This window comes from Agromyces salentinus (assembly GCF_009749395.1).
Classification (GTDB): Bacteria; Actinomycetota; Actinomycetes; order Actinomycetales; family Microbacteriaceae; genus Agromyces; species Agromyces salentinus.
The window spans coordinates 1-56357 of sequence record NZ_WBIR01000009.1; the positions used below are offsets into that span (position 1 = coordinate 1).

Below are 56357 nucleotides of genomic sequence, written 5' to 3' on the forward strand. Positions count from 1 at the left end.
CAACACGGAACGCGCAGCAGCCTTGCCAACCTGGCTCGACCACTACAACCTAGACAGAACCCACCTCGGCATCGGAGGCAAAACCCCCATCGACCGAATCAACAACGGTCGAGGTCAGTACAGCTAGCCCGTCCGCCCTCGGGCCGGCCGTCTGGTCGGTTGCCGCTCAGTGGCCGAGGGGTGACACACGAAAGGGGCCGGTTCCGCAATCGCGGAGCCGGCCCCTTCGGGTCGAACCGGCGTTACGCCTCGACGCCGCGAACCGGCGGCGTGTGGAAGGTCGCACCGAAGACGCGCTCGGATGCCCCGACGCGGTCGAGATACGGCGTCACGCCGCCCATCTGGAACGGGAAGCCCGCACCGAGGATCATGCAGAGGTCGATGTCCTCCGGCGCGGCGACGACGTCACCGTCGAGCATCAGCTTGATCTCGCGCGCGAGGCCGTCTTCCAGCGCGACGAGGATCTCGTCGGCGCTGCGAGGGTTCTTGCCGCCGGCGACGAGCTTCAGCGCGCCCTTGTCGAAGCCCTTGACCTTGCCCTTGTCGTCCTTCTCGAGCAGCTTGCCGTAGTCGGCGAGCCGGTGCAGGTTCTCGCTCCGGTAGAACCGGTCGGGGAACGCCGCGTGGTGGGTGTCGAGCACGTGGGCGCCGACCTTGAGCCCGACGAGGTCGAGCAGGGCCGACGGCGCCATGGGAAGGCCGAGCGGCGCGATCGCCTTGTCGACGGTCTCGAAGGTGGTGCCCTCGTCGACCGCCCGCATGGCCTCGCCGAGCAGTACGGCGAGGAGGCGGTTCACGACGAAACCGGGGGTGTCGGCGGTGATCACGGCGTTCTTCTTGAGGTTCTTCGCCGTCACCATGGCGGTCGAGAGGGTCGCCTCGTCGGTGTGCGAGGTCTTGACGACCTCGATCAGCGGCATGAGCGCGACGGGCGTGAAAAAGTGGAATCCGACGAGGCGCTCGGGGTTGGCGAGCTTCGCCCCGATCTGCTCGACGGAGAGCGAGGAGGTGTTCGTGGCGAGCACCGCCTCGGGCGAGACGTACCGCTCCACCTCAGCGAACACGTTCTGCTTGATCTCGAGCTCTTCGAACACGGCCTCGATGACCCAGTCGCAGTCGGCGAAGTCGGCCTTGTCGGTGGTGCCCGTCACGAGGGCCTTCAACCGATTCGCCTCGTCGGGGGAGATGCGGCCCTTGCCGTGCAGCGCGTCGATCTCTCCAGCGATGTAGGCCACGCCCTTGTCGACGCGCTCCTGGTCGATGTCCGTGATGACCACGGGCACCTGCAGGCGGCGGACGAACAGCAGGGCGAGTTGGCTCGCCATATACCCGGCGCCGACCACGCCGACCTTCGTGACCTTCTTGGCGATGGCCTTGTCGGGTGCGCCGGCCGGGCGCTTGGCGCGCTTCTGCACGAGGTTGAACGAGTAGATCGAGGCCTGGAGCTGGTCACCGGCGATGAGGTCGGCCAGCACCTCGTCCTCCCGCTGGAATCCCTCGGCGCGCGTTCCGGACTTCGCCGCCTTCATCAGGTCGAGCGCCGCATACGGGGCCTGCGGCACCGTGCCGATGCGCTTGGTCAGCATGTCGCGTGCGACCTTGATCGCGATGTCCCACTTGGCGAGGCGCTCGAGCTTGCCCGGCTCGTTGGGGCGCCTCACCTTGATCGCGCCGGTGAGCACGCCGTCGGCCCACCTCAGCGAGTCCTCGAGGTAGTTGACCGAGGGGAAGATCGCGTCGGCGATGCCGAGGTCGAACGCGTCCTGCGCCTTCATCGTGCGGTTCTGCTTGAGCGGGTTCTCGATGATCACCTTGAGGGCGTTCTCGATGCCGATGAGGTTCGGCAGGATCGTCGCGCCGCCCCATCCCGGGATGAGCCCGAGGAAGACCTCGGGAAGGGCCAGGGCCGGGGCGGATGCGTCGACGGTGCGGTAGTCGGCGTGCAGGCCGATCTCGAGGCCGCCGCCCAGCGCGAGGCCGTTCGTGAACACGAACGTCGGCACGCCGAGGCCCGACAGCTTGCTGAGCGCGTGGTGACCGAGCTGGACGAACTTCTTCGCCGTCTCCTTGTCGGGGATCTCCGCGACCTTCGAGAGGTCTGCGCCTGCGGCGAGGATGAACGGCTTGCCCGTCACGGCGACCGCGTCGATCTCGCCCGCGGCCGCGCGTGCCTTCAGCGCGTCGAGCGTCGCCGCGTACTCGAGCAGGGTCGCGGCGCCGAGGGTGTTGGGACGGGTGTGGTCGCGCCCGTTGTCGAGCGTGACGAGGGCGAGCGTCCTGCCGGAGGCGAGGCGGATGTCGCGGACGTAGGAATGGGTCACGACCTCGTCGTCGCCGGCGAGAGCGACGAGCGAGTCGAAGTCGATGGTCGAGTAGTCGGTCATGCGCGCTTCTTCGCCTTCTTGTCGAAGTTCGGGTTCTCCCAGATCATCGTGCCGCCCTGTCCGAGGCCGACGCACATGCTCGTGATGCCGTAGCGCACGTCGGGCCGCTCGGTGAACTGGCTCGCGAGCTGGTTCATGAGGCGCACGCCGGAGGAGGCGAGCGGGTGGCCGACGGCGATCGCGCCGCCCCACGGGTTCACCCGGGGGTCGTCGTCGGCGATGCCGTAGTGGTCGAGGAAGGAGAGCACCTGCACGGCGAACGCCTCGTTCATCTCGAAGAGGTCGATGTCCGCGATCGTCAGGCCCGCCTTGCGAAGGGCCTTCTCGGTGGCGGGGATCGGGCCGATGCCCATGATCTCGGGATCGACGCCGGCGAACGCGTAGCTGACGAGCCGCATCTTCGGGGTGAGGCCGAGCTCCTTCGCGGTGTCGCCCGATGCGAGCAGGGCGGCCGTGGCGCCGTCGTTCAATCCGGAGGCGTTGCCGGCAGTGATGCGCCCGTGCGGGCGGAACGGCGTCTTCAGTGCTGCGAGCCCCTCGAGCGTGGTCTCGGGTCGCATGACCTCGTCCTGCGTGGCGAGGCCCCAGCCCTGCTCGGTGCGGATCGCGACCGAGACGAGGTCCTGCTGGATCTTGCCTGCGGCGTACGCTGCCGCCGTCTTCTGCTGGCTCGCGAGGGCGTAGCGGTCGCTGCGCTCCTTGGTGAGCTGCGGGAACCGGTCGTGGATGCGCTCGGCGGTCGCGCCCATGACGAGGGCGTCCTCGCCGACGAGGCGCTCCGAGAGGAAACGGGGGTTGGGGTCGACGCCGGAACCCATCGGGTGGTGACCCATGTGCTCGACACCGCCGGCGATGGCGAGGTCGTACATGCCGAAGCCGATCGAGCCGGACACCATGGCGGCGGCCGTCATCGCACCGGCGCACATGCGGTCGATCGAGAAACCGGGGACGGTCTTCGGCAGGCCCGCGAGGATCGCCGCGGTGCGGCCGAGCGTGAGGCCCTGGTCACCCGTCTGCGTCGTCGCTGCGATCGCGACCTCGTCGATGCGCTCCTTCGGGACGTTCGGGTTGCGCTCGAGGAGCCCGACGATCGCCTTCACGACGAGGTCGTCGGCTCGGGTGTTCCAATACATGCCCTTTTCGCCGGCCTTGCCGAACGGAGTACGGACTCCGTCGACGAACACGACATCAGCTTGATGTGCCACGCTGCAGCTCACTTTCGATCTGGATGACTCGATCCTACGAATGCGCCTGAGGGGGCCCTGAATCGCTTGACGGTTCCTACGAAACCGGCTTCTCAGCGTCGAGCACGGATTGTGACGCGTCCACAAAGGCGACGGAGATTCTCTGTGCCGTAGCGTCAATCTGCCAGGGCCGTGCGCCGAGCGCTTCGAGCTCGGCACGGATCGAGCCGAGGTCGGGCGCGGCGGGCGGATGCCACGCGAGCCGACGGAGGTGATCGGGGGTCAGCAGATTCTCGACGGGCATGTCCATCGCCTCGGCGACCTCCGTCACGGCGGCCTTCGCGAAGCGCAGCCTCGCGTCGGCCTCCGGATTGCGCATCGCCCAGGCTCGCGGGGGCGGCGGCGCATCGTTCGGGATGCGGGTGGCCGGGAGGTCCTCGGTGGTGAGGCCGCGCTCGACCGCCGCCCACCATCGATCCAGCTCGGTCCGACTCGCCCGCCCGGTGAACGCGCGCAGGTCGGCGAGCGCCTTGCGCGTGCGGGGCAGGGCCTTGACGACCGCGAGGATCGAGGCGTCCGGCACGAGACGCCCGGGTGCGACATCCGTGGACGACGCGAACTCGTCCCGGGCGAGCCAGAGCTCACGGGCGACGGCGAGGCTGCGGGGGGACCGGATCGCGTGGATGCCGGAGAGCCTGCGCCAGGGCTCCGGTCCGACCGGCTTGGGCTCGCGCCGGAGCACCGCGTCGAACTCCTCAGCCGCGAGCGAGGTCTTCTCGGTCTCGACGAGGCGCTCCACGAGTCGATCGCGCACGTCGACCAGCAGCTCGACATCGAGCGCGGCGTAGGTCAGCCACGGCTGGGGCAGCGGCCGAGTCGACCAGTCGGCCGCCGAGTGCTCCTTCGCCAGGTGGATGCCGAGCAACTCCTCGACGACAGCGGCCAGGCCGACCCTCGGCATGCCGAGCAGCCGTGCGGCGAGCTCGGTGTCGAAGATCCGGTCGGGCTCCAGGCCGACCTCGCGGAGGCAGGCGAGGTCCTGGCTGGCGGCGTGCAGCACCCACTCCTCGTCGGCCATCACGGACTGGAGTGCGGAGAAGTCGGGGATCTGCGGCGGGTCGAAGAGGAAGGTGCCCGCGCCGCGGCGGTACATCTGGATCAGGTACGCCCGCTGCGAGTACTTGAAGCCGCTGGCACGCTCGGCGTCGACGGCGATCGGTCCTTCGCCCTCGCCGATGCGGCGGACCGCGTCGTCGAAGTCGGCGGGTGTCTCGATGACCCGCAATTCATCCACGTTTCGACCTCCGTCGGGGCAGGGCGGTCACCCCCTCGGAGCGAGGCGGCAGCCCGGCCAGCATGCACAACAATTCGCTCCAGCCTTCCACATGCGCGGCGATCCCGGCGTCGAGGGGGGTCCACGACGCCCGCAGCTCGATCTGCGCCCCGTCGCCCTGGCGCGCGAGTTCGCCGAACCCGGTCGAGAGGATCTTGGTCGCGGTCCCGGATGCCGCGACGTAGTTCGCCCCGCGTGCGTCGAGGGCGTCCACGAGCCAGGACCACGCGACATCCGCCAGGAAGGGGTCGAGGCCGATGTCGGTCTCGAGCGGAGCCTGGGCGAAGCAGACGATGCGGAACCGGCCACCCCACGACTCGGGTTCCATCGCGTCGTAGAGCAGGACGAAGCGCCCGGTGCCGAGCTCCGAGTCGTCGCCGTGAGGGCCCGGCGACGGTGCGACGTCGGCGGAGAGGGCGACCGAGAACGGCGCCAGCGCGCCTGGCGGCGGAATCTCCTGCACGCGCAGTTCCGCGCGGGGGGAGGCCGCACGCAGTGACTCGAGTGCGGCCGCGAACTCTGGGGGGTGATGCGTCGAGGAGTCGGGCACGTGTGCAGACTAGAGTCTCGACGAGAGTGCGCCGCGGCGGCACGCCGCCCCCGGTGACACCGAATCGGGCTTCGAACGGAGGGCATCATGGGCCGACCAGGAGGCGCGGCGACCACGGTCGGCGCGATCGCCGCTGGGACCGCGGTGGCTGCGGCGGTCGCCGCCGTCGCGACCACAGTGGTGTTCGCCCGACGCGTCGTCACGCCCGAACCGGTCCGGCGCGACGACGTGCGCATCCTGTCGGCGGACCCGCATCGTGGCGAGGTCGTGCTGGCGGCATCGGATGAGACGCGGATGCGCGGGTCGTACGGGCTCTGGTTCGAACGCGACGCCGGTCACGCCCGGGTCGGCGAGGTCCTCCGCGAAGCCGCGGGCACGGTGACCCGCCGGGTCGAGGGCGTCGACTTCGGGCGGCTCGATCGGGCCAGGTCGGGCCGGATGAGCGGCTGGGTGCACCTCGGGCCGTGGGAGATCACGCCGGATTACGAGGACGTCGTCGTGCCCACCCCCCTCGGGCCGGCGCCCGCGTGGCTCGTGCCCGCCCATCGCGACGGCGCGGTCTCGACCGACTGGATCATTCAGGTGCACGGCCGCGGCGCGAAGCGTCATGAGGGCCTTCGCGCCGTCGAGCCGGCGAGGGAGGCCGGCTGGACGACGCTGCTCATCAGCTTCCGGAACGATGGCGAGGCCCCGGCCAGCACCGACCGCAGGTACGGACTCGGCGGAACCGAATGGGCGGACGTCGTCGCGGCGGTCGCGTACGCGCGTGAGCGTGGCGCGAGCCGGATCGTGCTCATGGGCTGGTCGATGGGCGGCGCCATCTCGCTGCAGGCGGCGTTGCGCTCCGAAGAGGTCCGCGAGCCGCTCGTCGGGATCATCCTCGACTCGCCGGCCATCGACTGGGTCGACATCCTGCGATTCCAGGGTCGCGCGCTGGGGATGCCCGCCGGCCTCGGGTCCGCGGTCGCACATCTCCTCGGCGAGCCCTGGAGCGGAGGGCTCACCGGGCTCGCCGCCCCCGTGGACGTCGCGGACCTCGACCCGGTGGCCAGGGCGGACGAGTTCACGGTCCCGATGCTGCTCATGCACAGCGTCGACGACGGCTTCGTGCCGATCGACGGCTCCCGCCGATTCGCCGAGGCCCGTCCCGACCTCATCCGGTTCGAGGTGTTCGAGGGCGCCAGGCACACGAAGCTCGCCAACCACGACCCAGAGCGCTGGCGCGCACTCGTCGGCGGATGGCTCGGATCGATGCGCGCTACCCCGGAAGCTGCGCCCGCAGCTGACGCTTGACGCGTGCGAGCATCCCCGTCATGCCCCGGACTCGCAGCGGGGAGACCGCCTCGCCGAGCCCGAGCGTCTGCGGGTAGTCGTCGGGGATCGACAGCACCTCGTCTGGCGTGAGTCCGTCGATGCCCTGCACGAGGATCGACGCGAAGCCGCGCGTCGTGGGCGACTCGGCGGGGGCCGTCGCGTACAGGTGCGCGGCGCCGTCACGCACCTCCACGAAGATGAAGACGGGGGACTGGCACTCGACGACGCGTTCGAGCAGGTCGGGGTGCTCCGCATAGTGCGCCGGCAGCGCCGGAAGCTCGTTCGAGAACTCGAGCAGCAGCTGGAGGCGATCGGGAACTCCGAGCGCTCGGAAGTCGTCGCGAGTCTCGGCGAGACGCTGGGGCAGGGGCTGGGAGGACATCGATCCATTCTCCCACCCCCGGCGGGATCCGCGGTCAGCCGCGGCGCGGGGCCTCGCCGCGCTCGGTGCCGGTCGCGATCGGCACGCGGACCGCGCTGCCCCACTCCGTCCACGAGCCGTCGTAGTTGCGGACGTTCTCGAAGCCGAGCAGGTGGGTCAGGACGAACCAGGTGTGGCTGGACCGCTCGCCGATGCGGCAGTAGGCGATGATGTCGTCGCCGTCCTCGAGGCCGACCTCGCCGCGGTAGATCGCGTCCAGCTCGGCACGCGACTTGAACGTGCCGTCGCCGGCGGCCGCCCTCGCCCAGGGCACGGATGCCGCGGTGGGGATGTGGCCGGCGCGGAGCGCGCCCTCCTCGGGGTAGGCCGGCGCGGTCGTCCGCTCTCCCGAGTACTCCTCGGGTGAGCGGACGTCGATGAGCGGATCGCCGAGGTGTGCGAGCACGTCCTCCTTGAACGCCCGGATGTCGGAGTCTGACCGCTCGACGATCGGGTACTCCACGGGCGTCGGCCGCGTGGCATCCGTGGTCAGTTCCCGGCCCTCGGCGATCCAGAGGTCGCGCCCGCCGTCGAGGAGCCGCACGTCCTCGTGACCGAACAGCGTGAAGACCCAGAGCGCGTAGGCGGCCCACCAGTTGTTCTTGTCGCCGTAGATCACGACGGTCGAGTCGCGGGCGATGCCCTTGGACCCGAGCAGGGCGGCGAACCGCTCGCCGTCGAGGTAGTCGCGAACGACCGGGTCGTTGAGCTCGGTGTGCCAGTCGACCTTCACCGAGCCGGGGATGTGGCCGGTCTCGTAGAGCAGGACGTCCTCATCGGACTCGACGACCACGAGCCCCGGCCGGCCCAGGTTCGCGGCGAGCCAGTCGGTCGTCACGAGGCGCTCGGGATGGGCGTACTCGGCGAGCTTGGGGGCGGAGTCGAACTCGGCGGGCATGGGGACCTCCTGTGATCGTCCGGTCGGACGGGTGCGTGAAGCGGGCGGTCTAGGCTGGTGACCTGATCCACCTCGAATCTACGCGGCGTGCCGACGGGAGTCGCCATGCCGGTCATCCGGTGCAACACGGGAGCCATTCACGCATGACCACGGCATCGAGCCATGCCCTCATCCGCCTCGTCGACCGGAACCCGTCGATCTCGGGGGAGGAGATCGCCTCCGAGCTGAGCCCGCCGCCGCAGTTCGAGCACGCCTCCTTCGAGTCGTACCGACCGGACCCCGACTTCGCCTCGCAGCAGGCGGCACTCGAGCGGCTCGGCGAATTCGCGGCGGTGTGGCGGGCGCAGCGCCCGGGCGGCTTCTTCTCCCGCAACCGCAAGCCGAAGGCCGAGCTGCCCGGCGTGTACCTCGACGGCGGGTTCGGCGTCGGCAAGACCCACCTCCTCGCGTCGCTCTGGCACATCGCCCCCGGACCGAAGTACTTCGGCACGTTCATCGAGTACACCGCGCTGGTGGGCGCCCTCGGATACGCGAACGCGGTGAAGCTCCTGGCGGGCGCCCGCCTGATCTGCATCGACGAGTTCGAGCTCGACGACCCGGGCGACACCATGCTCATGACCAGGTTCCTCGGTGAGCTCATGGCCGGCGGCACGCGCGTCGCCGCGACCTCGAACACCCCGCCGAACGCGCTCGGCGAGGGACGATTCGCGGCGGCGGACTTCCTCCGGGAGATCCACGCGCTCTCGGCCAACTTCGAGACCTTGCGCATCGACGGCCTCGACTACCGCCGCCGTGACACCGAGGGGCGTGCGTCGACCCTCGACGGGGACGAGTCGGTCGCGCGCACCGCCACGGCCCTCACCGAACGCGGCCACCGCGTCTCGCTCGACGGATTCGACGACCTCATCGCGCATCTCGCCACGGTGCACCCGTCGAAGTACGTCAAGCTGCTCGCCGACGTCGAGTTCATCGCACTCGAAGGCGTGCACGAGCTCTCGGACCAGAACGCGGCTCTGCGACTCGTCGCGTTCATCGACCGCGTCTACGACGCCGAGGTTCCGATCATCGCGAGCGGGCTTCCGCTCGACCAGGTCTTCGATGCCGACATGATGGCGGGCGGCTACCGCAAGAAGTACCTCCGGGCGATGAGTCGCATGATCGCGCTCACGACCGGCGAACTGCCTCCGCACGCCTGACCTGAAGGCTCCATCGCCCGACCGACGGCATTCCCCGAGCTGATTCACATCGCTTGGACGGCACCGCGAAACGTGCTGTTTACGCCGCGGGCCGGTGCGTAACCTCCGCGAAACAGAACGCGGTCCCGATCGAAACGTCCTCTCGTGAAACTTGGCGACACAGGTTCCCCACCCGTGGTTTCCCCGAGAGAGGTTCGAGATGGATCAAGGCAACACTGCGTTCCTGTTGATCATGGCGGCATTGGTGCTGCTCATGACTCCGGGACTCGCGTTCTTCTACGGCGGTCTGGTCAAGGCGAAGAGCGTCATCAGCATGATGATGATGAGCTTCGGCGCGATCGGCCTCATCGGCGTCCTCTGGGTGCTCTACGGCTACGCCATCGCCTTCCCCGCTGCCGAGGGCCTGGTCGCGCCGTGGGCGATCGACTGGTCGGCCATCGGCCTCACGAGCCTCCTCGAGACCCCGGAGGGCGCCGCGTACCCGCCGCTCGCCTTCGTGGCCTTCCAGGCGACCTTCGCGATCCTCACGGTCGCACTGATCTCGGGAGCGATCGCCGACCGGGCGAAGTTCGGCGCATGGATGGTCTTCGCGGCCGTCTGGGCGACGATCGTCTACTTCCCGGTCGCGAGCTGGGTCTTCAACTTCGGACTCGCAGACGACGGTTCGTTCGCCTACGGCGGCTGGACGACCTTCGGCATGCAGGAGGCCTTCGGCGTCGGCGTGATCGACTTCGCGGGTGGCACGGCCGTGCACATCAACGCCGGTGCGGCTGCCCTCGCCCTGGCGCTCGTGCTCGGCAAGCGGGTCGGGTTCTCCAAGGGTGCGCACGTGCCCCACAACCCGCCCTTCGTGCTCCTCGGCGCCGGCCTGCTCTGGTTCGGCTGGTTCGGGTTCAACTCCGGCTCGGAGCTCGCCGCCGACGGCACCGCCGCACTCGCCTGGGTCAACACGCTCGCGGCTCCGGCAGCGGCGCTGCTCGCCTGGCTGCTCGTCGAGAAGATCAAGGACGGCAAGCCGACCTCGGTCGGCGCGGCATCCGGTGCCGTCGCAGGTCTCGTCGCGATCACCCCGGCGTGCGCGGCGCTGACCCCGGGCTGGGCGATCGTCCTCGGCCTCGTCGCCGGCGCCGTCTGCGCCCTCGCGATCGACCTCAAGTTCAAGCTCGGCTTCGACGACTCGCTCGACGTCGTGGGCATCCACCTCGTCGGCGGCCTCATCGGAACGCTGTACCTCGGCTTCTTCGCGAACAACACCGGCCTGATCTACAGCGGTGACGCCACGCAGCTCCTGGTCCAGGCGATCGCGGCCTTCACGGTCCTGGCCTACTCGTTCGTGCTCGCCTTCGCGATCGGCTGGGTCATCCAGAAGACGATGGGCTTCCGCGTGACCAACGAGGACGAAGTCGCCGGCATCGACACGGTCGTGCACGGGGAGGACGCGTACAAGCTCGAGAACGCCTGATCCGACAGCTCCGAACCCACTGAAACACCGCGAGGGCGGTGAGGTAGTGTGCGGGTGTGACTGACACTGGCCGCTTCCTCACCGCCCTTCGGCGTGCCATCGGCAGCGTCTTCCGGCCGCCCCGGAAGGAGAGCACGCGAGCGGATGCCGCCGGCGGCTCCTCCGTCTCGACCACGCTCCTGTCTCCGGGGCAGGGCGGGGCCTCCGCCACGGTCGAGGTCGACCCGCGGAGCCTCCGCCGTGTGCGGCTCGGCTATGCCCCGTCCAGGGACGGTGCGCCGGATCCCGGTGAGATCGTGTGGACCTGGGTGCCCTACGAGGAGCGGGACGGACGCGGCAAGGACCGCCCGGTCGTCGTGATCGCGGCATCCGGTCCGGATGCGGTGCTGGCCGTGCAGCTCACGAGCAAGGCGCATGAGGGTTCCCGCGACTTCGTCGCCCTCGGCGCCGGCGCGTGGGACGCCACGGGTCGTCCCAGCTGGGCGAACATCGACCGGGTCTTCGTCGTGCGCACGGGCGGGATGCGGCGCGAGGCGGCCTCCCTCGACGCCGCTCGCTACCTTCGGCTGGCGGAAGCGCTCAGCGCCAGGTACGGCTGGTCCTGACCGGCGTGCGGGCGGATGCGTTAACGAAGAACGCCCCCTGTGGAGAGGGGGCGTTCGTGGGCGATGCCGGGCTCGAACCGACGACCTCTTCCGTGTGAAGGAAGCGCGCTACCAGCTGCGCCAATCGCCCAAATGTGCTGCACGTTCACCGGGGTGACCGCGGACTCGATACTAGCCGACGATCCGCGTCGAATGCACATCGTGGGGTCAGCGGCGATTTCCGAGCGCGTCGGCCCGACCTCGACCGCGTCGGCCCCGGACCTTCAGCCTGCGAGCGTCACGGCAAGGCTTGCTCATCGCGCACCCGAGCCCGCGTCGCAGTGGCCCGCGGGGCCGAGGATCACTGCATCGGGGCCGGACACGCCCGGGTTGCGAAGCTGGATTCCGGCTGCGACCGGGCTGAACACCAGGTGAACGTCGCTCAGTTTGTGAATCGCCGCGAGTATCGGTTAGAGTCTCTCTGCACGCAGAAATGCGAAAGCAAATGCGGATGTGGCGCAGTGGTAGCGCATCACCTTGCCAAGGTGAGGGTCGCGAGTTCGAATCTCGTCATCCGCTCTGATCAGGATCTGGGCGAAAGCATGGGTCCTGTTCTTTTGGTGGAGAACCCATACACGGTGGATTGGCCGAGAGGCGAGGCAGCGGCCTGCAAAGCCGTATACACGGGTTCGAATCCCGTATCCACCTCCAAGCTGTGAACTTGTTCATGGCTTTGGGCGATTGGCGCAGCGGTAGCGCGCTTCCCTGACACGGAAGAGGTCACTGGTTCGATCCCAGTATCGCCCACCACAACAGCCCCGGCTCATCGAGCCGGGGCTGTTCGCGTCTCCGTGCCTCTGCACGGAGGGTTCACTCGGATACCGCTTCGCTGACGGCCGTGGGCCCGTCGTACTGCCGGTCGGGGATGCCGTTGAGGGCGTCGACCACCTCGTCATCGGCTCCCGACTCACGCGCCGTGCGAAGGATGTCCTGCTTCGAGGCCGGATAGTTCACCCCTCCGAGGAATTTCTGCACTCGGATCGGGTTCGGCGTTGCCATCTTCTCTCCTCTCATTCGCGGGTCGTGCCTGGGTGCACGGCCCGGGCTCCAGAACATGCCCATCGGCACGTGGACGCCTCGTCATTCGCGCCCACCCGACCTGATCCGGTCGACCAGTGCGGTGGTCGAATGCGCGGGGACGTAGCCGACCATCACGACCTCTCCGCCGTACCCGCGCACGACGTCCGCCTCGGCGAGCATCTCCGCGGAGTAGTCGCCGCCCTTGACGTAGACCTGCGGCTGCAGGCGCTCGATGAGCGGGATCGGGGTCTCGCCGTCGAAGACCGTGACGTAGTCGACGCATTCGAGCGCGGCGAGGACCGCTGCCCGGTCCGATTGGGCGTTCACCGGGCGGTCGGGCCCCTTGAGCCGCCGCACGGACTCGTCGCTGTTCACTGCCACCACCAGGCGGTCGCCGAGTTCGCGGGCCTGCCGCAGGTAGGACGTGTGGCCGAGATGCAGGACGTCGAAGCAGCCATTCGTGAAGACGATGCGGAGGCCCTGCTCGCGATCCCGCCTGATCGCCGAGGCGAGCGAGGCGGGCGTCAGCACGGCCGGAAGCCGGGGCAGGGCTTGGGCGGCCAATTCCTCCGATGAGCACACCGAGGTGCCGAGGTGGCGGAGCGCGACATCCGCCGCGAATTGCCCGAGGTTCGTGGCGTCCTCCAGAGTCGCTCCGACGCAGAGCGCGGCGGTGAGCGACGCGGTGAACGTGTCACCGGCGCCGGAGGCGTACTTCTCCGAGACCGGGTGTGCATGGGTCGTGAACGGCACGGACTCCGGCGCGACCAGTACGGCCCCGTCGCGGTCGAGGGTCACGACGAGCGCGGTCGCGCCGGCGGCGCTGCGGAGCCGGTCGGCGGATGCCGCGACTGCGCTCGCGCGCCCGGGCCCGTCGCCGAGGGAGTGACCGAGCAGCGCCTCGGCCTCGCGGGCGTTCGGCACCGCGACATCCGGGGCGAGGGCTCGCCACGCCGCGGGATCATGCGCATCGACGACGACCTGTCCGGGCCGGTGCGCCCTGCACAGGGCGGACACGACCGGGTCGGAGAGGAGCCCCGAGCCGTAGTCGCTGACGACAAGGGCATCGGAGTCCTCCAGGCCGGGACCGAACGCCGTGCCGAGGGCAGCCGCCAACTCCGCGCGCGTGTCGCCGTCGAGCTCGAGGGATCCGGAATCCGCTCGGACGAGCACCTGGTCGTCGGCGACGATGCGGGTCTTGCTCACCGTGCGAACCAAGGGAGAGCGGATGACGCCCGACACGTCGACGCCGGCCTCGACGAGCAGCTCCAGCATGCGGTCGCCCGCGGCATCCGGTCCGACGGCGGAGACGAGCCGGACCCGTACGCCCAGGGCACTGAGGTTGACCGCCGTGTTGGCCGCGCCGCCTGGCGCATCGACCTGCGCGGACACCTCGACGATCGGCGCCGGGGCCTCGCGGCTGAGGCGGCGACTCCCGCCCATCCACCACCGGTCGAGGATGGCCTCGCCGACGACCGTCACGATCGGTGCGTCGAGACGGATGCGTCGGGGGAGATCTGCGAACTGGTGCACACCCGGCCGTTACCCACCGCTCGACCGGGATATGCGTCGCGATGACCGACGTTTCGGAGCACCGTCGAACGGGAACGGGGAGGCGGACGCAGCCGGTCGCATGAAGGAGGAACCGTGTCGAGATTCACGAGCACCGATCTGCCGTTCGACCACGTGCGTCGCATCGCCGTGCTGAGGGGCGGCGGACTGGGCGACCTGCTCTTCGCGATGCCCGCGATCGAGGCCCTCTCGCGGACGTATCCGGACGCCGAGGTCCTGCTCCTCGGCAGCCCGGCGCATGCGGCCCTCCTGGCGGGACGACGCTCGCCCGTGACCCGCGTCGAGGTCCTTCCCTTCGCGCGAGGCGTGCGCGAGCGCGCAGCAGGCGCAGGCGGCGAGGGCGGCGTCGAGGACTTCCGCGAGCGGGTCCGACGCGCGGGGAGGATCGACCTCGGGGTGCAGCTGCACGGCGGCGGCCGGTTCTCCAATCCGTTCCTGCTCGCACTGGACCCGCGCCACTCGATCGGCGCGGCCACCGAGGATGCCGCAGCGCTGGAGCGCAGCATCCCGTACATGTACTACCAGCACGAGGTGCTGCGCGGGCTCGAGATCGCCGCGCTCGCCGGCGCCGAACCCGTGCACCTCGAACCGCGCATCGAAGTCGGCGGGCGCGACGCACTCGCCGTCCGTCGCCATCTCGCGAGGGACGGGGGGCCGCTCGCGGTGCTGCATCCCGGGGCCAGCGACCCCCGCCGACGCTGGCCGGGCGAGCGGTTCGCCGAGGTGGCGGTCGGCCTCCTCGACGCCGGCGCGTCCGTGCGTCTCATCGGGGACGAAGGCGACCGGCACCTGTGCGCCGCGATCGCGCGGCGGATCGAGGCCGAGCGCCCCGCGAGCGCCGCCGACATCACCGTGCTCGCCGGGGCGCTCGAGCTCGGCGACACGGCGGCGCTGCTCGCCGAGGCGGATGTCGTGGTCGCGAACGACAGCGGACCCCGTCACCTCGCGCAGGCCGTGGGCGCTCCGACGGTCGGCATCTTCTGGTTCGGCAACGTGGTCAATGCCGCTCCGTTCTCTCGCGCTCGCCACCGCGTGCACATGTCGTTCGTCGTGAGCTGTCCGACCTGCGGCGTCGACGTCACGCAGGTGGGCTGGACCGCCGAGCGCTGCCCCCACGACGACTCGCTCGTCACGGGAGTGGATGCGGCATCCGTGCTCGAGGATGCCCTTCAGCTCATGGCCACGAGCTCTCCTCGGAGTGGCACACGACCAGTTCACGGATCTCGGACCCGTCGGGCTGGCTGAGCGCGAAGACGACGGCCTGGGCGACGTTCGCCGGATCGTTGAGCTTCGCGTCCGCCCCCGGGCGGTACTTCGCGTCGCGATCGTCGAAGAAGTGGGTCGTCATGCCGCCGGGGATGAGCGTCGTGACGCCGAGCCGCCCCTTCGTCTCGTCGGCGAGCGCGCGGGAGAAGCCGAGCACGCCGAACTTCGAGGCGCAATACGCCGTGGCGTCCGACACGCCCTTCAGCGCGAGGGAGGAGGCGACCGTCACGACGCGGCCGTGCGACGCCTCCAGGTGCGGCAGCGCCGCGCGCACCGCGGCGGCCGTGCCGAGCAGGTTCACCTGGATGACGCGTTCCCACTCGACCCCGTCGACGTCGTCCAGGCGGCCGCACCGGTCGATACCGGCTGCGGTCACGACCCCGTCCAGGCCGCCGTGGCGGTCGGCCAGTTCGGAGATCATCCGTTCGAGGGCGCGGGTGTCCGCGACATCCGCCTGATGGGTCTCGTGGCGCGGTTCATCCGGCACCGCCCGGTCGAGCACGATCGGCGTGCCGCCGGCGTCTGCGACGGCATCTGCGACCGCCGCTCCGAGCCCGGAGGCCCCGCCCGTGATGATGATGCGGCCGACGGCCCTGGTCGTGGCGTTCGTCATGTCCGGTCCTTCCTCGCCGCTGGCGCGGCATCCGTTCGATGGGGTGGTGCGTGGGGTGCGTGTCAGCCAAGCGGGGGCCCTTCCGGCCGATCGGAGGGGTCAGCCGACGGCGGCCAGCGCGGCGGCGAGCCTCGAGGTGGATCGCGCGGGGTGATAGGGCACGGTGACCGCCCGCCCGCCCGACTCGGCGAGGACCGCCGACTCGGGGAGGTCGATCTCCGAGTAGTCCCCGCCCTTCACCCAGAGGTCGGGCGCGAGCCTGCGGAGCACCTCCACCGGCGTGTCCTCGTCGAAGACCACGACCGCGTCGACGCACTCGAGGGCGAGGAGCAGGTCCACGCGATCGCGCTCGGCGATGATCGGGCGGTCGCGGCCCTTCAGCCGGCGCACCGAGTCGTCGGAGTTCAGGCACACCACCAGGCAGTCGCCGAGCGCGCGGGCCGCCTGCAGGGTGCGCACGTGCCCCGCGTGCAACAGGTCGAAGCAACCGCCGGTGGCGACGACGGAGCCGCCGGCGGCGCGCGTCGCGGCGGCCAGTCCGAACGCGTCGTGCCCCGATCGCGTGATGGGGCTCGGGGCAGGTGCGTTCCGCAGCGACGCGACACCGCCGGCGCCCAGGTACGCGCTCGCATGTGCGACGCCCCGGCGCAGGGCCTCATGCGTGTCGTGCCCCTCGGCGAGGGCGATGGCAGCGGATGCCGCGAGCCGATCTCCGGCTCCGCACGGATCCGCTGCGTCGACCCGCTCCGCCGGAAGGACCGCGGGCAGGGCCGAATGAGCGGCGAGGACGGCTCCGCGCTCGCCGAGCGTGATGCCGACGGCGCGGGCGCGCCACTGGTCGCGCAGCGTCTCCGCGACCTCCATCGCGTCGCCGACGGTCTCGACGCGGTGCCCGGACAGCGTCCCGGCCTCGCTGCGGTTGGGCGTCGCGAGCGCGACGCCCGGCACCGGCACCGTGCCGCGCGGGTGGGGATCCCACACCACGGGTGCGACCCGCGCCCGTCGGGCGAGGGCGCGTCGGATCCGGATGTCGGCGAGCAGGCCGCGTCCGTAGTCGGCGGCGATCACGACGTCCGCGGCGGCGATGGCCACGAGCTGTCGGCTCGTGACCTCGAACGGCGCGGGGGCGCCGCAGCCCTCGTCCAGGCGCGCGATGGCATGCCCCTCGGCCCGAAGCCGGGTCTTGACGGGCGTCGGCCCGTGCAGGCTCGCATCGAGCAGGCGGACCTCGGCGAGGCAGTCCCGCAGTCGTGCGGCACCCGCGTCCGAGGCGAGCGCCGTGACGAGCGTCACGTCGACGCCGTCGCGAGCCAGCATGGTCGCGACGAGTCCCGCTCCGCCGGCCCGGTGCACGGACTCGGTCACATCGACGACGGGCACCGGTGCATCCGGGCTGAGCCGCGCCGCCGTGCCCCCGAGATCGACATCGAGCAGGCAGTCGCCGACGACGACGACGTTCATCGCTCGACGTCCTCTTCGGTGCCGACCAGCGCGTCGAACGCGACGCAGAGCGCATGCACGGCGACCAGTTCGACCTCCTGGACGTTCGGCGACGAACCGGGCAGGGTGATGGCGTCGTCGCACGTCGAGGCGAGCGGGTTCGGCGCGGGCCCGGTGATGGCCCAGCTCGTGGCACCGCACTCCGCCGCGGCCCGGGCTGCGGTGACGAGGTTGGCGCTCGCGCCGCTCGTGGAGAGCAGGAGCACGATGTCACCCGGGTGCGCGTGGGCCCGGACCTGCCTGGCGAACACCTCGTCGAACCCGTAGTCGTTGCCGATCGCCGTGACGGCGGACGAGTCGCAGTTCAAGGCGATCGCGGCATAGGGCCGCCGGTCGTGGCCGAAGCGCCCGACGAACTCGGCCGACAGGTGTTGCGCCTCCGCAGCCGAGCCGCCGTTGCCGGCGATGAGCAGGCGGCCGCCGGCCTCGAGCTGCGCCGCGAGATGGATGGCCCAGGCGGCCAATCGCGGCGCCTCGGCGTCGAGCGCGGCGAGGACCGCGCCGACGCCTCCGACGTGGGCCGAGACCGCCCGTGCGGCCCACTCGAGCGTGACCGAGCGCGTCGGGGTCGCGTGCATGGTCATCGGGTCGCTCCCCTCGTGCGTCGGATCGCGCCTGGGTCGTGCGAGGACTGGGTCGTCGTTCCCCGCGCCTCGGCGATCGTGGCGAGGTAGGTGCGCTCGGTGTCGGCCGCGATGCGGCTCCACGCATAGCGGCGCGTCATCCGTCGCCGCCCGTTCTCGCCGAGCTGCCGCCGCAACTGGTCGTCCAGCAGGAGTCCGCGGATCGCCGCCGCCACCGCGGCCACGTCACGTGGGGGAACGTGGCGTCCCGTGCCGCCGTCGACCACGCTGTCGATCAGGCCGCCGACGGATGACGCGACCACGGGAACCCCGCACGCCATCGCCTCGAGCGGGACGATCCCGAACGGCTCGTACCAGGGTGCGCACACGACCACGTCGGCCGAGCGGTACACGTCGGGGAGGTCGGACTGGGGCACCTGGCCGCGGAGCTCCACGCGATCGGCGACCCCGGCGAGGGCCGCGATGCGCTCGAGGCGGTCGACCTCGGGATCGGCTCCGCGCGGACCGGCCGCGCCGCCGCCGACCACGACGAGTTCCACGTCGAAACCCTCCGCGGCGACCTCAGCGATCGCCTCGATGACGGTTCCCACGCCCTTGCGCGGCACCAGCCGGCCGACGCTCAGGACTCGATGACGACGGCGACGTTGCTCGCGCTCGCCTCCGGGCGAGAAGTGGTCGAGGTCCACGCCGCAGGGGATGACGCTGATGTTGCGTGGCGGCACGCCGAGCTTCTTGAGCTCGAACGCCTCGTCGGAGCACGTGGCCACGACCCCGGCGACCCGCCGGCCGACGTCGGGCTCCAGCCACTCGCGCTCCGCGGGGCTCGTGTCGTCGGCGCCCTGGTGCCGGCGCTTGACCACGCCGAGGGCGTGGAAGGTGTGCACGAGCGGCGGGGGCGCCGCGAGTCGTCCGGCGGCGTCGAGTGCGGCGACGCCCGACATCCAAAAGTGGCTGTGCACGACGTCGGGCTCCCATTCCAGCCAGTCGGCGGCCATGCCGGCCGCGAGGGCGGGCATGAAGGGCAGCATGTCGTCCTTCGGCACGTGCCCGGCCGGGCCGGCGTCGACGTGCACGACCTCCACGCCCGGCGCCAGCTCGACGCGCTGGGGGAGGTCCGGGTCGTCGCGTCGCGTGTAGACGCGCACGTCGTGTCCGCGGCGGGCGAGCCCCGTCGACAGCGCGGCGACGTGCACGTTCTGCCCGCCCGCGTCGACGCCGCCGAGGGCGGCCAGCGGGCTGGCATGCTCAGAGACCATTGCGATCCGCATCGCTGCTCCTTCCGTAGGTCGTTCCGACGGCGGCCTCCGTCGGGACGCGGCGCCGGGTGCGCCGGTGGTGCTCCTCGATGTCCTCGAGCAGCGTGTCCCAGTCCCGCAGGAATCGTGCGAGGCCGTAGCGCTCGATCGCGGCCTGCCTCGCGACGGCTCCGAGGCTGACCGCGGCATCCGGGTCCTCCAGCAGGAGCCTCGCGGCGGCGACCAGCTCGTTCACGTTCGTGGAGAGGAATCCTGCGCCCGGCGGAACGGCTCGCGCCGCCTCGGTGGCCTGCAGGGCGACCACCGGCATGCCGAGGTGCATCGCCTCCAGGAGGCTGAGCCCGAGCGAGGTCCAGCGCGGAAGATGCAGGTACAGCCGCCGCTGCGGCAGCGCCTCGCGGAGCAGGTCGGGGCGCAGGTCGCCCACGGCGCGGATCGACCCGTCGTGCGCGGCGAGCGCCTCCGGCAACGCGTCGACCCCCATTCCGAAGGCGTCGATGCCCCCGGCGCCCGCGAACCTCGGGAGCAGGTCGGTGCCGGTCACGCGCCACCGACGGACGGGCTCGTTGACCACCACCGCCATCCGCTCGATGGAGCCCGTATACCGGTGACCGGGGTCGGGGATGCCGTGCTCGATCACGACGGTCGGTGCTCGGCCGTTGTCCCACATGAGCTCGTTGAAGTGGGTGACGTGCACGAGCGTGATCTCGTCGCGATCGGCGAGCGGATGCCGCGTCGCGGCGGCATCCGGCTTCGGGGTGTTGTGCTCGAGGAAGATGGCCGGCATGTCCCGACCGAGGCGGCGACCGAGGAGGCGCTCGGCGAGCTCGAACTCCTCGAGCCGCTGGAGGAGGACGAGGTCGACCTCTGCATCGCGAAGGTCCTCGTGGTCGACCTCGACCGCCGTCGCGGGCCAGTCGCGTCCGCCCCGCCCGAGTCCCCAAGGGCCGCGCTGCGCGTCGGTCGGGAACAGGTAGTCGTGGTCGCCGCGGACGAACGCGTCGGTCCATCCGCCGTGCACGTGCCAGAGGAGGATCCTCATGCGACTGCCTCCTCCGGTCGGTGGCCCGCGTCGAGGTCGGCGGGCGTCGAGGCCCGGACGCGATCTCCCCGGAACCTGCCGACTGCGAGGACGGCGTCGACGACCTCGCGGGGCTCGATGTCGGAGAGGCACGGATGGCCCGGTGTCGGGCACTCCCGCGCCCGCGAGGCCGCGCAGGCGGTGTCGGTGCGGCCGAGCAGGATGGTGGGCACCCCGAACGGGCGCCAGCACCGCTCGTCCACGACGGGGGAGAACAGGCTCACGACCGGCGTGCCGACCGCGGCCGCCAGGTGTGCGGCCCCGGTGTTGCCGACGACGACGGCGTCCGCGCCCGCGAGCACAGCCGCGAGGGACGGGAGATCGGTCGCGCCGCCGAGGTCCAGCGCGCTGCGGCCGGCCACCCTCGCGGTCGAGCCGGACTCCGACGCGGACCCGGTCACGACGACCCTGATGCCCGCCTCCACGAGCGCGGCGACGACGGCGACGAGCTGCGCGACCGGCATGGTCCGCGCGGGTGCGGTCGCGCCTGGGTGCACGACGACGTAGGGGGAATCGCCGACCAGCCCGGGTACGGGCGCGGCCGCCCGGACCGCGAGGCGTCCGGTGTCACCCGGCGGGAGTGCGAAGCCGGCCGCCGCGGCGATAGCGAGCGCCCGGGTCGCCTCCGACTGCGACTCCGGGAAGTCCTCCCCGGGCCGAAGCCGCACATCCAGCAGGCTGCCGGGGTAGTCGACGGATGCCCCGGCAATGCGCTCGACCCCGTGCTGCCGGAGCAGGAGGGCGAGCGGGAGCGGGCTCTGGTGGTACGAGGTGAGGATCACGGCCTCCGAGGGCCGTACCGCGTCGAGGAGCGCCATGAGTTCCGCGGTCGCCGCCGCCGTGTCCGCGGCCGGGCGCGGGGGATTGGTGATCCACGGACAGTCCCACACGTGCACGGAGCGCACGCCGGGGAGCAGCCGCCCCGCCGGTGCGCCGGCCGGACCCGCCAGCAGGTGCACCTCCGCGGAGGCGGCGACCGCCCGGATCGCGGGCCCGCACAACAGGACATCCCCGACGCTGTCGAGGCGTGCCACCAGGACCCGGCGCGTCACCGGACCGGCTCCAAGGCGTGGAGCAGGTCCACGGCATCCAGCAGGGTCTCGGCGAGCGCGGGGGCATCGCGCACCTCCGCCTGGCGTGTCGCGGGCGTGGGAATGAGTACGGCGCGGCACCCGGCCGCAGCGGCTGCCGCGACATCCGAGCCGATGTCCCCGATGACCGCGGCGTCGGCGGGACGGACCCCCAGTGCGGCGAGCGCCGAGACGATGAGCCCCGGGGCGGGCTTGCGACATCCGCAGTGGTCGTCGGGCCCGTGCACGCATACGGCCCATACGTCCATCGGTCCGAGGAGTTCGTCGACGCGCCGGTTCACCCGGTCGACGTCGCTCCGGGAGAGCAGCCCGCGCGCCACGCCCGACTGGTTCGTCACCACGCCGACGGCGACATCCCGTTCCCGCAGGGACTGGATCGCCGCATGAGCCGTCGGCATGGCCTCGACCAGGTCGGGGTCGCCGTTGTACGGCACATCGCGGATCAGGGTGCCATCTCGATCGAACAGCACCGTCCGTGGACGCCAGGTCTTCATACGAGGCCGGATACCCACTTCTCCGGGTCGTAAACCTCGCCGCGGCAGTTCTTCCCGCGGCCCTCATCTGCGATGGTGGGGGAGTGCCCAACGACGACACCCGACCGGTCCTGCTGGCCCTGCGCGCCCTGAAGCTCGGCGACCTCCTCGTCGCCGTCCCGGCGCTGGCCGCACTCCGGCGCGGCTTCCCCGAGCACCGCATCGTGCTCGCCACCACGGGTTGGCTGGCCCCGATCGTCGACCTCGTCGACGGTGTCGACGAGTTGCTTCCCACGCCGGGGCTGTCGCGGCCGCTCGATGTGGAACCGGGAACGATCGACATCGCGGTGAACCTGCACGGGCGGGGCCCGGAGAGCGGCGACCTCCTCGATGCCGTGCGACCCCGGCGCCTCATCGCACATGCGCCCGATGCACCCGACGGTCCCGAATGGGTCGATGGCATGCACGAACGGGAGCGGTGGACGCGACTGGTCCGCTCGGCCGGCGTCCCCGCGGATGCCGACGAGGTCGCCATCGCGGTGCCGCCCCGGGCGCCCGTGATCCACGGCGCGGTGGTCGTGCATGTCGGCGCGTTCTACGGAGCACGTCGATGGCCCGCCGACCGATTCGCCGACGTGGCGCGCGCGCTCATCGCGAACGGCCACCGGGTCGTCTTCACCGGCGGTGACGAGGAACGCGATCGAGCCCTCGAGGTCGCCGCGCTCGCCGGATCCCCGGTCGAGGCGGTGCTCGCGGGTCGGGTCGACCTCGCCGGGTTCGCCGCGGTGATCGCGGCCGCCGAGCTCGTCGTCACGGTCGACACGGGCGCGGCGCACCTCGCTTCGGCCTACGGCATCCCGTCCGTCGTCATCTTCGGGCCGGCCCCGCCGGAGAGCTGGGGACCGCCGCAGACGGGGCCGCACATCGTACTCACGGATGCGGCGAAGCGGCGCGGTGACGTGTTCGTGGACGACCCCGACCCGGCGCTGCTCGCCGTGGGCGTCGACGACGTGCTCGCGGCGATCGCGCGCCTGGGCGTCGGCCCGGCGCGGACGCCGCCGGGCTAGGCGCTGCGCCGTTCCGCCTGGGGGATGGCGGCGGCATCCGTCCGGGTTCCCCGGCCGGCGTCACCGAGGTCGTCCAGGTGCTCCTGCAGGCGCCGCAGGATCTGCGCGAGGATGCGGGAGACCTGCATCTGCGTCACCCCGATCTCCTCGGCGATCTCGACCTGGGTCCGCTCCTCGATGAAGCGCAGGTAGACCACGCGGCGTTCGCGCGCGGTCAGGCACTGCAGCGCGATCCGCAGCGACAGGCGGAGGTCCGCCCGCTCGAGCCGCTCGTCGACCACGCCGATGGAGGCGCCGAGCGGCGTGTCGTCGTCGGTCTGGCCGGCGTCCAGTGACACGGGGTGCAGGCTGGTCCGGGTCCCGACCGCCTCGGCGACCGTCTCGGGCGCTGCCTCGAGGTATCCGGCGAGGTCGGCGACGGTGGGCTCGCGGTGCAAGGTCTGGGCGAGTTCGGCCGTCGCCGTGGAGACGGCGAGGCGGAGCTCCTGCATCCGCCGCGGGGGACGGATGAACCATCCGTTGTCGCGCAGGTAGCGCTTGATCTCGCCGGAGATGGTCGGAACGGCGAACGAGATGAAGTTGTCGCCGCGATCGCGATCGAACCGGCGCACGGCGTTGAGCAGGCCGATGCAGCCGACCTGGCGGAGATCGCTCTGGTCGCGGTATCCGCTCGCGAGCCGCCGCACCAGCCCGTCGACGAGGTCCAGGTGACGCAGGACGATCGCGTCCTCCGCCATGCGTCGCCGGCTGCCGCTCAGCGGTTCGAGTTCCGCGAACCTGTCGCTGGTCCAGTGCTGACGGGCCGCCCACTCCGCGGGCCTCGTGTCTGCCGCCGTGCGGTCTCCGACCTGCTCACCCATGTCGCGCCTCCTCCGCCATTCGAGGACGGGTCCGCCGGTCGACGGCCCGTTGCTCGAAGGGAAGCACCGGGGCAGCACTTCTCGATAGACGATTGCCATGGAGGAGAAGAAGCGTTATAACGCTGCTCCGGTCTCGCGACCGGAGCAGCGTCGTCGTCTGCGCCGTGACGCGTCAGGAACGGGCGACCCGGACCGCCGTCACCACGGGCTGGGCGCAGGTGGCGCCACCACCGGAGGCCGGTCATCGCACGTGATCGTGTTCGGGAGCATCCACGGGGCCAGCCAGGCGCCGCCGGCTCCGCCGCCGTCATTGCCGCCCAGGTCGACGAGCGAGAACTCCGAACCGGTCGGCCCGAAGTTGAACGCACCGCAGTTGTTGACCCCGACGGCCCCGACGTTGCGGGCGTCGACGTTCTCGAAGGTCGCGAAGCCGGCGACCCGGGCGCTGACGACCGACGTGCCGGTCCCATCGATCCGGAGGTCCGCGAAATGCACGTTCGTGATCGAGTACAGGTCCTTCACCGGCCAGTCGGCCACGAGCATGATCGCGTTGTAGGTGCTGTCGAGGAAGTGATTCCCGACGACGCGGATGTCGGCGTCGATGGAGCGATCGAGCGCGTAGAGCCAGATGGCGCCCAGCCCGATGTTCCAGTTGAGCTCGTAGGTTCCGGCGCGCACGGTGGTGTTGTCGGTGATCGACAGCCCGCCCGTGAACGGCTCGGCGCCGAAGCGGGACCCGACATGGAGGCCGCTGCCCTCGCGGATCGGATCGGCGATGAGGTTGCCGGACACCGTGTTGTCGGTGCCGCCGTAGATCGCGATGCCGTTGGCGAGGGTGGGCGTCTGCACGGTGTTGCGGGAGAAGGTGTTGTTCGCGTTCGCCTCGTGCTCGGACCACATGGCGAGGCCGTCGTCACCCGAGTTGCGCACGAAGTTGCCGGTCACGGTCGAGTTCGTGACGCCGGTGTGGAAGTTGAGCGCGTCCGCGACCTGGTCGACGATGATGTTGTCCTCGACCACGAGGCCGTCCATCGGCCCGTCGAACCACATGCCGACCTTCGTGTGCCTGATGTGCAGGCCGCGGATGCTCGAGTCGCTCATGGCGCCGCCGACGCCGTTCACCTGATCGGTGTCGATGCGCTCGCGCACGTCGCCCTCGATGGCGAAGCCCGAGAGGTGCACGTTCGTGCTCCCGCCGCTCGCGGCATCCTTTCCGTAGAAGCCGACGCCCGTGTGCACCGAACCATCGGGCGACGGCTCGTCCAGGGCCACCTCCCGGCCGCGGATGACGGTGTACCAGTTGCCGGCGCCCTCGATCGTGACGTCGTCCACGATCAGGTGACGGCTGACGGAGAACACCCCCGGCGGCACGTAGACCGGGAGGTCGCGCTTCTGCGCGAAGGCGATGGCGCGCTCGAACGCTCGGGCCGCGTCGCGCCGCCCCGTGGGGTCGGCTCCGAACAGCAGGACGTTCGCGGCCTTCAGGCGAACGTGCGGCGGCCCGACACGCTCGGTGTCGATGAGGTCGATCGTCGTCAGGGCCGCGGTGGTGCGCTCGGGGGCGGTCAGGCGGATCACGTCGCCGGCCCGGTACGTCTTCGGCAGCAGCATCCGCTGCTCATCGTAGAAGTGCATCGGGCGGAACGGGGTCGCGACCTCGTAGCCCTCGCCTGGCACGCAACCGCATTCGGTGATCCACCAGTCCGGATGCAGCAGGCCGGCGTTCGGGTCGTTCGTGAACGGGTACTGGTTGTAGAGCCAGGAGTACTCGGAGGTCAGTTGCATGGTCCTCGCCCTGCCGCCGTTCACGGACACCTCGAGCGGTGCTCGGATGCCGCCTCCGTCGGGTGCGTCGGGGATGCTGTACCTGACCGTGACCGCGTTGGTGCTGGCCGGGAGCGTGAACTCGACGTACTGGCCGGGCGCCAGTTGCACGGCGCTGCGTCCGGATGCCTCGGCCGGCAGCGTGTACGCGTCGCGGCCCGGCCCGATGCGCGTACCGGTGTGCACGGCGTTCTCGGCCTCCTGCTCGAGGAAGGCGGTGTCCGCGCCGCGGCCCGCGACGAGCGCCGGGTCGAGCGCCGCGCGCGTCACCACCGGTTCCGGGGCGGAGCGCGTGTGCACCTCTCCCGAGACGGCGGTCGTGCCCGTGGCCGCCGACGCGGTCAGCGGGCCGGACACCGCCGTGCTCAGCGCGACGGCGGCGACCAGGAGGACGCCCCGGGTTCGGCGGAGCGGGGACGTTCGGGGATCTCGCGTTCGACTCGCTCGGGCGTCGTGGATCTTGTCACGGGTCTTCATCGACTCGTTCCTCTCGCGTGCGTCGTGCGCCGACGGTCCAGGCCTCGGCGATTGAGGCGAATGTACGTCCGGCCACGTCGTGCTGACAAGGCACACCGCGCAACTGTCGAGGGAATGTCGAGTTCTTGCAGAACCTGGCGCAAGCACGTGCAAGCCGTGCACCTCGGTTCCCCGCCTGGCGCAAGTCCGGGCGCAAGCGTCCGCGGGAGTCCGGGAGGGCGGATGCGGCGCCAAGACGGTGCCCACCACCGCACTACAGTTGAAGGGTTCATCTCAACTCGCAGGGAGTGGTTCACAGTGGCCGACGGTTTCGAGCTCTTCACCGATCGTTCCGTTGTCGCGATGCGCGTCAACGGCGAGCTCAAGGATCTCGCGACGACGGTGAGCGACACCGACGTGGTCGAGCCCGTCACGATCGACTCGGCCGACGGCCTGTCGATCCTCCGGCACTCCGCGGCCCACGTGCTCGCACAGGCGGTGCAGACGGTCAACCCCGAGGCGAAGCTCGGCATCGGCCCGCCCATCACCGACGGGTTCTACTACGACTTCGACGTGGCCGAGGCGTTCAGCACCGATGACCTCAAGGCGCTCGACAAGGAGATGGCCCGCATCATCCGTCAGGGCCAGCGCTTCATGCGCAGGGTCGTGACCGAGGACGAGGCGCGCGCCGAGCTCGCGAACGAGCCCTACAAGCTCGAGCTCATCGGGCTCAAGGGCGCCGCCGGACACGGCAAGGGCTCCGGCGACGACCACGAGGCCGTCGAGGTGGGCGCCGGCGAACTGACGATCTACGACAACGTCGACCCGAAGTCGGGCGACGTCGTCTGGAAGGACCTCTGCCGGGGGCCGCACCTGCCGAACACCCGCATGATCGGCAACGGCTGGGCGCTCCAGCGCGTGGCCGGCGCCTACTGGCGCGGCAGCGAGAAGAACCCGCAGCTGCAGCGCATCTACGGCACCGCGTGGCCGACGAAGGACGAGCTCCGCGCCTACCAGCAGCGACTCGAGGAGGCCGCCAAGCGCGACCACCGCAAGCTCGGCAAGGACCTCGACCTCTTCTCATTCCCCGACGAGATCGGCTCCGGCCTCTCGGTGTGGCACCCGAAGGGCGGGGTCATCCGCGGCGAGATGGAGCAGCACGCCCGTCGGCGACACATCGAGGGCGGCTACACCTACGTCTACACGCCGCACATCTCGAAGGAGGACCTGTTCCTCACCTCGAACCACCTCGTCACGTATCGGGAGGGCATGTTCCCGCCCATCGTGATGGACGAGGAGCGCGATGCCGACGGCAACATCACCAAGGCGGGCCAGGACTACTACCTGAAGCCCATGAACTGCCCGATGCACATCCTCATCTACAAGGAGCGCGCGCGCAGCTACCGGGACCTGCCCATGCGGCTGGCCGAGAACGGCACGGTCTACCGCAACGAGCTCTCGGGCGCACTGCACGGGCTCACCCGAGTGCGCGGCTTCACGCAGGACGACTCGCACCTCTTCGTGACCCCCGAGCAGCTCGAGGAGGAGGCGACCCGCGTGCTCGAGTTCGTCATCTCGATGCTGCGCGACTTCGGCCTCGAGGACTTCGAGCTCGAACTCTCCATGCGAGACGACGAGAAGTCGAAGTGGATCGGGTCCGAGGAGTTCTGGGAGTACTCGACGAACGCACTGCGCAACGTCGCGGTGGCGAGCGGGCTCAAGCTCACCGAGGTCCCGGGCGAGGCGGCGTTCTACGGCCCGAAGATCGACCTGAAGACGCGCGATGCGATCGGCCGCACCTGGCAGCTCTCCACCGTGCAGGTCGATCCGAACCTGCCCGAGCGGTTCGAGCTCGAGTACATGGGTCCCGACGGCGAGAAGCACCGGCCGATCATGATCCACCGTGCACTCTTCGGATCGATCGAGCGATTCTTCGCGATCCTGCTCGAGCACTACGCCGGCGCCTTCCCGGTCTGGCTGGCTCCCGTCCAGGTCGTCGGCATCCCCGTGGCCGAGGAGTTCGCGCCGTACCTCGGCGCGGTCATCGCCCGCCTGCGGGCGTCCGGCGTCCGGGCCGAACTCGACTCGAGCGACGAGCGCATGCAGAAGAAGATCCGCACGCACACCACCCAGAAGGTGCCCGTGCAGCTCATCGCAGGAGAGCAGGACCGCTCCGGTGAGACCGTGTCGTTCCGGTTCCGCGACGGGACCCAGACCAACGGGGTTCCGATCGACGAGGCCGTCGAGTTGATCCTCGGCGCGATCGCCACGAGGAAGCTCGTCAACACGGCCGAGGACCTGGCGTGACCGACCCGTCGTCGGGTCCGGGCGCGAGCGATGCGGTGCCCGGGCTCGTCGACGCGGCGACCCTGCCCGGCGTGCCCGATGGGTTCCAGCGGCTCTGGACGCCCCATCGCATGGCGTACATCACCGCCGGTGCCGACGCGATGCGCGCCACGTGCCCGTTCTGCGCGGCACCCGGGAAGTCGGATGCGGACGGGCTCATCGTGCACCGCGGGCGCACCGCCTACGTGCTGCTGAACCTGTTCCCCTACAACTCCGGTCACCTGCTGGTCTGCCCGTACCGCCATATCGCGACCTATGACCAGGCGACGTCCGAGGAGGTGGCCGAGATCGGCGAGCTGACGCAGGTCGGCATGCGCGTGCTCCGCGAGGTGTCGCGGTGCGACGGCTTCAACATCGGCATGAACCAGGGCGCGGTCGCGGGCGCGGGGGTCGACGAGCACCTCCACCAGCACGTCGTGCCGCGATGGGCCTCCGACGCGAACTTCTTCCCGATCATCGCCAGGACGAAGGCCCTGCCTCAACTGCTCGGCGACGTCCGCGAGGCCGTCGCCGGGGCCTGGCCCGATTCGGCCGCGTAGTCACGCGCCCGGTCGTCGACGGGCAGGGGAGCGGCTGTCCGGCGGTTCCGTTGCGTGTACGACGGCGCGCGACATCCGGCGCTCGAAGGACGAGCGGATGCCGCGGCTCAGCGGACCCGACGCACCGTGAACTGCATCCGCGGGTTCGCGTACGCGTCCTGCGACTCGACGAGCTGCAGCTCGCGCTCGCCCGACTCGTGCGTGCGCTCGAGCAGGTCGAACACGCTGGACGTGGTGCGCGCGAGCGCGTCGGCGGCGTCGCGCGTGCGCAGGTAGTGCGCCGTGAACAGTGCGGCGCTCACGTCGCCCGATCCGTTGGCCTTCATCGGCAGGAGCGGGGTCTGCACGATCCAGGCACCGGCGTCGTCGACCGCGAGCATCTCGATGGTGCCCTCCTCACGATCGGGCCGCTCCACGCTCGTCACGAGCACGGCGGAGGGACCCGTCGCGCGCACGAGGTCCACCGAGGCGAGCGTCGACTCGAGCGTGTCGGGCTCCGTGTCGGTGAGGAAGCCGAGCTCGAACTGGTTGGGCGTGATCAGGTCGGCTGCGGGCACGACGCGGTCGCGGAGCAGGACGGGAATCGCGGGGGCCACGAAGCATCCGGACTTCGCATTGCCCATGACCGGATCGCACGCGTAGATCGCGTCCGGGTTGGCGGCCTTGACCCGGGCCACCGCGTCGAGGATGACGTCGGCGATGCCCTCACCGCCCTGGTAGCCCGACAGCACGGCATCGATCCCGGGGAACGCGCCGCGCTCCTCGATGCCCGTGATGACCTCGCGCACGTCGTCGGGGCTGATCATCGGCCCGCGCCAGGCGCCGTAGCCGGTGTGGTTGGAGAAGTTGACGGTGTAGACCGGCAGCACCTCGACCCCGATGCGCTGGAGGGGGAACACGGCCGCCGAGTTGCCGACGTGCCCGTAGGCCACGGCCGACTGGATCGAGAGAATCTTCACCGATCGATCATCCCACCTTGGACGTCGCGGCTCATCCCGCAGCCCTGGCCGGCTCGGCGTTCGCGCGCACGGCACTGACCGAGGCGACGAGGTCGTCGGAGAGCTTCTGCAGGTCGGCGTCGTCGAGCTCGTGCACGGTGAGCCGGAGACGTTCGGACGGTGCACGCTCGCCGAGCGCGAACTCGTCGCCGGGGCGGGCGAGCCAGCCCCGGCGCATGAGCTGCTCCGACACCGCGCGGGCGGGGGCACCGAGCGGGACCCAGACGTTGAGCCCGTCGCCCGGCCGGGTCGGGATGCCCCCGGCGGTCAGCATGCCGGCGAAGCGTTCGTTGCGGGCCGCGTAGTGCTCGCCCGCGGCGCGGATGCGGGCGGAGACGTCGGGATCGGTCGCGAGCGCGTGCACGAGTCGCTGCAGGAGGTGGCTCACCCACGTGGTGCCCGGCGTGAGCCGCATGGCGAGGCGGTGGGCCGTCTCGGGGTCGGACGCGGTCACGGCGAGGCACATGTCGGGGCCGAGGAACTTGGACACCGAGCGAACGAGCGCCCAGCGTCGGTGATCGGGGTCGATCAGCGAGTGGTAGGGGAGGCGCGACAGCAGGGAGTAGTGATCGTCCTCGATCACCAGGACGTACGGATGCTCCCTGAGCACAGCGCGGAGGTCGGCGGCGCGGCGTGCGGTGAGGCTCGCTCCGGTCGGGTTCTGCGCGCGCGGCGTGCAGATGACCGCACGGACGCCCTGCTCGAGGGCGGCCCGAAGGCCGGCGACGGTCATGCCCTCCTCGTCGACCGGCACGGGCACGGGGCGATACCCCGCGATGCGGACGGTGTGGATGCTCGTGAGGAAGCACGGGTCCTCGAGCGCCACGGCGTCGTCGCGGGTCAGTGCCTGGGCGAGCAGGCGCTCCATCGCGTCGGCGGCCCCGCTCGTGACGGTGAGGCGGGGATCGCAGCCGGCCGGCAGGTCGCCGCCCATCCATGCCTCGGCCCAGGCGGCCAGGTCGGGGTCGATCACGGGCTCGCCGTAGAGCACTGGCCTGCCGGCGACGCGGGCCAGTGCGTTGGAGGGGTCGGGGATCCGGGACGGGTCGGGATTGCCGGTTCCGATGTCGCGGAGGGCGGTGCCCGCCGCGAAGCCCTCCTGTGCGACCGCGGCCGCGCCCGCCACGAGCGTGCCGCCACGGCCGCGCGTGACCACGGCGCCGGCGTTCGTCAGCTGCCGATAGGCGGAGACCGCGGTGTTCCGGTTCACGCCGAGATGCTCGGCGAGGGCGCGGACCGAGGGGAGCGCGTCGCCGGGGCGGAGCGCTCCCCGCTCGATGAGCGTGCGCAGGCTGTCGGCGATCTCGGCGGCCGATCGGCCCTCGATGTCGGTGATCACGTCACACCCCTTCCGGTGGTCTTCGCCCATGCTATCTTTTGGCCTAGGACAATAGTTCTGTTGGTCTGTTCCGATGCGCGACCCCCGCTCGCGCACGTCCGAGAGGATCCCCCTGTGACCGTATCCGAGACGGGTTCGAGCCGCGTGAAGCGCGGTCTCGCCGAGATGCTGAAGGGCGGCGTCATCATGGACGTCGTCACCCCCGAGCAGGCGCGCATCGCCGAGGACGCCGGCGCCGTGGCCGTCATGGCGCTCGAGCGCGTGCCCGCCGACATCCGCTCGCAGGGCGGCGTCGCGCGCATGAGCGACCCCGACCTCATCGACGCGATCATCGCCGAGGTGTCGATCCCCGTCATGGCGAAGGCGCGCATCGGCCACTTCGTCGAGGCGCAGGTGCTGCAGGCCCTCGACGTCGACTACATCGACGAGTCCGAGGTGCTCTCGCCGGCCGACTACGTCAACCACATCGACAAGTGGGCGTTCAACACCCCGTTCGTGTGCGGCGCGACGAACCTCGGTGAGGCGCTCCGCCGAATCAACGAGGGCGCGGCGATGATCCGCTCGAAGGGCGAGGCCGGCACCGGCGACGTGTCCGAGGCCACGAAGCACATCCGCAAGATCTCCTCCGAGATCAACGTGCTCCGCTCGATGACGAAGGACGAGCTCTACGTCGCCGCCAAGGAGCTCCAGGCCCCCTACGAGCTCGTGCTCGAGGTCGCCGAGACCGGCAAGCTCCCGGTCGTCCTCTTCGTCGCCGGAGGCGTCGCGACCCCCGCGGATGCCGCGATGATGATGCAGCTCGGAGCCGACGGCGTCTTCGTCGGCTCGGGCATCTTCAAGTCGGGCAACCCCGAGGCGCGTGCGGCCGCGGTCGTGAAGGCGACCACGTTCTACGACGACCCGTCCGTGATCGCCCAGGTCTCGCGCGGCCTCGGCGAAGCGATGGTGGGCATCAACGTCGCCGACCTCGCGGCACCGCACCGCCTCGCCGAGCGCGGCTGGTGACGACGAACCTTCGAAGCGAGTCGCTCGACGCGGGCGGCCGGCCCTCGGCCGGCCCCCGCGTGGGCGTGCTCGCCCTCCAGGGCGACTTCCGGGAGCATGCGAAGGTGCTCGCGCTGCTCGGTGCCGAGGTCTCGCTCGTGCGCCGCCCCGCTGAGCTCGCCGGCATCGACGGCCTCGTGATCCCCGGAGGGGAGTCGAGCGTGATGGACAAGCTCGCGCGGATGTTCGGGCTCGCCGAGCCGCTGAGGGCGGCCATCGCCGGCGGGCTCCCCGTCTACGGCACCTGCGCGGGCCTCATCATGCTCGCGGACACCGTGCTCGACGCCATCGCCGGCCAGGAGTCGCTGGGCGGGCTCGACGTCGTCGTGCGGCGCAACGCCTTCGGCTCGCAGAACCAGTCGTTCGAGACCGACCTCGCGATTCCCGCGCTCGGCGATGAGCCGGTGCACGCGGTCTTCATCCGCGGCCCGGTGGTCGAATCGGTGGGCGCGTCGGCGACCGCGTTGGCGAGCCTGGAGGACGGGCGCGTCGTGGCCGTCGAGCAGGGCAACCTGCTCGGCACCAGCTTCCACCCCGAGATCACGGGGGAGCACCGGTTCCACGAGTACTTCCTCGGGAAGGTGCGGTCCCGCGCGAACCCGTGATCCGTCGGTTGGTGCGGAGGGCCGCGAGCCGCGGAGTGCAATCACCGCGAGCCGACATTCATGGCGGAGTGGCATCGATGCCCAGCCGGCAATGCGCTCAGGGCATTGATCCTCGACCCGAGGATGGCGACATCGCATCGCTCGCGCCCCTCGCGACCGCCCATCGACTCCACCCGAACTCGACGCACGATCAGCGCCGGCGGTAGCGTCGATCGCGTGACGGAATACATCGCCCTGCTGCGCGGCGTGAACGTCGGCGGCATCACGGTGAGGTCGGCCGACCTCCGCGAGCTGTTCGAGGCCCTGGGCTTCACCTCGGTGCGCACGGTCCTCGCGAGCGGCAACGTCGCGTTCGAGCACGGCGGCCGCGAGGCATCCGCGAAGCTCAAGGCGCGCATCGAGGCCGCGCTCGGCGACCGCTTCGGCTACGAGGCGTGGATCGTCCTGCTCACCCGCGCCCAGTTGGCGGAGGTCGTCGCGGCCTTCCCGTTCGACGAGCATCGCGAGGGGTGGCATCCGTACGTGCTGTTCGGGTCGGATGCCGCGCATCTCGAGGCGCTCGCGGATGCCGCCGGCGAGCTCGATCCGGACGACGACGTGATCGCGACCGGCGCCGACGTCATCTACTGGCACAACCGCCGCGAGCGTGGCGTCGACAGCGCGTTCGCGAAGTCGACCGCGAAGGCCGTGTACAAGCGCACGACGACCAATCGCAATCTCCGCACGTTGCACAAGCTCCTCGGATGAACGGCCCCTGAAGGCCCGCTGACCTAGAATGGTGACGCGCGGGCCGTGAGACGGCCGCACGAGAATTCGATTCAGGAGACGCATGTCCGGGCATTCCAAGTGGGCGACGACCAAGCACAAGAAGGCGATCATCGATTCGCGTCGTGCGAAGTCGTTCGCGAAGCTCATCAAGAACATCGAGGTCGCTGCGAAGATGGGCGGCGCCGACATGTCGGGCAACCCGACCCTCGTCGATGCGGTGCAGAAGGCGAAGAAGACCTCTGTTCCCAATGACAACATCGATCGGGCCATCAAGCGCGGGGCGGGCCTCACCGGTGAGTCCATCGACTACGCGACGATCATGTACGAGGGCTACGGCCCCAACGGCGTCGCGCTGCTCGTCGAGTGCCTCACCGACAACAAGAACCGTGCGGCCGCCGAGGTGCGCACGCTCATGAGCCGCAACGGCGGCACCATGGCCGACCCGGGATCCGTGGCCTACAACTTCGCCCGCAAGGGGGTCATCGTCGTCGCCAAGACCGACGGCCTCACCGAGGACGACGTCCTCGCGGCCGTGCTCGACGCGGGCGCCGAGGAGGTCACCGACGAGGGTGAGACCTTCGAGGTCATCACCGAGGCATCCGACATGGTGGCGGCGCGCACGGCCCTCCAGGAGGCCGGCATCGACTACGACTCGGCCGACGCGGCCTTCGTCCCGTCCCTGAAGGTCGAGATCGACGCCGAGACGGCACGCAAGGTGTTCCGCCTCATCGACGCGCTCGAAGACAGCGATGACGTGCAGAACATCTACAGCAACTTCGATCTCTCGGCCGAGGTCCAGGCCGAGCTCGAGTCCGAGGAGTAGGTCGATCGCCGTGCGCGTGCTCGGCATCGACCCGGGGCTGACACGGTGCGGTGTCGGCGTGGTCGACGTCGAGCCGAACCGCACGGCGAGGCTCGTCGACGTCATCGTGCTGCGGTCGCCCGCCGACCTCGACACCCCGAATCGCCTCGTGCGCATCGCCGACGGACTCGAGGCGATCATCGACGAGCACCGTCCGCAGGCCGTGGCGCTCGAGCGGGTGTTCGCGCGGAGCGACGTCTCGACGATCATGGGCACGGCCCAGATCTCGGGCGTCGCGATGCTCCTCGCAGCGCGGCGGCGCCTGCCGGTCGCCCTCCACACCCCCAGCGAGGTGAAGGCGGCGATCACGGGCTACGGCAGGGCCGACAAGGCCCAGGTGGGCGCGATGGTCGCACGCATCCTCGGCCTCGACGCGGTGCCCAAGCCCGCGGACGCCGCCGATGCCCTCGCCCTCGCGATCTGCCATGCCTGGCGCACCGGGGGCGTCGCCGGAGCGGCCGTGACGGATGCCGCGGCGCCGGCGCCGGCGGGGCGCACGACCACGCCCGCCCAGGAGGCGTGGCTCGCCGCCGAGCGGTCCGCCGCCGTGTCGGGGGCCGCCCGTAGGCTGAGGAAGTGATCTCATCGCTTCGCGGGCCCGTGCTCGCCGCCGCCGGAACGACCCTCGTGATCGACGTCGGGGGAGTCGGGTTCCAGGTGAACACGACCCCCGCGCTCGTGCTCGCCTCGCGCGAAGGCCACGAGGCGCTCGTGCACACGAGCCTCATCGTGCGTGAAGACGCCCTCACGCTGTTCGGGTTCGGCACGCGCGACGAGCTGGAGGTGTTCGAGCTCCTCATCGGCGTCACGGGTGTCGGCCCGAGGTCGGCCCTGGGCGTCCTGTCGGCGATGGCACCGGGTCAGATCGCGGCCGCGATCGCCGGCGACGACGACGCGGCCTTCCGCCAGGTCAGCGGCATCGGGCCCAAGACCGCCAAGCTCATCACGCTCTCCCTTGCCGGCAAGCTCGTCGCCCCTCGCGCGCTCGATGCCGGCACCGAGCCGGTCCCGGTGAGCGCCCGGGGCGTCTCCGAGAGCGTCCTCGCGGCGCTCACCGGACTCGGCTGGACCGAGCGCGCCGCCGCCGAGGCCGTCGACGAGGTGCTGGGCGAGGTGTCCGAGGCCGATGCCGCCTCGGTCCCGGCGGTGCTCCGTCTCTCGCTCGCCCGGCTCGGGCCTGCGCAGAAGACCGGGCGGTCGCGATGACGGGCGACGCCGCCGACGAGGTCGACCTCACCGATCCGGTGCTGGCCTCCGAGGCCGAACTGGCATTCGAAGGCGCGCTGCGGCCGAGGAGCCTCGCGGAGTTCGTCGGGCAGACGCGCGTGCGGGGGCAGCTGCAGCTGTTGCTGACGGCCGCGACGATCCAGCAACGGACGCCCGACCACATCCTCCTCGCCGGCCCTCCCGGACTCGGCAAGACGACGCTCGCGATGATCGTCGCGCACGAGGGCGGGCGTCCCTTGCGCATGTCGAGCGGCCCGGCCATCCAGCATGCCGGCGATCTCGCGGCCATCCTGAGCTCGCTCGTCCCCGGCGAGGTCCTCTTCATCGACGAGATCCACCGGATGGCCCGCTCGGCCGAGGAGATGCTCTACCTCGCCATGGAGGACTTCCGCATCGACATCATGGTGGGCAAAGGCGCGGGTGCGACCTCCGTTCCGCTCGACCTGGCGCCGTTCACGCTGGTCGGGGCCACCACCCGAGCCGGGCTCCTCCCGAATCCGCTCCGCGATCGATTCGGGTTCACGGCCCACCTCGAGTTCTACGACGAGGCCGAACTCGAGCAGGTCCTCGCGCGCGCCGCGACCCTGCTCGGGCTCGACATCGATCGAGAGGCCGTCGCCGAGATCGCCGGCAGATGCCGCGGCACGCCGCGCATCGCGAATCGGCTGCTCCGACGGGTCCGCGACTACGCGCTCGTGCACACCGATCGTGCCGACCTCTCGGCCGTCCGCGCCGCGCTCGACCTCTACGACGTCGACGAACTCGGCCTCGATCGCCTCGACCGGGCCGTGATGCAGATCATCCTCACCCGGTTCGGCGGCGGGCCGGTGGGACTGAACACCCTCGCCGTCTCGGTGGGGGAGGAGTCCGAGACGATCGAGGCCGTCGTCGAGCCCTTCCTCGTGCGCATCGGCCTCATCACCCGCACGCCGCGAGGGCGCGTCGCGACACCGGCCGCCTGGCGGCATTTCGGCCTCGCCTCCGGCGAAACGGCGCTGCCGATCGATGACCTATAATCCATTGAGGCTTCGTCCTCACCGCCGTCGACTTCGTGCGGTACGCCGCACACCGGAAGGTTCTGCCCCCTCATGACGCTTGATCCGTTCACCATCATCATGCTCGCCGTCCTGGCGGTCCTGATCTTCTTCATGTTCCGAAACTCGCGCAAGCGTCAGGCCGAGGCCCAGAAGCTGCAGTCGAGCGTGGTTCCTGGCGCGAAGGTGATGACGAACTCCGGCGTCTTCGGCATCATCCTCTCGATCGACGAAGACGAGAACCAGGTGCTCCTCGAGACGACGCCCGGCACCGTCCTCACGGTGCACCGCCAGACGGTCGCTCGCGTCGTCGAGCCGGTCGCCGTCGACGATGCCGAGGTCGAGGCCGCGCCTGCGCTCGACGCCGAGCCCGAGTTCGGTGAGCGCGTCGAGGAGACGCATGTCGTCGACGCTCCGGCCGACGACGCACCCGATCTCAAGAAGAAGTCGGACGACTAAGACTCCCACCCGAGGCTCGGCCCGCGCGATGTCGCGCGGGCTCCTGCAAAGAAAGCAGAACCCGTGGCTGCATCCTCCAAGCGGTCGTCGCGCCCGACGTCCGTTCGCAAGGCCTGGCGCTCGCTGACCTGGCTCGGCGTGATCATCGTCGGCCTGTTCGCGATCAACGCCGCAGGCGTCATCTGGGGCGGTGCCTCATGGACGCCCAAGCTCGCCCTCGACCTCGAGGGCGGGACGCAGATCATCCTCGAGCCGCAACTCGAGAGCGGTCAGACCGCAACGCAGGAACAACTCGACCAGGCGGTCTCGATCATCCGCCAGCGCGTCGACGCGTCCGGTGTCGCCGAGCCCGAGATCAACACCGAGGGTTCGAACGTGGTCGTCCGCATCCCGGGCGAGCTCGACGACCAGACGCGCGCGCGCATCGAATCGTCGGCGAAGCTCGAGCTGCGAGCCGTGCTCGCGACTGACGCGGCCGCGACCTCGAGCATCAGCCCGACCGATCCGGCGAGTGATCCGGCCGAGGAGCTCTCGGCCACGCCGACGGTCGAGCCGACCGACGGCAGCGACCCGGCCTGGATCACGCCGGCCCTGCAGGAGCAGTTCGACACCTTCGACTGCGCGACGATCGACGATCCCGATGCGAGTGTCGCTCCTGCCGATGAGCCGCTCGTGACGTGCGACCAGACCCGCACGATGAAGTACCTGCTCGGACCGGTCGAGGCGAGCGGCGAGAACATCGTCGATGCCACGAACGGCACCGTCACCACCCAGACCGGCGCGAGCACGGGCACCTGGGCCGTCAACATCCAGTTCGACGACAAGGGCACGAAGGACTTCGCGACGGTCAGCACGCGGCTGTTCGGCCTCTCGGGCCAGGTGCCGCGCGACCAGTTCGCGTTCGTGCTCGACGGCGCGGTCCTGACCGCCCCCTCGATGAACGGCGCGATCACCGACGGCCGTCCGCAGATCACCGGAAACTTCACGCAGGAGTCCTCCAAGGCCCTCGCCGACCAGCTGAAGTTCGGAGCCCTGCCGCTGAGCTTCACCGTCGAGTCGTCCGAGACGATCTCGCCGACGCTCGGCACCTCGCAGCTGCAGGCGGGCCTGCTCGCGGGCCTCATCGGCCTCATCCTGGTCGTCATCTACACGCTGTTCCAATATCGAGCGCTCGGATCGGTGACGATCGCCTCGCTCGTGATCGCGGGCGTGATCACCTACCTGATGATCACGATCCTGTCCTGGCGCGAAGGCTATCGACTCTCGCTCGCCGGCATCGCGGGCCTCATCGTGGCGATCGGCTTCACGGCCGACTCGTTCATCGTGTACTTCGAACGCGTGAGAGACGAACTCCGTGACGGCCGTCCGCTCGTCGGTGCCGTCGAGGCCGGCTGGAAGCGCGCCTTCCGCACGGTGCTGGCCTCGAAGGGCGTGAACCTGCTCGCGGCCGTGGTGCTGTTCGTCCTCGCGGTCGGCAGCGTGAAGGGCTTCGCGTACACGCTGGGCCTCACGACGATCATCGACGTGCTCGTGGTGATCCTGTTCACGCACCCGATGCTCCAGCTCCTCGCGCAGACCAAGTTCTTCTCGAGTGGCAATCCCTGGTCGGGCCTCGATCCGACCGCACTCGGCGCGGTCTACCGCGGCCGGGCGGAGTTCCGCAAGCCGGTCGCCGTTCCGGCAGGCAAGGTCGCGTCCAGTTCCAAGGAAGCGCAGCGTCGACAGACCATCGCCGAGCGCAAGGCGAACGCGGGCGTCGGTGCCGGTTCGAGTGAAGGCAAGGAGTCCTGATGGCGAGCCGTCTGACCACGTTCGGTAACGACCTCTACACGGGCAAGCGCTCGTTCAACTTCGTCGGTGGCCGCAAGAAGTGGTACATCATCGCCGGGGTGCTCATCATCCTGTCGATCCTGATCCCCGCGGTCCGGGGCGTGCACTTCAGCATCGAGTTCCGCGGCGGCTCGCAGTTCCAGATCGCGGATGTCGCCGATCCCGACCCCTCGATCGCGCAGGACGCGGTCGCCGGGGTGGTGCCCGAGGCGACCGTCACGGTGGCCATCGTGGGCGGCGACGGCATCCGAGTGCAGACCGATCAGCTCTCGCAGGCCGATTCCCTCGAGGTGAGCAAGGCCCTCGCCGAGGGGTACGACGTGCCGGAGTCCGAGGTGACGTCCTCGTTCGTCGGACCCAGCTGGGGTGCGGATGTCACGCGCCAGGCGCTCCTCGGTCTCGGCGCGTTCCTCTTGCTCGCGGGCATCATCATGGCGATCTACTTCCGTACCTGGAAGATGTCGCTCGCGGCGATCCTCTCGCTCATCGTCGACCTGATCCTCACCGTCGGCATCTACGCCGCGGTCGGATTCGAGATCAGCCCCGCCGCGACCATCGGCATCCTGACCATCCTGAGTTACTCCCTGTACGACACGGTCGTGGTGTTCGACAAGATCCGGGAGAACACCGCCGAGGACGGCAACGAATCGCGGCGCACGTTCGCGGAGTCGGTGAACCTCGCGGTGAACCAGACCCTCGTCCGTTCGATCAACACGAGCGTGGTCGCAGCCCTGCCGGTCGCCTCGATCCTCTTCATCGGTGCCGGTGCGCTCGGGGCCGACACGCTCCGAGACATCTCGCTCGCGCTGCTCATCGGCATCCTCGTCGGCACGTGGTCGACCGTGTTCCTCGCAGCGCCGATGTACTCGCAGTTGCGGGAGCGGGAGCCGGCCATCCACCGTCATGACCTGAAGGTGCTGAAGGAGCGCGACCGCGCCGCCGAGCCGGCGATCTCGGAGGCTCTGCCCACCGCATGATGTCCGCCCTCGGCGAGATCGGCACGTGCGGCCTCTCGGAGCGACGATAATTGAGTTCCGGAGGTGTGCGCATGACTGAAGCTGGTGCGAACTCGACAGCGTCGCTGCGCCGTCTCGTTCCACGGATCTTCTCGAAGGCGCAGCCGTCGGGCGCGATCGACACCCTCCTTCGCACGGTGCGCATGCACCACCCGAAGGCGGATCTCTCGGTCGTCGAGCGCGCGTACACGGTCGCCGACCGGGCGCATGAGGGCCAGAAGCGCAAGAGCGGCGAGCCCTACATCACGCATCCGGTCGCGGTCGCGCAGATCCTTGCCGATCTCGGCATCGGATCCAAGACCGTCGCCGCGGCGTTGCTGCACGACACCGTCGAGGACACGGCCTACACGCTGGATCAGGTACGCGCCGACTTCGGCGACGAGATCGCGATGCTCGTCGACGGCGTCACGAAGCTCGACAAGGTCAAGTACGGGGACTCGACGCAGGCCGAGACCGTCCGGAAGATGATTGTCGCGATGTCCAAGGACATCCGCGTCCTCATCATCAAGCTCGCCGACCGGCTGCACAACGCCCGCACCTGGGGCTTCGTCCCTGCGGCGTCGGCCACCCGCAAGGCGACCGAGACGCTCGAGATCTACGCCCCGCTCGCGCATCGTCTCGGAATCCAGACGATCAAGTGGGAGCTCGAGGACCTCTCGTTCGCCGTGCTCTACCCGAAGCTGTACGCCGAGATCGAGAGCCTGGTCAGGCAGCGCACGCCCCAGCGCGAGCAGTTCGTGCAGCAGGTCATCGACCTGGTCAACGACGACCTGAAGAGTGCACGCATCCGCGGCAAGGTCATGGGCCGGCCCAAGCAGTACTACTCGATCTACCAGAAGATGATCGTTCGCGGTCGGGACTTCGACGAGATCTACGACCTGGTCGGCATCCGCGTCCTGGTGAACTCCGTGCGCGACTGCTATGCCGTGCTCGGGTCGATCCACGCCAGGTGGACTCCGCTGCCCGGTCGGTTCAAGGACTACATCGCCACCCCGAAGTTCAATCTCTACCAGTCACTGCACACGACGGTGATCGGCCCGAAGGGTCGCGCCGTCGAGATCCAGATCCGCACCCACGACATGCACCAGCGCGCCGAGTACGGCGTGGCGGCGCACTGGAAGTACAAGGAGCGGATGGCCAACGGCCGTACGACGGATGACACGTCGAGCACGCAGGAAACCGACATGGCGTGGCTCGCGCACATCTCCGACTGGCAGGCCGAGACCGCCGACCCGGGGGAGTTCCTGGACTCGCTGCGGTTCGAGATCGGTGCGAAGGAGGTCTACGTCTTCACCCCGAAGGGTCGGGTGATCGGCCTCCCGTCTGGCGCGACCCCGGTGGACTTCGCGTACGCCGTCCACACCGAGGTCGGTCACCGCACCATGGGGGCGAAGGTCAACGGCCGGCTCGTGCCGCTCGAGAGCGAACTCTCCAGTGGCGACGTCGTCGAGGTCTTCACCTCGAAGAACCCCGACTCCGGACCGAGCCAGGACTGGCTCGGCTTCGTGAAGAGCCCCAGGGCCCGCAACAAGATCCGCCAGTGGTTCACCAAGGAGCGGCGCGACGAGGCGATCGAGCAGGGGCGGGATGCGATCGCCCGGGCCATGCGCAAGCAGAACCTCCCGCTCCAGAAGCTGATGAGCCAGGACTCCTTCGCCGAGGTCGCCGCGCAACTCCGGTACGAAGACGTCTCGGCGCTCTACGCGGCCGTCGGCGAAGGCCACGTCTCGACCCAGTCCGTGCTCGAGAAGGTGGTCGCCCTCGTCCGCGACGTCGACGAGGGCGATGAGCCGGACCTGCCCATCCCGGTTCGCGCTCGTTCGATCTCGCGTCACTCCGACTCGGGAGTGCTTGTGCGCGGCGCGCCCGACATCCTCGTGAAGCTCGCGAGGTGCTGCACGCCCGTGCCCGGTGATGCGATCGTCGGCTTCGTCACGCGCGGCGCCGGCGTCTCGGTGCACCAGTCGACCTGCCACAACGTGCAGTCGCTGCTGCGCGAGCCCGAGCGGATGATCGACGTCGAATGGGCGCCGAGCTCGAAGAGCGTCTTCCTCGTGCACATCCAGATCGAGGCGCTCGACCGAGCCGGGCTGCTGTCCGACGTCACGCGAGTGCTCTCGGAGCACCACGTCAACATCCTCTCGGCGAACGTGTCAACCTCGAACGACCGGCTCGCGCTGAGTCGATTCGTCTTCGAGATGGGCGACACGACCCACCTCGACCGCGTGCTGAACGCGGTCCGCCGCATCGACGCCGTCTACGACGTCTACCGCGTGAGCGACGGCTGAGTCCAGCCGCGACAACGCGCGAGCCTTGTGGGGGAGTCGCGCTGCCGACACGAGTCGGTCGCGCACGAGCCGATCGAGCGTGTTCGACTGCTGGAGCATGGCGGCGACCACCGTGATGACCACGGAGTCCATCGTCGTCATATCCCGCAGCAGGTCGAAGGCGGTGCGCACCGGCGTCGTGCAGCGGATGCCGCCGATCGTCTCGATCTCGGAGGGGGTCAGCCGTACCTCCCTGACCTCGAGGGTCGGGTCGGAGATGACAGCGATCCGCGCCGCCATGGGAACGCAGAACTGCGCCGGGCGCGGCGGTGCGTGCAGTGCGCCGTGCACCCAGGCCGCAGACATCCGCTCGACGACGAGCGAGCGGGAGGCGGCCTTGGCGACGACCTGGGCCCGGAATGCGGGCAGGTCCGGCTCGTCGATGGGAACCCAGGCGTCTCCGATGCGGTGGAGTTCGCCGTCGAGTCGGGCGGCGCAGAGCTCGGCGATCGAGAGGTCGTCGGTGCCGAGGGCACTGGGAAGTCTGGTCACCACCCCATGATGGCGGCACCGCAGCGTCGGGAGCCTGCACCGGCCGGGTTGTGGATAACCCGGCCGGACGGGTGGATCAGCCCCCGACGGCCTTGAGCCATGCCCGACGGGCTTCGAGCGCGTCGCGCGCTTCGGCCGCGGCGCGCGCGTCGCCGGCAGCCTCGGCCGCTGCGAGCTCGGCCTCGAGCTTGGCGATCGCGTCGTGCAGCTGGCCGAGCATGCCCTCGGAACGGGCCTTCTTCTCGGGGTCCTCGCGCTGCCAGCGCTCATCCTCGAGGGATCGCACGTGGTTCTCGACCTTGCGGAGACGGTCTTCGACCGGACGCACCTGATCGCGCGGCACGCGGCCGATCTCGTCCCAATCGCGCTGCACCTTGTTGAGGGCCGCGCGAGCCGCCTTGGGGTCCGTCTCGGTGAGGAGCTTCTCCGCGGTCTCGAGCAGTTCGAGCTTCGCGGTGAGGTTCCCGCGGTACTCCTCGTCGTCCCGGGCGTCGACCTCGGCCTTGGCGTGGAAGAGCACGTCTCCGGCGGCCTTGAACTTGGCCCAGAGCGCGTCGTCGAGCTTCTTGCCCGCCCGACCGGCCTGCTTCCAGTCGTCGAGCAGTGCGCGGTAGTCTCCGATCGCGTCGGCCCCACGGGGCGCGAGCGCCTCGGCCCGCTCGATCAGCTGCTGCTTGCGTGTACGGACATCGCGGTGCGCGGCATCCAGCTCGGCGAAGAACGCCTTGCGGTGCGTCTCCACCGTGGACCGGGCCGCTCGGAAGCGCTTCCACAGCTCGTTGGCGTCGTTCTTGGGAAGGCGCGGGCCGTCCTGCTGGTGTCGCTGCCAGCTCGTGAAGAGTGCGTCCAGCTCGGCCGTGGCCTGCTTCCACTGCGTCTTCGCCGGATCCTGTGCGGCGAGCGCCTCGGCCTGCTCGACGATCTTGGTGCGCTCGGCGAGAGCGTCGGCCAGTGCGGCCTTCGCCTCCGCCTGCTGCTGCTCGGTGAGTTCCTTCGTCGTGCCCGACAGCGCCTCGAGGCGTCGTGCGAGCGACTCCAGGTCGCCGACGGCGTGCGCGTCGGCGATCGAGGCGGTCAGCGAGTTCACGGCCTTGGCGATGTCCGTTGCGGGGGCGCCGCGGCGTGCGCGCTGCTCGAGGAGCGTGACCTGACCGGCGAGGTCGGCGTACTTGCGCTCGAAGTAGGCGAGTGCCTCCTCGGGGGTGGCGTCGGGGTACTGCCCGACCTCACGCTCACCGTCGCTGGTGCGAACGAAGACGGTGCCCGTCTCGTCGACGCGGCCCCACGGCTCTTGTGTTGAATCGGTCACGGCCTCACCCTGTCGTGCTCGGATGCCGCCCGAAGGCGGCGTTGACGGTTTCAACCCTATTGCACCGTCGACCGGCGCTGCGGTCGGGGTCACTGCACCTCGACCGAGGTGATCTCGACGGGGACGACGGGGCTTCCATCGGTGCCGCCGTCGACGACGCCTGCGTCGATCACGCCGGTCTGCAGCTGGTCGATGCCGCTGGTGACCCGGCCGACGACCGTGTAGCCGCCCACCTCGGGCTCGGTGGGGAGGGTGGTGTCGTCGTAGACGATGAAGAACTGGCTGCCCTGGCTGTACGCATTCCCGCCCTGGCGCGCCATCGCGATGGTGCCCGCCGGGTAGACGCCGTCCTCCGGGTCGTTCTCGATCGGTCCGTAGCTGTAGCCCGGTCCGCCGGTGCCATCGCCGTTCGGGTCGCCGCATTGCAGGACGAAGATGCCCTCCGTCGTGAGGCGGTGGCAGCTCACGCCGTCGTAGAAGCCGGACTGGATGAGGCTGAGCTCGCTGGAGACCGCCTGCGGTGCGGCCGCGCCGTCGAGCTCGATGCCGAGCGGGATGTCGTTCAGGGTCAGGGTGCCCGTCCAGGTGCGGCCCTCGGCGATGTCGGCGGAGGGGACGTCTCCGGTGTTCTCGCCCGCGGCCTCCGTCGGCGGCGCGGTGGTGGCCTCCGGGCTCGCGACGGGATCGACGGCGCCCGGGCCGCCGTTGAAGTAGAACAGCTGGGCGGCCGTGGCCAGCGCGAGGACGACCACCAGCGCGATGACCGCGATGACATTGTCGCGGGACCGGCGTCGCTGCTTGCCGGCGTGCACCTGCTGTCGTGCCTGATAGGTGCGAAGCCGCGCTCGTTCCTCGCGCGCCTGACGGTCGTTCGATACCACGCATGCTCCTTCTCGGGGACTCCTGCGAGCAGACTCTACGCAAGCGCGGGGGTCCGCACCAATCGCCCCGCCGGGTGCGTGCCGGCCAGCTCCGCGGGGGCCGCCGTGTCGGATGTCGCGGCTACGCTTGAGTGCATGGTGAACACGGCTCAGGGCCTGCGCTCCGGCGCGACGCCGTTGGCCGTCCGCATGCGGCCGACCAGCCTCGACGAGGTGGCCGGCCAGCGGCATCTCCTGACACCCGGCTCTCCGCTCGTGGCACTCGCCGGCGACCGCACGGGGGAGTCCGGCTCGGTCTCGGTCATCCTCTGGGGTCCCCCGGGCACCGGCAAGACGACGCTGGCCCAGGCGATCGCACGCTCGTCGGGACGCAAGTTCGTGGAGCTCTCGGCCGTGTCGGCCGGTGTGCGCGACGTACGGCAGGTCATGGAGGAGGCCAGGTCGAGCCGAGATCTCTACGGGGTGTCGACGGTCCTCTTCCTCGACGAGATCCACCGATTCACGAAGGCGCAGCAGGACGCCCTGCTCCCCGGCGTCGAGAACGGCTGGGTCATCCTCGTCGCGGCCACGACCGAGAACCCGTCGTTCTCGGTCATCTCGCCGCTGCTGTCCAGATCGCTCCTGCTGACGCTCGAGCTCCTCTCCGACGAGGACCTCTCGCTGCTCGTCGACCGCGCGGTGACCGATCCGAGGGGCCTCGCCGACTCCGTCGTGCTCGAGGCCGACGCGCGTGCCGCCATCGTCCGGCTGGCATCCGGCGACGCTCGCCGGGCTCTCACGGCGCTCGAGGCTGCCTCCGTCGCCGCGGCGGGCGTGGCGGTGGAGGCCTCGGCGGCCGCATCAGCCGGGTCGGACGACCCCGACGACGACGATGACGACGACGAATCACCCGAAGCGGATGCCGCGCCGCCGAAGCCCGTGATCACGGCGGAACTCGTGGCGCGGGCCGTCGATCGCGCCCTGCTCCGCTACGACCGCAACGGCGACGAGCACTACGACGTGATCAGCGCCTTCATCAAGTCGGTCAGGGGGAGCGACGTCGACGCGGCGCTGCACTACCTGGCACGCATGATCGAGGCCGGGGAGGACCCGCGCTTCATCGCACGACGCATCATCGTGCTCGCATCGGAGGACATCGGCCTCGCCGATCCGACCGCGCTCGGCGTGGCCGTCGCAGCGGCCGACGCCGTGCAGTACATCGGCATGCCAGAGGGGCGCATCCCGCTGGCGCAGGCGGTCGTGCACCTCGCGACCGCGCCGAAGTCGAACGCGGCCTACCTGGGTATCGACAAGGCCATCGCCGACGTGCGCGCCGGCAAGGCCGGTCGAGTCCCCAAGCACCTCCGCGATGCCCACTACCCGGGCGCGAAGCGCCTCGGCCATGGCAAGGGGTACGTCTATCCCCATGACGATGCGATCGGGGTCGTCGCGCAGGAGTACCTGCCCGATTCCCTCCGAGGAGCCGTCTACTACGAGCCGACCGAGCATGGCAACGAACGAGAGGTGGGCTCGCGTCTCTCGAAGCTGCGGCGCATCGTTCGCGGCGCCCGTTGAGCGTCCGGGCGGCGAGCGGTTGCGACGGGGCATCCGTCGGACGCCGCACTCCGAGTGCAGGGTTCGCAAGGCGCACCGTGGTACGATGTCCTCTGGCCTGAAGCCTGATCCTCGAGCGCGGCTGCGAGAGGGTCACTGGCGAACGGGTGCGATCTGTAGCCGATCCACCCTTGGCGAATCCCTCTGACACAGTTTCCCGGCGCACGATCGCGCCGCGATTTCACTTGAGATTCTTCCGAAAGGACATTCGTGTCGAACCAGTCACGTAGCAAGACCCGCCTCTCCCGCGCCCTCGGTGTCGCCCTGACCCCGAAGGCCGCGCGTTACATGGAGAAGCGCCCCTATGCTCCCGGCGAGCACGGTCGCACCAAGCGCAAGCAGGACAGCGACTACGCCGTTCGTCTGCGCGAGAAGCAGCGTCTGCGCGCCCAGTACGGCATCCGCGAGAAGCAGCTGAAGATCGCCTACGTCGAGGCCAAGCGCAGCGCAGGCCAGACCGGTGAGAACCTCGTCGAGCTGCTCGAGATGCGTCTCGACGCGCTCGTGCTGCGTGCCGGCTTCGCCCGCACCATCACGCAGGCCCGCCAGTTCGTCGTGCACCGTCACATCCTCGTCGACGGCCAGCTCGTCGACCGCCCCTCGTTCCGCGTGAAGCCGGGCCAGCTCGTGCACGTCAAGGCACGTAGCGAGGGCACCGAGCCGTTCCAGGTCGCCGCAGCCGGTGGTCACGTCGACGTGCTCCCCAAGACCCCGGGCTACCTCGAGGTCGAGCTCGACAAGCTCCAGGCGAAGCTCGTCCGTCGTCCGAAGCGCGCCGAGGTCCCCGTGACCTGTGAAGTGCAGCTCGTCGTCGAGTACTACGCCGCTCGCTGATCCACAGCGTTCAGGGCAGGGGCCGCGGAGATTCTCCGCGGCCCCTGTTCCGTCTCCGGCGTCGGATGCCGCCGCTCGGGGCGCCACTAGACTGGTCGGAGCCAAGCGGCAGCGCGCCAGGCGCACCGCGCGACGAGATCGGTCAGAGGGAGCACTTCGTGAAGAGCATTCTGTGGTTCGCAACGGGAATCGTCGCCGGATTCGTGGTGGCGCACCAGGTCAACCAGACCGCGCAGGGGCGTGAGTTCTTCACGAGCGTCGACGCGAAGGCGAAGGCCTTCGGTCGGGCCGTCGCCGACGGCTACCACGAGCGCGAGGCCGAGCTGCGCTCCGCGGCCGACGAGCTGCTCGACTGAGTCGAACGACCCCAACTCGATCCCACCCGGAGCCGCGCTCCGGCAGCAGAACCCAGAACGGAATCATGCAGACCGCAGACATCCGCCAGCGCTGGCTGGACTTCTTCGCACGACGTGGCCACACCGTCGTGCCGTCCGCCCCGCTCGTCTCCGACGACCCGACGCTGCTGTTCACGGTGGCGGGCATGGTGCCGTTCGTGCCGTACCTGACGGGCATCGTGCCCGCGCCGTACCCTCGTGCCACCAGCGTGCAGAAGTGCATCCGCACGAACGACATCGAAGAGGTCGGCAAGACTCCTCGGCATGGCACGTTCTTCCAGATGAACGGCAACTTCTCGTTCGGCGACTACTTCAAGGAAGGCGCGATCACGTTCGCGTGGGAGCTGCTCACGACGCCTGAGGACGACGGCGGATACGGCTTCCGGCCCGAAGACCTCTGGGTCACCGTGTACGAGGAGGACGACGAGGCGATCGACCTCTGGAAGAAGGTCGCGGGCCTGCCCGAGGAGCGCATCCAGCGCCTCGGCAAGGACACCAACTACTGGCACACCGGACAGCCCGGCCCCGCCGGCCCCTGCTCCGAGATCTTCTTCGACCGCGGCCCGGCCTACGGCATCGACGGCGGACCGGCGACCGACGACGATCGCTATGTCGAGATCTGGAACCTCGTCTTCATGCAGTACCTCATCGACGACGTGACGTCCAAGACGGACTTCCGCATCGTGAAGGAGCTGCCCAAGAAGAACATCGACACCGGCATGGGCCTCGAGCGCGTCGCGTTCATCAAGCAGGGCGTCGAGAACATGTACGAGATCGACCAGGTGCGCCCGGTGCTCGACCGCGCGGCCGAGATCTCCGGCCGCGCCTACGGTGCGAACCACGAGGACGACGTGCGCATGCGCGTCATCGCAGACCACGTCCGCTCCTCGCTCATGCTCATGAGCGACGGCGTGAGCCCGTCGAACGAGGGGCGCGGCTACATCCTGCGTCGCCTGCTCCGCCGCAGCATCCGCGCCATGCGCCTGCTCGGCGTCGAGGAGCCGACGTTCCGCGAACTCTTCGCGGCGTCCCGCGATGCGATGAAGGCGGCGTACCCTGAGGTCGCGCGGGACTACGCGCACATCGAACAGCTCGCCGTCGGCGAGGAGGAGACCTTCCTCCGCACGCTCGCGGCCGGCACGTCGATCCTCGACGGCGCCGTCAGCGAGACGAAGGCGGCGGGCAAGGCGCAGCTCGCGGGCAACACCGCGTTCCTGCTGCACGACACCTACGGATTCCCGATCGAGCTCACCCTCGAGATGGCCGACGAGGCCGGCATCACGGTCGACCGCGGCGCGTTCGACGAGCTCATGACGGCGCAGCGCACGCGCGCCAAGGCCGATGCGAAGTCGAAGAAGAAGGTGCTCGCCGACCTCTCCGTCTACGGCGATTTCCGCGCCAAGGGGGAGACGGTCTTCACGGGCTACTCCGAGCTGATGACGGAGTCGAGCGTGCTCGGCATCCTGGTCGACGGCCACCCGGTCGCCGCGGCGATCGCGGGCCAGGTCGCGGAGGTCATCCTCGCCGAGACCTCGCTCTACGCCGAGTCCGGCGGACAGGCGCCCGATCAGGGCCGCATCGTCGGCGACGGCTTCGAACTCGAGGTGCTCGACGTGCAGAAGCCGGTCAAGGGACTGATCAGCCACACGGTCAAGGTGCTCTCGGGCGAGGTCGGCGTCGGCGTGCCGGCGACCAGCGTCGTCGACGAGGAGTACCGCCGCGGGGCCACGCAGGCGCACTCGGGCACGCACCTCGTGCATGCCGCGCTCCGTCAGGTGCTCGGCCCGAACGCGCACCAGTCCGGCTCGTTCAACAAGGCCGGCTACCTGCGCCTCGACTACGGCTGGAACCAGGCGCTCTCGCCCGAGACGCGAAGCGAGATCGAGGAGATCTCCAACAACGCCGTGCGCGACAACCTCGAGGTCGTCACGCGCGAACTGCCGCTCGAGGAGGCCAAGGCGCTCGGTGCCATGGCGCTCTTCGGCGAGAAGTACGGCGACGTCGTGCGCGTCGTCGACATCGGCGGGCCGTGGTCCCGAGAGCTCTGCGCCGGCACGCACGTGCGCTCCAGCGCCGAGGTCGGCATGATCAACATCATCGGCGAGTCCTCGGTCGGCGCATCGAACCGCCGCGTCGAGTCCCTCGTTGGGCTCGATGCCTTCCGCCGGTTCGCCGCCGAGCGCGCGCTCGTGTCCGAGCTCACGTCGAACCTGAAGACCCGGCCCGACCAGCTCGTCGAGCGCGTCGGTGATCTCGTGTCGAGCCTCAAGGCCGCCGAAAAGCGCATCGCGCAGTTCGAGGCCCGGGCGCTGAACGACCGAGTCCCGGCGCTTGCGGCGAACGCCGTCCGCACGGGCGACGTGCTGCTCGTGGCCGAGACCGTCGGCTCGCTGGGCTCGGGCGACGAACTGCGCTCGCTCGCGACCGCGGTTCGGGGCAAGCTCGGCGACGCGGCATCCGTCGTGGCCCTGACGGCCGAGGTCGGCGGCAGGCCGGTCGCGATCGTCGCGACCTCGCCCGCCGCGCGCGAGGCCGGAGCGAACGCGGGTGCGCTCGCGAAGACGATGGCCGGCGTGCTCGGCGGCGGTGGCGGCGGCAAGCCCGACCTGGCACAGGGCGGCGGCAGCGACGTCTCCGCGATCCCTGCTGCGCTCGACGCCGTCCGGCGCCAGTTCGCGTAGGCGCTCGATGCGTTCCGGGGTGCGGCTCGGCATCGACGTCGGCCGTGTGCGCATCGGAGTCGCCCGGAGCGATGCGGGCGGCATGATGGCCGTGCCCATCGAGACCGTTGCGCGTGCGACTGACGGCGATGCCGACATCCGGCGCGTGCTCGAGCTCGCAGCCGAGTACGGGGCGTTCGAGCTCGTGGTGGGGCATCCGCTGTCGATGTCGGGTGCCTCGACGCCGTCGACGGAGGACGCGGTGGGCTTCGCCGAGCAATTGGCGGAGACCGGCGCGGACGTGCGGCTGGTCGACGAACGGCTCTCGACGGTGAGCGCCCAGCAGGCGCTGCGGGCCTCGGGACGGTCGACTCGCACCCAACGTCCGGTCGTCGATCAGGTCGCAGCCGTTATCATTCTGCAACACGCACTCGACAGCGAGCGGACCTCCGGGAACCCTCCCGGACGCGCGCTCCGATCCGACGAAGGGCCCTCCACCCTGTGACTCAGCTCCCCCCAGAGCGCCGAGACCCCACCCCTCAACGTGCAGCCACCGACTGGCATGCGCTGCTCAACGGTGAGGCCCAGGCGGATGCCGCGCGCCGAGCGGCGGCCGCACAGAACCCGCCGCAGCCGGCGGACGCCGTTCCGGCACGTGCCGCGGGAGACCCGGCGAAGCCGATGACACGGCGCGAACTGCGCGAGCTCGAGCAGCGCCAGCAGGCCGAGGAGGAGCAGGCGGAGCGCGCTGCGGCGTCGCCGCCGGAACCGCTCGCATCGCCGTCGGTGCCCGCCCCGCAGGCCGAGCCGTTCGAGCGCCTCGTGCAGCCGGCCGCCGCCGCGGCAGCATCGCCGGCCGGTGCGCCGCCTCCGGCCGAGGCACCGGTCGATCCGTTCGTCGCCTCCCGGGTCGACCGACGTGCGGACGCCTACGACGAATACCACGAGCCGAAGCGCAAGCGGCGCGGTCCGTGGGGCTGCCTCATCGGCCTACTCATCGTCGCCGGGCTCGCCGCCGGTGCGGCGTTCTTCCTGCAGGGACCGATCACGGCCGCGATCGACTACTTCACGCCCGCTGAAGACTACGAGGGCGCCGGGACGGGCGAGGTCACCTTCATGATCCACGAGGGCGATACCGGCTCGGACATCGCCGAGAACCTGGTGGCCGATGACGTGGTCGCCTCGTACGACGCCTTCTACGACCTGCTCCTCGCGCAGAGCCCCGAGCCCGAGTTCCAGCCGGGCGCGTACCGACTGGCGAACCAGATGAGCTCCCAGGCGGCGCTCGACGCGCTCACCGACCCGGCGAACAAGCTCGAGAACACCTTCGTGATCCCCGAGGGCACGGCCCTGCCCGACGTGCTGGTCTCGGCCTCCGAGGGCACCGGCATCCCGCTCGAGGAGTTGCAGGCCGCTGCCGCCGAACCGCCGCAGGACTACGGACTGCCGGCCGAGGCCACCTCGCTCGAGGGGTTCCTGTTCCCCGCGACCTACACGCTGGACCCCGGCGTGGACGCGCGCGGGGTTCTCCAGACGCTCGTCGACCGACAGTTCGAGGCGTTGGACGCCGCCGGGGTTCCCGAGGCGGATCGCTGGAAGACCGTCATCCTCGCCTCGATCGTGCAGCGCGAGGCCGGGTCGAACCAGGCCGACTTCCCGAAGATCGCCCGCGTGTTCCAGAACCGGCTCGACCAGGGCATCAACCTCGAGTCCGATGCGACCGTCGCCTACGGCACGGGCAATCTGCACACGGTCTGGACCACCGACGAGGAGCGCGCCGACGCCGGCAACCCGTACAACACCTACGCGAACCCCGGCCTCCCGGTCGGCCCGATCGGAAACCCCGGGGACGTCGCGATCGCCGCGGCACTTCGTCCGGCCGAGGGCACCTGGCTGTTCTTCGTCCCCGTGAACCTCGAGACCGGCGAGACCGTGTTCTCGACCACGGTCGAGGAGCATGACGCCGCCGTCGCACGCCTGCAGGAGTGGTGCGCCGCGAGCGAGGAGAACGCGGCCTACTGTGAGTGACCGCGCCACCCGGCTCGGGGTGCTCGGTTCCCCGATCGCGCATTCGAAGAGCCCCGGGCTGCATCTCGCCGCGTATCGCCGGCTCGGGCTGGAGTGGTCGTACGAGCGCGTGGAGATGGACGGCGCCGGCGTCGGCGAGTACGTGCGGACCCGTGACGCGACCTGGCGCGGCCTGTCGCTCACGATGCCGTTGAAATACGACGTGGTGCCGGCACTCGACGAGATCGACGTCGTCGCCCGGCTGACGGGCGCGGCGAACACGGTGCTGCTCGATGACGGTCGCCGTCTGGGGTTCAACACCGACGTCGGCGGGATCGTCCGCTCGCTGGCGGAGGCCGGCCTGCACGAGGCCCGCTCGGCGATCATCGTCGGGGGAGGTGCCACGGCGGCGTCCGCCCTGGTTGCCGTCGCCGAGCTCGGGGTCGCGCACGTCCGCCTGCTGCTCCGACGTCCCGAGGCGGGGGAGCCGCTCGTCGAGCTCGGTCGTTCGGTCGGCGTCGTTGTGGAGCCCGAGCACATCGGCGCCCTGGCCGACGCCGCGCCGGTGGACCTGGTCGTCAGCACGCTCCCGGGTGGAACCGATGCCGGCGTCGCGGCATCCGTCGATCTCGTCGGGGGAGCGCTGCTGCTCGACGTCGCGTACGCGCCCTGGCCGACGCCACTCGCCTCGCACTGGATCATCGCCGGCGGTCGCGTCATCGATGGCAGCGGCATGCTCCTGCACCAGGCCCTCCTGCAGGTGCGGATCTTCGTCGGCGGGGATCCCGCCGCGGTGCTGCCGGACGAGGCGGCGGTGCTGGACGTCATGCGCGAATCCCTCCGCTGAGCCTGTGGAAGGATAGACGCCATGCTCCGTTGGCTCACTGCCGGAGAGTCGCACGGCCCTGAGCTCGTCGCGATCCTCGAGGGTCTTCCCGCCGGTATCCCCGTTTCACTCGATGACATCCGTGCCGACCTGGCGCGCCGCAAACTCGGCTACGGCCGGGGCGCGCGCATGAAGTTCGAGCAGGACGAGCTCGCGATCTCCGGCGGCGTGCGCCACGGGCTCAGCCTCGGTGGGCCCGTCGCGCTGCGCATCGGCAACACCGAATGGCCGAAGTGGCAGGAGGTGATGAGCCCCGAGCCCATCGACCCCGCGAGGCTCGGCCGCGGGCGCGGCGCGGCACTGACGCGGCCCCGACCCGGCCATGCCGACCTCGTCGGCATGCAGAAGTACGGCTTCGACGAGGCGCGCCCGGTGCTCGAACGCGCCAGCGCCCGCGAGACGGCCGCACGCGTCGCCCTCGGCGCCGTCGCGCGCAGCTTCCTCGAGGGGCTCGGCATCCGCCTCGTCGCCCACACGATCGCCATCGGTCCCGTTCGCGTGCCGGAGGGCCGGCCGCTGCCGCTGCCCGGCGACGTCGACGTGCTCGACGCTGATCCGCTCCGCTGCTTCGACGAGGAGACGTCGGCGCTCATGGTCGCCGAGGTCGACGCGGCCCACAAGGACGGCGACACGCTCGGCGGGGTCGTCGAGGTGCTCGCCTACGGCGTGCCGCCCGGCCTCGGGTCCCACGTGCACTGGGACCGCCGGCTCGACTCGCAGCTCGCGGCGGCACTCATGGGCATCCAGGCGATCAAGGGCGTCGAGGTCGGCGACGGCTTCGAGACCACGCGACGTCGGGGCTCGGCCGCGCACGACGAACTCCACCTGGCCGACGGTCGCATCGTCCGGGCCAGCGACCGCGCGGGCGGCACCGAGGGCGGCATGTCCACGGGCACCGTGCTGCGCGTGCGCGCCGGCATGAAGCCGATCGCGACGATTCCGCATGCCCTTCCGACGGTCGACGTGGCCACCGGCGAGGCGGCGGCCGCCCACCACCAGCGCTCGGATGTCTGCGCGGTCCCCGCGGCGGGCGTCGTCGCGGAGGCGATGGTGGCGCTGACGCTGGCGAACGCGGTGCTCGAGAAGTTCGGCGGCGACTCCATCGTCGAGACGAGACGCAACCTCGACGGCTACCTCGCGGCGATCCCGGAATCGCTCCGTTCCGAGGTCGCCTCGGCGGAGGCTCCCGACCTCCGTGGGTGACGCCGTGGAGCCACCGACGACGATCGGGCTCCCGGTCGTGCTGATCGGCCCGATGGGCGCCGGCAAGTCGCGCGTGGGCGCACGGCTCGCGGCATCGGTCGGCGCTCCCTTCATCGACACCGATGCGCGGGTCGAAGGACGGTACGGCCCGATCGATCAGATCTTCACGCGCGAGGGCGAGGAGTACTTCCGCATCGTCGAGCGCGAGCTCGTCGCGGAGGCGCTGCACGCCGAGGCCGTGATCTCCCTCGGCGGCGGCGCGGTCCTGCACGCGGACACGCGGCGCGACCTCGCCGACCTCCCGGTGGTCTGGCTGCAGGTGTCCGCGGACGCCGTGGCGGCGCGCCTGGCGGGCGGCAACCGGCCCCTGCTCGCCGGCGGCGGCCTGACCAGGTGGACCGCGATCCAGGAGGAGCGGGCCCCGGTCTACGCGTCGCTCGCCGACCTCACGATCGACACCTCGCGCCGCTCGGTCGCACGCATCGTCGAACAGATCACAGAGCACTTCGGAGGAACACGATGACGGCACCCGATTCGACCACGACCATCCGCGTCGGCGGAGACGAGGGGTACGACGTCGTCATCGGCGACGGCGTCCTCGCCGGCCTCGGCGACGCGCTCGGGCCGGCGGTGAAGAAGGTGCTGGTCGTGCACCCGTCCACGCTCGGTGCTCGCGCCGCAGCGTTGCGCGAGTCGCTCCAGGATCGCTTCGAGGTCCTGCTCGCCGAGATCCCCGACGCCGAGGCGGGCAAGCGCATCGAGGTCGCGGCGTTCTGCTGGCAGGTGCTCGGCCAGGCCGACTTCACGCGCACCGACGCCGTCGTCGGCATCGGCGGCGGCGCCGTCACCGACCTCGCCGGCTTCGTCGCCGCGACGTGGCTTCGCGGCGTGCGCGTCGTCCAGGTGCCGACGACCGTGCTCGGCATGGTCGACGCGGCCGTCGGCGGCAAGACCGGCATCAACACGAACGAGGGCAAGAACCTCGTCGGCGCGTTCCATCCGCCCGCCGCGGTGCTCTGCGACCTGGACCTGCTCGACACCCTTCCGCGCAACGAGATCCTCGCCGGGTTCGCCGAGATCGTGAAGGCCGGCTTCATCCGCTACCCCGAGATCCTCGACATCATCGAAGCCGACCCGGATGCCGCGACCGACCCCGCCAGCCCGCAGTTCCGCCGCGTGGTCGAGCTCGCGATCCGGATGAAGGCCGACGTCGTCTCCGAGGACCTCACCGAGCAGGGCCTGCGCGAGATCCTGAACTACGGGCACACCCTCGGACACGCGGTCGAGCACGCCGAGCGCTACCAGTGGCGCCACGGTGCGGCGATCTCGGTGGGCATGGCCTTCGCCGCCGAGCTCGGCCGGTTGTCGGGGCGGCTCTCCGACGAGGTCGCCGACCGGCATCGCAGCATCCTCGAGCTCCTCGGCCTGCCGACGACGTATCCGGCGGGCCGTTGGCCGACGCTCCTCGCGACCATGCAGCGCGACAAGAAGTCCCGCGCGGGCCAGCTGCGCTTCATCGTGCTCGACGACCTCGCCAAGCCCACGGTGATGCTCGCGCCCGACCAGTCGCTGCTCTTCGCGGCGTACCAGGAGATCGCATCCTGACCCCGATCGGGCCTGCCGCGAGGCGACCGGCGAGCGGATGCCGCGCCGA

50 protein-coding genes, 4 tRNA genes and 2 pseudogenes are annotated in these 56357 nt (G+C 70.5%); 33 read left to right on the plus strand and 23 right to left on the minus strand.

The window, feature by feature from the left end:
- Positions 1-127 (plus strand): annotated as a pseudogene (locus GQQ95_RS19650) (IS481 family transposase); the annotation flags it as partial.
- 115 nt (positions 128-242) lie between these two features.
- Here the strand turns inward: GQQ95_RS19650 and GQQ95_RS10395 are convergent.
- The 4 genes from GQQ95_RS10395 to GQQ95_RS10410 all read right to left on the minus strand — a co-directional run bounded on the left by GQQ95_RS10395 (position 243) and on the right by GQQ95_RS10410 (position 5451).
- Complete coding sequence (locus GQQ95_RS10395; protein ID WP_157427609.1) at positions 243-2384, minus strand: 3-hydroxyacyl-CoA dehydrogenase NAD-binding domain-containing protein; 2142 nt, start codon at positions 2382-2384, stop codon at positions 243-245.
- Positions 2381-3589: a thiolase family protein gene (locus GQQ95_RS10400; RefSeq protein ID WP_157427610.1), complete on the minus strand. Its 1209-nt coding sequence runs from the start codon at positions 3587-3589 to the stop codon at positions 2381-2383. Before GQQ95_RS10400 ends, GQQ95_RS10395 begins: the two co-directional genes overlap by 4 nt.
- A gap of 76 nt (positions 3590-3665) precedes the next feature.
- The gene (locus GQQ95_RS10405; RefSeq protein ID WP_157427611.1) at positions 3666-4862 is read right to left on the minus strand and encodes a ribonuclease D; all 1197 of its coding nucleotides are present in this window, start codon (positions 4860-4862) and stop codon (positions 3666-3668) included.
- Positions 4855-5451 carry a DUF3000 domain-containing protein gene (locus tag GQQ95_RS10410; protein ID WP_157427612.1) on the minus strand — a complete coding sequence of 199 codons (597 nt, stop codon included), beginning with the start codon at positions 5449-5451 and terminating at the stop codon, positions 4855-4857. Before GQQ95_RS10410 ends, GQQ95_RS10405 begins: the two co-directional genes overlap by 8 nt.
- Before the next feature lie 87 nt (positions 5452-5538).
- On the opposite strand from GQQ95_RS10410, the gene GQQ95_RS10415 reads away from it, so the two are divergent.
- Positions 5539-6744 carry an alpha/beta hydrolase family protein gene (locus GQQ95_RS10415; protein ID WP_157427613.1) on the plus strand — a complete coding sequence of 402 codons (1206 nt, stop codon included), beginning with the start codon at positions 5539-5541 and terminating at the stop codon, positions 6742-6744.
- On the opposite strand, the gene GQQ95_RS10420 is transcribed toward GQQ95_RS10415, so the two are convergent.
- Positions 6710-7147: a SufE family protein gene (locus GQQ95_RS10420; RefSeq protein WP_157427614.1), complete on the minus strand. Its 438-nt coding sequence runs from the start codon at positions 7145-7147 to the stop codon at positions 6710-6712. The two genes, GQQ95_RS10415 and GQQ95_RS10420, sit on opposite strands and share 35 nt — an antisense overlap.
- 34 nt (positions 7148-7181) lie before the next feature.
- Complete coding sequence (locus tag GQQ95_RS10425; protein ID WP_157427615.1) at positions 7182-8084, minus strand: sulfurtransferase; 903 nt, start codon at positions 8082-8084, stop codon at positions 7182-7184.
- 143 nt (positions 8085-8227) lie between these two features.
- Here GQQ95_RS10425 and zapE point away from each other — a divergent pair, with 143 nt between their 5' ends.
- The 3 genes from zapE to GQQ95_RS10440 all read left to right on the plus strand — a co-directional run bounded on the left by zapE (position 8228) and on the right by GQQ95_RS10440 (position 11347).
- Complete coding sequence (gene zapE / locus GQQ95_RS10430; RefSeq protein WP_157427616.1) at positions 8228-9280, plus strand: cell division protein ZapE; 1053 nt, start codon at positions 8228-8230, stop codon at positions 9278-9280.
- 199 nt (positions 9281-9479) lie between these two features.
- Positions 9480-10742, plus strand: a complete 1263-nt coding sequence (locus GQQ95_RS10435) for an ammonium transporter (protein ID WP_157427617.1) — start codon at positions 9480-9482, stop codon at positions 10740-10742.
- Between the two features lie 56 nt (positions 10743-10798).
- Positions 10799-11347: a type II toxin-antitoxin system PemK/MazF family toxin gene (locus GQQ95_RS10440; protein ID WP_246205386.1), complete on the plus strand. Its 549-nt coding sequence runs from the start codon at positions 10799-10801 to the stop codon at positions 11345-11347.
- A 57-nt stretch (positions 11348-11404) separates the two neighbouring features.
- On the opposite strand, the gene GQQ95_RS10445 is transcribed toward GQQ95_RS10440, so the two are convergent.
- Positions 11405-11477 (minus strand) — tRNA-Val (locus GQQ95_RS10445).
- A gap of 356 nt (positions 11478-11833) precedes the next feature.
- Here GQQ95_RS10445 and GQQ95_RS10450 point away from each other — a divergent pair.
- The 3 genes from GQQ95_RS10450 to GQQ95_RS10460 all read left to right on the plus strand — a co-directional run bounded on the left by GQQ95_RS10450 (position 11834) and on the right by GQQ95_RS10460 (position 12136).
- A tRNA-Gly gene (locus GQQ95_RS10450) sits at positions 11834-11905 on the plus strand.
- 58 nt (positions 11906-11963) lie between these two features.
- Positions 11964-12037 (plus strand) — tRNA-Cys (locus tag GQQ95_RS10455).
- A gap of 24 nt (positions 12038-12061) precedes the next feature.
- A tRNA-Val gene (locus GQQ95_RS10460) sits at positions 12062-12136 on the plus strand.
- A gap of 60 nt (positions 12137-12196) precedes the next feature.
- On the opposite strand, the gene GQQ95_RS10465 is transcribed toward GQQ95_RS10460, so the two are convergent.
- Together GQQ95_RS10465 and rfaE2 are read right to left on the minus strand one after the other, a co-directional pair.
- A complete protein-coding gene (locus GQQ95_RS10465) occupies positions 12197-12385 on the minus strand; it encodes a DUF2795 domain-containing protein (RefSeq protein WP_157427618.1) in 189 nt (62 codons plus the stop codon).
- Positions 12386-12466: 81 nt separating this feature from the next.
- Positions 12467-13939, minus strand: coding sequence for a D-glycero-beta-D-manno-heptose 1-phosphate adenylyltransferase (gene rfaE2, locus GQQ95_RS10470; protein ID WP_246205391.1), 1473 nt, complete (start codon positions 13937-13939; stop codon positions 12467-12469).
- A 114-nt stretch (positions 13940-14053) separates the two neighbouring features.
- Between rfaE2 and GQQ95_RS10475 the strand changes: the two genes are divergently transcribed.
- Positions 14054-15223, plus strand: a complete 1170-nt coding sequence (locus tag GQQ95_RS10475; protein ID WP_246205393.1) for a glycosyltransferase family 9 protein — start codon at positions 14054-14056, stop codon at positions 15221-15223.
- Here the strand turns inward: GQQ95_RS10475 and GQQ95_RS10480 are convergent.
- The 7 genes from GQQ95_RS10480 to GQQ95_RS19655 all read right to left on the minus strand — a co-directional run bounded on the left by GQQ95_RS10480 (position 15153) and on the right by GQQ95_RS19655 (position 21863).
- Positions 15153-15857, minus strand: a complete 705-nt coding sequence (locus GQQ95_RS10480) for an SDR family oxidoreductase (RefSeq protein ID WP_157427619.1) — start codon at positions 15855-15857, stop codon at positions 15153-15155. The genes GQQ95_RS10475 and GQQ95_RS10480 overlap by 71 nt on opposite strands.
- Positions 15858-15956: 99 nt before the next feature.
- A complete protein-coding gene (locus tag GQQ95_RS10485) occupies positions 15957-17318 on the minus strand; it encodes a PfkB family carbohydrate kinase (RefSeq protein WP_157427620.1) in 1362 nt (453 codons plus the stop codon).
- Complete coding sequence (locus GQQ95_RS10490) at positions 17315-17941, minus strand: D-sedoheptulose-7-phosphate isomerase (RefSeq protein ID WP_157427621.1); 627 nt, start codon at positions 17939-17941, stop codon at positions 17315-17317. Before GQQ95_RS10490 ends, GQQ95_RS10485 begins: the two co-directional genes overlap by 4 nt.
- A complete protein-coding gene (locus GQQ95_RS10495) occupies positions 17938-19209 on the minus strand; it encodes a glycosyltransferase (protein WP_157427622.1) in 1272 nt (423 codons plus the stop codon). The genes GQQ95_RS10490 and GQQ95_RS10495 overlap by 4 nt, the downstream gene beginning before the upstream one ends.
- A complete protein-coding gene (locus GQQ95_RS10500) occupies positions 19187-20239 on the minus strand; it encodes a glycosyltransferase (protein WP_157427623.1) in 1053 nt (350 codons plus the stop codon). Before GQQ95_RS10500 ends, GQQ95_RS10495 begins: the two co-directional genes overlap by 23 nt.
- Positions 20236-21330: a glycosyltransferase family 9 protein gene (locus GQQ95_RS10505; protein WP_246205395.1), complete on the minus strand. Its 1095-nt coding sequence runs from the start codon at positions 21328-21330 to the stop codon at positions 20236-20238. Before GQQ95_RS10505 ends, GQQ95_RS10500 begins: the two co-directional genes overlap by 4 nt.
- Complete coding sequence (locus GQQ95_RS19655) at positions 21327-21863, minus strand: D-glycero-alpha-D-manno-heptose-1,7-bisphosphate 7-phosphatase (RefSeq protein ID WP_157427625.1); 537 nt, start codon at positions 21861-21863, stop codon at positions 21327-21329. The genes GQQ95_RS10505 and GQQ95_RS19655 overlap by 4 nt, the downstream gene beginning before the upstream one ends.
- Before the next feature lie 83 nt (positions 21864-21946).
- Between GQQ95_RS19655 and GQQ95_RS10515 the strand changes: the two genes are divergently transcribed.
- Entirely contained in the window at positions 21947-22909 is a 963-nt protein-coding gene (locus GQQ95_RS10515; protein ID WP_157427626.1) for a glycosyltransferase family 9 protein, read from the plus strand.
- Here GQQ95_RS10515 and GQQ95_RS10520 read toward each other — a convergent pair.
- On the minus strand, positions 22906-23769 hold the full coding sequence (locus tag GQQ95_RS10520; RefSeq protein WP_157427627.1) for a sigma-70 family RNA polymerase sigma factor: 864 nt from the start codon (positions 23767-23769) through the stop codon (positions 22906-22908). The two genes, GQQ95_RS10515 and GQQ95_RS10520, sit on opposite strands and share 4 nt — an antisense overlap.
- Before the next feature lie 198 nt (positions 23770-23967).
- Complete coding sequence (locus tag GQQ95_RS10525; protein WP_157427628.1) at positions 23968-26070, minus strand: glycosyl hydrolase family 28-related protein; 2103 nt, start codon at positions 26068-26070, stop codon at positions 23968-23970.
- A 342-nt stretch (positions 26071-26412) separates the two neighbouring features.
- On the opposite strand from GQQ95_RS10525, the gene thrS reads away from it, so the two are divergent.
- The gene (gene thrS, locus GQQ95_RS10530) at positions 26413-28356 is read left to right on the plus strand and encodes a threonine--tRNA ligase (protein WP_246205411.1); all 1944 of its coding nucleotides are present in this window, start codon (positions 26413-26415) and stop codon (positions 28354-28356) included.
- Positions 28353-28934 carry an HIT family protein gene (locus tag GQQ95_RS10535; protein ID WP_246205397.1) on the plus strand — a complete coding sequence of 194 codons (582 nt, stop codon included), beginning with the start codon at positions 28353-28355 and terminating at the stop codon, positions 28932-28934. The genes thrS and GQQ95_RS10535 overlap by 4 nt, the downstream gene beginning before the upstream one ends.
- Positions 28935-29041: 107 nt before the next feature.
- Here GQQ95_RS10535 and pdxY read toward each other — a convergent pair whose 3' ends face one another.
- Both pdxY and GQQ95_RS10545 read right to left on the minus strand, forming a co-directional pair.
- Positions 29042-29893: a pyridoxal kinase PdxY gene (gene pdxY / locus GQQ95_RS10540; RefSeq protein WP_157427630.1), complete on the minus strand. Its 852-nt coding sequence runs from the start codon at positions 29891-29893 to the stop codon at positions 29042-29044.
- A 31-nt stretch (positions 29894-29924) separates the two neighbouring features.
- The gene (locus GQQ95_RS10545; RefSeq protein ID WP_425482570.1) at positions 29925-31271 is read right to left on the minus strand and encodes an aminotransferase class I/II-fold pyridoxal phosphate-dependent enzyme; all 1347 of its coding nucleotides are present in this window, start codon (positions 31269-31271) and stop codon (positions 29925-29927) included.
- A gap of 114 nt (positions 31272-31385) precedes the next feature.
- Here GQQ95_RS10545 and pdxS point away from each other — a divergent pair, with 114 nt between their 5' ends.
- The 11 genes from pdxS to GQQ95_RS10600 all read left to right on the plus strand — a co-directional run bounded on the left by pdxS (position 31386) and on the right by GQQ95_RS10600 (position 42404).
- The gene (pdxS, locus tag GQQ95_RS10550) at positions 31386-32276 is read left to right on the plus strand and encodes a pyridoxal 5'-phosphate synthase lyase subunit PdxS (RefSeq protein WP_157427632.1); all 891 of its coding nucleotides are present in this window, start codon (positions 31386-31388) and stop codon (positions 32274-32276) included.
- Positions 32273-32920 (plus strand): pyridoxal 5'-phosphate synthase glutaminase subunit PdxT, encoded by a 648-nt coding sequence (gene pdxT, locus GQQ95_RS10555; protein WP_157427633.1) that lies wholly within the window; start codon positions 32273-32275, stop codon positions 32918-32920. The genes pdxS and pdxT overlap by 4 nt, the downstream gene beginning before the upstream one ends.
- A gap of 216 nt (positions 32921-33136) precedes the next feature.
- Positions 33137-33667: a DUF1697 domain-containing protein gene (locus GQQ95_RS10560; protein WP_157427634.1), complete on the plus strand. Its 531-nt coding sequence runs from the start codon at positions 33137-33139 to the stop codon at positions 33665-33667.
- Between the two features lie 82 nt (positions 33668-33749).
- Positions 33750-34511 (plus strand): YebC/PmpR family DNA-binding transcriptional regulator, encoded by a 762-nt coding sequence (locus tag GQQ95_RS10565; protein WP_157427635.1) that lies wholly within the window; start codon positions 33750-33752, stop codon positions 34509-34511.
- Between the two features lie 10 nt (positions 34512-34521).
- Entirely contained in the window at positions 34522-35130 is a 609-nt protein-coding gene (ruvC, locus tag GQQ95_RS10570; RefSeq protein WP_212275391.1) for a crossover junction endodeoxyribonuclease RuvC, read from the plus strand.
- Positions 35127-35756 carry a Holliday junction branch migration protein RuvA gene (ruvA, locus tag GQQ95_RS10575; RefSeq protein WP_157427636.1) on the plus strand — a complete coding sequence of 210 codons (630 nt, stop codon included), beginning with the start codon at positions 35127-35129 and terminating at the stop codon, positions 35754-35756. The genes ruvC and ruvA overlap by 4 nt, the downstream gene beginning before the upstream one ends.
- Positions 35753-36793 (plus strand): Holliday junction branch migration DNA helicase RuvB, encoded by a 1041-nt coding sequence (ruvB, locus tag GQQ95_RS10580; RefSeq protein WP_157427637.1) that lies wholly within the window; start codon positions 35753-35755, stop codon positions 36791-36793. Before ruvA ends, ruvB begins: the two co-directional genes overlap by 4 nt.
- A gap of 72 nt (positions 36794-36865) precedes the next feature.
- Positions 36866-37270 (plus strand): preprotein translocase subunit YajC, encoded by a 405-nt coding sequence (gene yajC, locus GQQ95_RS10585; RefSeq protein ID WP_157427638.1) that lies wholly within the window; start codon positions 36866-36868, stop codon positions 37268-37270.
- A gap of 63 nt (positions 37271-37333) precedes the next feature.
- A complete protein-coding gene (gene secD, locus GQQ95_RS10590; protein WP_246205399.1) occupies positions 37334-39061 on the plus strand; it encodes a protein translocase subunit SecD in 1728 nt (575 codons plus the stop codon).
- On the plus strand, positions 39061-40077 hold the full coding sequence (gene secF, locus GQQ95_RS10595; RefSeq protein WP_157427639.1) for a protein translocase subunit SecF: 1017 nt from the start codon (positions 39061-39063) through the stop codon (positions 40075-40077). Before secD ends, secF begins: the two co-directional genes overlap by 1 nt.
- Before the next feature lie 71 nt (positions 40078-40148).
- Positions 40149-42404, plus strand: a complete 2256-nt coding sequence (locus GQQ95_RS10600) for a RelA/SpoT family protein (RefSeq protein WP_157427640.1) — start codon at positions 40149-40151, stop codon at positions 42402-42404.
- 18 nt (positions 42405-42422) lie between these two features.
- On the opposite strand, the pseudogene GQQ95_RS19770 reads toward GQQ95_RS10600, so the two are convergent.
- The 3 genes and pseudogenes from GQQ95_RS19770 to GQQ95_RS10615 form a co-directional block, all read right to left on the minus strand.
- A pseudogene (locus GQQ95_RS19770) lies at positions 42423-42938 on the minus strand (type IV toxin-antitoxin system AbiEi family antitoxin); the annotation flags it as partial.
- 73 nt (positions 42939-43011) lie between these two features.
- Positions 43012-44244: a DUF349 domain-containing protein gene (locus GQQ95_RS10610; protein WP_157427642.1), complete on the minus strand. Its 1233-nt coding sequence runs from the start codon at positions 44242-44244 to the stop codon at positions 43012-43014.
- Positions 44245-44333: 89 nt separating this feature from the next.
- Positions 44334-45125, minus strand: coding sequence for a peptidylprolyl isomerase (locus tag GQQ95_RS10615; protein ID WP_170297040.1), 792 nt, complete (start codon positions 45123-45125; stop codon positions 44334-44336).
- Positions 45126-45260: 135 nt separating this feature from the next.
- On the opposite strand from GQQ95_RS10615, the gene GQQ95_RS10620 reads away from it, so the two are divergent.
- The 10 genes from GQQ95_RS10620 (at position 45261) to aroB (ending at position 56308) form a co-directional block, all read left to right on the plus strand.
- Positions 45261-46679, plus strand: coding sequence for a replication-associated recombination protein A (locus GQQ95_RS10620; RefSeq protein ID WP_157427644.1), 1419 nt, complete (start codon positions 45261-45263; stop codon positions 46677-46679).
- A gap of 249 nt (positions 46680-46928) precedes the next feature.
- On the plus strand, positions 46929-47552 hold the full coding sequence (rpsD, locus tag GQQ95_RS10625) for a 30S ribosomal protein S4 (protein WP_157427645.1): 624 nt from the start codon (positions 46929-46931) through the stop codon (positions 47550-47552).
- Between the two features lie 158 nt (positions 47553-47710).
- Positions 47711-47908, plus strand: a complete 198-nt coding sequence (locus GQQ95_RS10630; RefSeq protein ID WP_157427646.1) for a hypothetical protein — start codon at positions 47711-47713, stop codon at positions 47906-47908.
- A gap of 65 nt (positions 47909-47973) precedes the next feature.
- On the plus strand, positions 47974-50628 hold the full coding sequence (gene alaS, locus GQQ95_RS10635) for an alanine--tRNA ligase (protein ID WP_157427647.1): 2655 nt from the start codon (positions 47974-47976) through the stop codon (positions 50626-50628).
- Between the two features lie 7 nt (positions 50629-50635).
- Complete coding sequence (gene ruvX / locus GQQ95_RS10640; protein ID WP_157427648.1) at positions 50636-51112, plus strand: Holliday junction resolvase RuvX; 477 nt, start codon at positions 50636-50638, stop codon at positions 51110-51112.
- Positions 51113-51288: 176 nt separating this feature from the next.
- Positions 51289-52635: an endolytic transglycosylase MltG gene (gene mltG, locus GQQ95_RS10645; RefSeq protein ID WP_157427649.1), complete on the plus strand. Its 1347-nt coding sequence runs from the start codon at positions 51289-51291 to the stop codon at positions 52633-52635.
- On the plus strand, positions 52628-53461 hold the full coding sequence (locus GQQ95_RS10650; protein ID WP_246205401.1) for a shikimate dehydrogenase: 834 nt from the start codon (positions 52628-52630) through the stop codon (positions 53459-53461). The genes mltG and GQQ95_RS10650 overlap by 8 nt, the downstream gene beginning before the upstream one ends.
- A 21-nt stretch (positions 53462-53482) precedes the next feature.
- Positions 53483-54703, plus strand: a complete 1221-nt coding sequence (gene aroC / locus GQQ95_RS10655; protein ID WP_157427651.1) for a chorismate synthase — start codon at positions 53483-53485, stop codon at positions 54701-54703.
- Complete coding sequence (locus GQQ95_RS10660) at positions 54696-55226, plus strand: shikimate kinase (RefSeq protein WP_246205403.1); 531 nt, start codon at positions 54696-54698, stop codon at positions 55224-55226. Before aroC ends, GQQ95_RS10660 begins: the two co-directional genes overlap by 8 nt.
- Positions 55223-56308 (plus strand): 3-dehydroquinate synthase, encoded by a 1086-nt coding sequence (aroB, locus tag GQQ95_RS10665; protein ID WP_157427652.1) that lies wholly within the window; start codon positions 55223-55225, stop codon positions 56306-56308. Before GQQ95_RS10660 ends, aroB begins: the two co-directional genes overlap by 4 nt.
- Positions 56309-56357 lie beyond the last annotated feature (49 nt).

Bases quoted from the DNA above. Each gene is read 5' to 3' on its own strand.
- GQQ95_RS10420 (WP_157427614.1), bottom strand. From the start codon at position 7,147: ATGTCCTCCCAGCCCCTGCCCCAGCGTCTCGCCGAGACTCGCGACGAC.
- secF (WP_157427639.1), top strand. From the start codon at position 39,061: ATGGCGAGCCGTCTGACCACGTTCGGTAACGACCTCTACACGGGCAAG.
- aroC (WP_157427651.1), top strand. From the start codon at position 53,483: ATGCTCCGTTGGCTCACTGCCGGAGAGTCGCACGGCCCTGAGCTCGTC.
- yajC (WP_157427638.1), top strand. From the start codon at position 36,866: ATGACGCTTGATCCGTTCACCATCATCATGCTCGCCGTCCTGGCGGTC.
- GQQ95_RS10465 (WP_157427618.1), bottom strand. From the start codon at position 12,385: ATGGCAACGCCGAACCCGATCCGAGTGCAGAAATTCCTCGGAGGGGTG.
- GQQ95_RS10500 (WP_157427623.1), bottom strand. From the start codon at position 20,239: ATGAGGATCCTCCTCTGGCACGTGCACGGCGGATGGACCGACGCGTTC.
- GQQ95_RS10620 (WP_157427644.1), top strand. From the start codon at position 45,261: ATGGTGAACACGGCTCAGGGCCTGCGCTCCGGCGCGACGCCGTTGGCC.
- GQQ95_RS10495 (WP_157427622.1), bottom strand. From the start codon at position 19,209: ATGCGGATCGCAATGGTCTCTGAGCATGCCAGCCCGCTGGCCGCCCTC.
- mltG (WP_157427649.1), top strand. From the start codon at position 51,289: ATGACACGGCGCGAACTGCGCGAGCTCGAGCAGCGCCAGCAGGCCGAG.
- thrS (WP_246205411.1), top strand. From the start codon at position 26,413: ATGCGCGTCAACGGCGAGCTCAAGGATCTCGCGACGACGGTGAGCGAC.
- ruvX (WP_157427648.1), top strand. From the start codon at position 50,636: ATGCGTTCCGGGGTGCGGCTCGGCATCGACGTCGGCCGTGTGCGCATC.
- GQQ95_RS10565 (WP_157427635.1), top strand. From the start codon at position 33,750: ATGTCCGGGCATTCCAAGTGGGCGACGACCAAGCACAAGAAGGCGATC.
- GQQ95_RS10490 (WP_157427621.1), bottom strand. From the start codon at position 17,941: ATGACCATGCACGCGACCCCGACGCGCTCGGTCACGCTCGAGTGGGCC.
- zapE (WP_157427616.1), top strand. From the start codon at position 8,228: ATGACCACGGCATCGAGCCATGCCCTCATCCGCCTCGTCGACCGGAAC.
- GQQ95_RS10485 (WP_157427620.1), bottom strand. From the start codon at position 17,318: ATGAACGTCGTCGTCGTCGGCGACTGCCTGCTCGATGTCGATCTCGGG.
- alaS (WP_157427647.1), top strand. From the start codon at position 47,974: ATGCAGACCGCAGACATCCGCCAGCGCTGGCTGGACTTCTTCGCACGA.
- GQQ95_RS10525 (WP_157427628.1), bottom strand. From the start codon at position 26,070: ATGAAGACCCGTGACAAGATCCACGACGCCCGAGCGAGTCGAACGCGA.
- ruvB (WP_157427637.1), top strand. From the start codon at position 35,753: ATGACGGGCGACGCCGCCGACGAGGTCGACCTCACCGATCCGGTGCTG.
- GQQ95_RS10520 (WP_157427627.1), bottom strand. From the start codon at position 23,769: ATGGGTGAGCAGGTCGGAGACCGCACGGCGGCAGACACGAGGCCCGCG.
- GQQ95_RS10480 (WP_157427619.1), bottom strand. From the start codon at position 15,857: ATGACGAACGCCACGACCAGGGCCGTCGGCCGCATCATCATCACGGGC.
- GQQ95_RS10395 (WP_157427609.1), bottom strand. From the start codon at position 2,384: ATGACCGACTACTCGACCATCGACTTCGACTCGCTCGTCGCTCTCGCC.
- aroB (WP_157427652.1), top strand. From the start codon at position 55,223: ATGACGGCACCCGATTCGACCACGACCATCCGCGTCGGCGGAGACGAG.
- GQQ95_RS10435 (WP_157427617.1), top strand. From the start codon at position 9,480: ATGGATCAAGGCAACACTGCGTTCCTGTTGATCATGGCGGCATTGGTG.
- GQQ95_RS10425 (WP_157427615.1), bottom strand. From the start codon at position 8,084: ATGCCCGCCGAGTTCGACTCCGCCCCCAAGCTCGCCGAGTACGCCCAT.
- GQQ95_RS10600 (WP_157427640.1), top strand. From the start codon at position 40,149: ATGACTGAAGCTGGTGCGAACTCGACAGCGTCGCTGCGCCGTCTCGTT.
- GQQ95_RS19655 (WP_157427625.1), bottom strand. From the start codon at position 21,863: ATGAAGACCTGGCGTCCACGGACGGTGCTGTTCGATCGAGATGGCACC.
- GQQ95_RS10415 (WP_157427613.1), top strand. From the start codon at position 5,539: ATGGGCCGACCAGGAGGCGCGGCGACCACGGTCGGCGCGATCGCCGCT.